Origin of the sequence: Amphibacillus sp. MSJ-3, assembly GCF_018919165.1 — a bacterium.
Classification (GTDB): Bacteria; Bacillota; Bacilli; order Bacillales; family Amphibacillaceae; genus Amphibacillus.
The window spans coordinates 1-56,204 of record NZ_JAHLQM010000016.1 but is presented as its reverse complement, the minus strand read 5'-3'; the positions used below and the strand labels follow the sequence as shown (position 1 = coordinate 56,204).

Annotated in this window: 63 protein-coding genes; 16 read left to right on the top strand and 47 right to left on the bottom strand. The window is 34.5% G+C overall.

The genetic code is table 11. The annotated features are described in order from the left end of the window. From KQI76_RS06565 to KQI76_RS06555, 3 genes are all read right to left on the bottom strand, one after another. The coding region (locus KQI76_RS06565; RefSeq protein WP_216399526.1) for a transposase at positions 1 to 96 on the bottom strand (96 nt) is incomplete at its 3' end. A gap of 176 nt (positions 97 to 272) precedes the next feature. Next, positions 273 to 1,520, bottom strand: a complete 1,248-nt coding sequence (locus KQI76_RS06560; protein WP_216399524.1) for a DNA polymerase IV — start codon at positions 1,518 to 1,520, stop codon at positions 273 to 275. Between the two features lie 55 nt (positions 1,521 to 1,575). After that, positions 1,576 to 2,694 carry a M20/M25/M40 family metallo-hydrolase gene (locus KQI76_RS06555; protein WP_216399523.1) on the bottom strand — a complete coding sequence of 373 codons (1,119 nt, stop codon included), beginning with the start codon at positions 2,692 to 2,694 and terminating at the stop codon, positions 1,576 to 1,578. A 129-nt stretch (positions 2,695 to 2,823) separates the two neighbouring features. Between KQI76_RS06555 and prli42 the strand changes: the two genes are divergently transcribed. Then, on the top strand, positions 2,824 to 2,967 hold the full coding sequence (prli42, locus tag KQI76_RS06550) for a stressosome-associated protein Prli42 (RefSeq protein WP_216399522.1): 144 nt from the start codon (positions 2,824 to 2,826) through the stop codon (positions 2,965 to 2,967). 34 nt (positions 2,968 to 3,001) lie between these two features. Here prli42 and KQI76_RS12045 read toward each other — a convergent pair whose 3' ends face one another. The 31 genes from KQI76_RS12045 to KQI76_RS06395 form a co-directional block, all read right to left on the bottom strand. After that, positions 3,002 to 3,955, bottom strand: coding sequence for an aromatic acid exporter family protein (locus tag KQI76_RS12045; protein WP_216399521.1), 954 nt, complete (start codon positions 3,953 to 3,955; stop codon positions 3,002 to 3,004). Positions 3,956 to 4,167: 212 nt separating this feature from the next. Further along, positions 4,168 to 5,412, bottom strand: a complete 1,245-nt coding sequence (locus tag KQI76_RS06540) for a dihydrolipoamide acetyltransferase family protein (RefSeq protein WP_216399520.1) — start codon at positions 5,410 to 5,412, stop codon at positions 4,168 to 4,170. Positions 5,413 to 5,431: 19 nt separating this feature from the next. Then, on the bottom strand, positions 5,432 to 6,418 hold the full coding sequence (locus KQI76_RS06535; RefSeq protein ID WP_216399519.1) for an alpha-ketoacid dehydrogenase subunit beta: 987 nt from the start codon (positions 6,416 to 6,418) through the stop codon (positions 5,432 to 5,434). Between the two features lie 15 nt (positions 6,419 to 6,433). After that, positions 6,434 to 7,417 carry a thiamine pyrophosphate-dependent dehydrogenase E1 component subunit alpha gene (locus KQI76_RS06530; protein ID WP_216399518.1) on the bottom strand — a complete coding sequence of 328 codons (984 nt, stop codon included), beginning with the start codon at positions 7,415 to 7,417 and terminating at the stop codon, positions 6,434 to 6,436. A 12-nt stretch (positions 7,418 to 7,429) separates the two neighbouring features. Further along, positions 7,430 to 8,857, bottom strand: a complete 1,428-nt coding sequence (lpdA, locus tag KQI76_RS06525) for a dihydrolipoyl dehydrogenase (protein WP_216399517.1) — start codon at positions 8,855 to 8,857, stop codon at positions 7,430 to 7,432. Between the two features lie 250 nt (positions 8,858 to 9,107). Beyond that, positions 9,108 to 10,454, bottom strand: coding sequence for an aspartate kinase (locus KQI76_RS06520; RefSeq protein ID WP_216399516.1), 1,347 nt, complete (start codon positions 10,452 to 10,454; stop codon positions 9,108 to 9,110). A gap of 297 nt (positions 10,455 to 10,751) precedes the next feature. Further along, the gene (locus KQI76_RS06515; protein ID WP_216399515.1) at positions 10,752 to 11,345 is read right to left on the bottom strand and encodes a CAP domain-containing protein; all 594 of its coding nucleotides are present in this window, start codon (positions 11,343 to 11,345) and stop codon (positions 10,752 to 10,754) included. Positions 11,346 to 11,401: 56 nt separating this feature from the next. Beyond that, positions 11,402 to 12,181, bottom strand: a complete 780-nt coding sequence (gene spo0A / locus KQI76_RS06510; RefSeq protein ID WP_216399514.1) for a sporulation transcription factor Spo0A — start codon at positions 12,179 to 12,181, stop codon at positions 11,402 to 11,404. Positions 12,182 to 12,829: 648 nt separating this feature from the next. Then, complete coding sequence (gene spoIVB, locus KQI76_RS06505) at positions 12,830 to 14,113, bottom strand: SpoIVB peptidase (RefSeq protein WP_216399513.1); 1,284 nt, start codon at positions 14,111 to 14,113, stop codon at positions 12,830 to 12,832. Between the two features lie 159 nt (positions 14,114 to 14,272). Further along, the gene (recN, locus tag KQI76_RS06500; RefSeq protein WP_216399512.1) at positions 14,273 to 16,000 is read right to left on the bottom strand and encodes a DNA repair protein RecN; all 1,728 of its coding nucleotides are present in this window, start codon (positions 15,998 to 16,000) and stop codon (positions 14,273 to 14,275) included. Positions 16,001 to 16,030: 30 nt separating this feature from the next. Further along, entirely contained in the window at positions 16,031 to 16,480 is a 450-nt protein-coding gene (ahrC, locus tag KQI76_RS06495; RefSeq protein WP_216399511.1) for a transcriptional regulator AhrC/ArgR, read from the bottom strand. A 25-nt stretch (positions 16,481 to 16,505) separates the two neighbouring features. After that, complete coding sequence (locus KQI76_RS06490; RefSeq protein WP_216399510.1) at positions 16,506 to 17,327, bottom strand: TlyA family RNA methyltransferase; 822 nt, start codon at positions 17,325 to 17,327, stop codon at positions 16,506 to 16,508. Between the two features lie 337 nt (positions 17,328 to 17,664). Further along, the gene (locus KQI76_RS06485) at positions 17,665 to 18,549 is read right to left on the bottom strand and encodes a polyprenyl synthetase family protein (RefSeq protein ID WP_216399509.1); all 885 of its coding nucleotides are present in this window, start codon (positions 18,547 to 18,549) and stop codon (positions 17,665 to 17,667) included. Between the two features lie 3 nt (positions 18,550 to 18,552). After that, positions 18,553 to 18,780 (bottom strand): exodeoxyribonuclease VII small subunit, encoded by a 228-nt coding sequence (gene xseB / locus KQI76_RS06480; protein WP_216399508.1) that lies wholly within the window; start codon positions 18,778 to 18,780, stop codon positions 18,553 to 18,555. Continuing rightward, the gene (xseA, locus tag KQI76_RS06475; RefSeq protein ID WP_216399507.1) at positions 18,773 to 20,122 is read right to left on the bottom strand and encodes an exodeoxyribonuclease VII large subunit; all 1,350 of its coding nucleotides are present in this window, start codon (positions 20,120 to 20,122) and stop codon (positions 18,773 to 18,775) included. The genes xseB and xseA overlap by 8 nt, the downstream gene beginning before the upstream one ends. A 20-nt stretch (positions 20,123 to 20,142) precedes the next feature. Further along, a complete protein-coding gene (folD, locus tag KQI76_RS06470; RefSeq protein ID WP_216399506.1) occupies positions 20,143 to 20,997 on the bottom strand; it encodes a bifunctional methylenetetrahydrofolate dehydrogenase/methenyltetrahydrofolate cyclohydrolase FolD in 855 nt (284 codons plus the stop codon). A 15-nt stretch (positions 20,998 to 21,012) separates the two neighbouring features. Next, positions 21,013 to 21,390: a transcription antitermination factor NusB gene (gene nusB, locus KQI76_RS06465; RefSeq protein WP_216399505.1), complete on the bottom strand. Its 378-nt coding sequence runs from the start codon at positions 21,388 to 21,390 to the stop codon at positions 21,013 to 21,015. Between the two features lie 306 nt (positions 21,391 to 21,696). Continuing rightward, the gene (locus tag KQI76_RS06460) at positions 21,697 to 22,092 is read right to left on the bottom strand and encodes an Asp23/Gls24 family envelope stress response protein (protein ID WP_216399504.1); all 396 of its coding nucleotides are present in this window, start codon (positions 22,090 to 22,092) and stop codon (positions 21,697 to 21,699) included. Between the two features lie 45 nt (positions 22,093 to 22,137). After that, complete coding sequence (gene accC, locus KQI76_RS06455; RefSeq protein ID WP_216399503.1) at positions 22,138 to 23,502, bottom strand: acetyl-CoA carboxylase biotin carboxylase subunit; 1,365 nt, start codon at positions 23,500 to 23,502, stop codon at positions 22,138 to 22,140. A 13-nt stretch (positions 23,503 to 23,515) separates the two neighbouring features. Continuing rightward, positions 23,516 to 23,992, bottom strand: coding sequence for an acetyl-CoA carboxylase biotin carboxyl carrier protein (gene accB, locus KQI76_RS06450; RefSeq protein WP_216399502.1), 477 nt, complete (start codon positions 23,990 to 23,992; stop codon positions 23,516 to 23,518). A gap of 179 nt (positions 23,993 to 24,171) precedes the next feature. After that, positions 24,172 to 24,786, bottom strand: a complete 615-nt coding sequence (locus KQI76_RS06445; RefSeq protein ID WP_216399501.1) for a SpoIIIAH-like family protein — start codon at positions 24,784 to 24,786, stop codon at positions 24,172 to 24,174. 1 nt (position 24,787) lies between these two features. After that, positions 24,788 to 25,426, bottom strand: a complete 639-nt coding sequence (gene spoIIIAG, locus KQI76_RS06440) for a stage III sporulation protein AG (RefSeq protein WP_216399500.1) — start codon at positions 25,424 to 25,426, stop codon at positions 24,788 to 24,790. Positions 25,427 to 25,428: 2 nt separating this feature from the next. Next, positions 25,429 to 26,037 carry a stage III sporulation protein AF gene (spoIIIAF, locus tag KQI76_RS06435; protein ID WP_216399499.1) on the bottom strand — a complete coding sequence of 203 codons (609 nt, stop codon included), beginning with the start codon at positions 26,035 to 26,037 and terminating at the stop codon, positions 25,429 to 25,431. Between the two features lie 12 nt (positions 26,038 to 26,049). Continuing rightward, a complete protein-coding gene (spoIIIAE, locus tag KQI76_RS06430; RefSeq protein ID WP_216399498.1) occupies positions 26,050 to 27,231 on the bottom strand; it encodes a stage III sporulation protein AE in 1,182 nt (393 codons plus the stop codon). A gap of 22 nt (positions 27,232 to 27,253) precedes the next feature. Next, entirely contained in the window at positions 27,254 to 27,643 is a 390-nt protein-coding gene (gene spoIIIAD / locus KQI76_RS06425; protein ID WP_216399497.1) for a stage III sporulation protein AD, read from the bottom strand. Between the two features lie 4 nt (positions 27,644 to 27,647). Continuing rightward, positions 27,648 to 27,854, bottom strand: a complete 207-nt coding sequence (gene spoIIIAC / locus KQI76_RS06420) for a stage III sporulation protein AC (protein ID WP_216399496.1) — start codon at positions 27,852 to 27,854, stop codon at positions 27,648 to 27,650. Positions 27,855 to 27,870: 16 nt separating this feature from the next. Further along, positions 27,871 to 28,380 carry a stage III sporulation protein SpoIIIAB gene (gene spoIIIAB, locus KQI76_RS06415; RefSeq protein ID WP_216399495.1) on the bottom strand — a complete coding sequence of 170 codons (510 nt, stop codon included), beginning with the start codon at positions 28,378 to 28,380 and terminating at the stop codon, positions 27,871 to 27,873. Further along, positions 28,325 to 29,293 (bottom strand): stage III sporulation protein AA, encoded by a 969-nt coding sequence (gene spoIIIAA / locus KQI76_RS06410; protein WP_216399494.1) that lies wholly within the window; start codon positions 29,291 to 29,293, stop codon positions 28,325 to 28,327. Before spoIIIAA ends, spoIIIAB begins: the two co-directional genes overlap by 56 nt. Before the next feature lie 574 nt (positions 29,294 to 29,867). Continuing rightward, positions 29,868 to 30,425 (bottom strand): elongation factor P, encoded by a 558-nt coding sequence (efp, locus tag KQI76_RS06405; RefSeq protein WP_216399493.1) that lies wholly within the window; start codon positions 30,423 to 30,425, stop codon positions 29,868 to 29,870. 134 nt (positions 30,426 to 30,559) lie between these two features. Continuing rightward, positions 30,560 to 31,621 carry a M24 family metallopeptidase gene (locus KQI76_RS06400; protein WP_216399492.1) on the bottom strand — a complete coding sequence of 354 codons (1,062 nt, stop codon included), beginning with the start codon at positions 31,619 to 31,621 and terminating at the stop codon, positions 30,560 to 30,562. A gap of 102 nt (positions 31,622 to 31,723) precedes the next feature. Next, entirely contained in the window at positions 31,724 to 32,197 is a 474-nt protein-coding gene (locus tag KQI76_RS06395; RefSeq protein ID WP_216399491.1) for a YqhR family membrane protein, read from the bottom strand. Between the two features lie 677 nt (positions 32,198 to 32,874). Between KQI76_RS06395 and KQI76_RS06390 the strand changes: the two genes are divergently transcribed. Beyond that, positions 32,875 to 33,252: an SA1362 family protein gene (locus tag KQI76_RS06390; protein WP_216399490.1), complete on the top strand. Its 378-nt coding sequence runs from the start codon at positions 32,875 to 32,877 to the stop codon at positions 33,250 to 33,252. Between the two features lie 140 nt (positions 33,253 to 33,392). On the opposite strand, the gene KQI76_RS06385 is transcribed toward KQI76_RS06390, so the two are convergent. Next, positions 33,393 to 34,283 carry a patatin-like phospholipase family protein gene (locus KQI76_RS06385; RefSeq protein WP_216399489.1) on the bottom strand — a complete coding sequence of 297 codons (891 nt, stop codon included), beginning with the start codon at positions 34,281 to 34,283 and terminating at the stop codon, positions 33,393 to 33,395. Positions 34,284 to 34,509: 226 nt separating this feature from the next. Beyond that, the gene (gene mntR, locus KQI76_RS06380; protein ID WP_216399488.1) at positions 34,510 to 34,926 is read right to left on the bottom strand and encodes a transcriptional regulator MntR; all 417 of its coding nucleotides are present in this window, start codon (positions 34,924 to 34,926) and stop codon (positions 34,510 to 34,512) included. 271 nt (positions 34,927 to 35,197) lie between these two features. On the opposite strand from mntR, the gene KQI76_RS06375 reads away from it, so the two are divergent. The 4 genes from KQI76_RS06375 to KQI76_RS06360 all read left to right on the top strand — a co-directional run bounded on the left by KQI76_RS06375 (position 35,198) and on the right by KQI76_RS06360 (position 39,949). Next, the gene (locus KQI76_RS06375) at positions 35,198 to 36,277 is read left to right on the top strand and encodes an IS30 family transposase (RefSeq protein WP_216399487.1); all 1,080 of its coding nucleotides are present in this window, start codon (positions 35,198 to 35,200) and stop codon (positions 36,275 to 36,277) included. Between the two features lie 211 nt (positions 36,278 to 36,488). Beyond that, positions 36,489 to 36,905, top strand: a complete 417-nt coding sequence (locus tag KQI76_RS06370; protein WP_216399486.1) for a rhodanese-like domain-containing protein — start codon at positions 36,489 to 36,491, stop codon at positions 36,903 to 36,905. Between the two features lie 661 nt (positions 36,906 to 37,566). Further along, positions 37,567 to 39,198, top strand: a complete 1,632-nt coding sequence (locus KQI76_RS06365; RefSeq protein ID WP_216399485.1) for a DEAD/DEAH box helicase — start codon at positions 37,567 to 37,569, stop codon at positions 39,196 to 39,198. Continuing rightward, on the top strand, positions 39,164 to 39,949 hold the full coding sequence (locus KQI76_RS06360; RefSeq protein WP_371817661.1) for a YqhG family protein: 786 nt from the start codon (positions 39,164 to 39,166) through the stop codon (positions 39,947 to 39,949). Before KQI76_RS06365 ends, KQI76_RS06360 begins: the two co-directional genes overlap by 35 nt. A gap of 306 nt (positions 39,950 to 40,255) precedes the next feature. Here KQI76_RS06360 and KQI76_RS06355 read toward each other — a convergent pair whose 3' ends face one another. Both KQI76_RS06355 and KQI76_RS06350 read right to left on the bottom strand, forming a co-directional pair. Continuing rightward, positions 40,256 to 40,447, bottom strand: a complete 192-nt coding sequence (locus KQI76_RS06355) for a YqzE family protein (RefSeq protein ID WP_216399483.1) — start codon at positions 40,445 to 40,447, stop codon at positions 40,256 to 40,258. A 40-nt stretch (positions 40,448 to 40,487) separates the two neighbouring features. After that, positions 40,488 to 40,985: a shikimate kinase gene (locus KQI76_RS06350; protein ID WP_216399482.1), complete on the bottom strand. Its 498-nt coding sequence runs from the start codon at positions 40,983 to 40,985 to the stop codon at positions 40,488 to 40,490. Between the two features lie 174 nt (positions 40,986 to 41,159). Between KQI76_RS06350 and comGA the strand changes: the two genes are divergently transcribed. From comGA to KQI76_RS06315, 7 genes are read left to right on the top strand one after another with little or no spacing between them, the layout of a single operon-like run. After that, positions 41,160 to 42,194 carry a competence type IV pilus ATPase ComGA gene (gene comGA / locus KQI76_RS06345; protein WP_216399481.1) on the top strand — a complete coding sequence of 345 codons (1,035 nt, stop codon included), beginning with the start codon at positions 41,160 to 41,162 and terminating at the stop codon, positions 42,192 to 42,194. Continuing rightward, a complete protein-coding gene (gene comGB, locus KQI76_RS06340; RefSeq protein WP_216399480.1) occupies positions 42,139 to 43,191 on the top strand; it encodes a competence type IV pilus assembly protein ComGB in 1,053 nt (350 codons plus the stop codon). Before comGA ends, comGB begins: the two co-directional genes overlap by 56 nt. An 11-nt stretch (positions 43,192 to 43,202) precedes the next feature. Further along, complete coding sequence (gene comGC / locus KQI76_RS06335) at positions 43,203 to 43,520, top strand: competence type IV pilus major pilin ComGC (protein WP_216399479.1); 318 nt, start codon at positions 43,203 to 43,205, stop codon at positions 43,518 to 43,520. Then, positions 43,510 to 43,956: a prepilin-type N-terminal cleavage/methylation domain-containing protein gene (locus tag KQI76_RS06330; protein ID WP_216399478.1), complete on the top strand. Its 447-nt coding sequence runs from the start codon at positions 43,510 to 43,512 to the stop codon at positions 43,954 to 43,956. Before comGC ends, KQI76_RS06330 begins: the two co-directional genes overlap by 11 nt. Next, positions 43,940 to 44,278, top strand: coding sequence for a prepilin-type N-terminal cleavage/methylation domain-containing protein (locus tag KQI76_RS06325; RefSeq protein ID WP_216399477.1), 339 nt, complete (start codon positions 43,940 to 43,942; stop codon positions 44,276 to 44,278). Before KQI76_RS06330 ends, KQI76_RS06325 begins: the two co-directional genes overlap by 17 nt. After that, positions 44,226 to 44,678, top strand: a complete 453-nt coding sequence (locus KQI76_RS06320) for a competence type IV pilus minor pilin ComGF (protein WP_216399525.1) — start codon at positions 44,226 to 44,228, stop codon at positions 44,676 to 44,678. The genes KQI76_RS06325 and KQI76_RS06320 overlap by 53 nt, the downstream gene beginning before the upstream one ends. Next, on the top strand, positions 44,647 to 45,012 hold the full coding sequence (locus KQI76_RS06315; protein WP_216399476.1) for a hypothetical protein: 366 nt from the start codon (positions 44,647 to 44,649) through the stop codon (positions 45,010 to 45,012). Before KQI76_RS06320 ends, KQI76_RS06315 begins: the two co-directional genes overlap by 32 nt. A gap of 57 nt (positions 45,013 to 45,069) precedes the next feature. Here KQI76_RS06315 and KQI76_RS06310 read toward each other — a convergent pair whose 3' ends face one another. The 4 genes from KQI76_RS06310 to KQI76_RS06295 all read right to left on the bottom strand — a co-directional run bounded on the left by KQI76_RS06310 (position 45,070) and on the right by KQI76_RS06295 (position 49,021). Then, on the bottom strand, positions 45,070 to 45,690 hold the full coding sequence (locus KQI76_RS06310) for an MBL fold metallo-hydrolase (protein ID WP_216399475.1): 621 nt from the start codon (positions 45,688 to 45,690) through the stop codon (positions 45,070 to 45,072). 54 nt (positions 45,691 to 45,744) lie between these two features. Next, positions 45,745 to 47,640 carry an LTA synthase family protein gene (locus KQI76_RS06305; protein ID WP_216399474.1) on the bottom strand — a complete coding sequence of 632 codons (1,896 nt, stop codon included), beginning with the start codon at positions 47,638 to 47,640 and terminating at the stop codon, positions 45,745 to 45,747. A 218-nt stretch (positions 47,641 to 47,858) separates the two neighbouring features. Further along, a complete protein-coding gene (locus tag KQI76_RS06300) occupies positions 47,859 to 48,818 on the bottom strand; it encodes an ROK family glucokinase (RefSeq protein ID WP_216399473.1) in 960 nt (319 codons plus the stop codon). Positions 48,819 to 48,820: 2 nt separating this feature from the next. Next, complete coding sequence (locus KQI76_RS06295) at positions 48,821 to 49,021, bottom strand: YqgQ family protein (protein WP_216399472.1); 201 nt, start codon at positions 49,019 to 49,021, stop codon at positions 48,821 to 48,823. Positions 49,022 to 49,182: 161 nt separating this feature from the next. Between KQI76_RS06295 and KQI76_RS06290 the strand changes: the two genes are divergently transcribed. Further along, on the top strand, positions 49,183 to 50,043 hold the full coding sequence (locus tag KQI76_RS06290) for a hypothetical protein (protein WP_216399471.1): 861 nt from the start codon (positions 49,183 to 49,185) through the stop codon (positions 50,041 to 50,043). On the opposite strand, the gene KQI76_RS06285 is transcribed toward KQI76_RS06290, so the two are convergent. Both KQI76_RS06285 and rpmG read right to left on the bottom strand, forming a co-directional pair. Further along, complete coding sequence (locus KQI76_RS06285) at positions 50,027 to 50,581, bottom strand: 5-formyltetrahydrofolate cyclo-ligase (protein WP_216399470.1); 555 nt, start codon at positions 50,579 to 50,581, stop codon at positions 50,027 to 50,029. The two genes, KQI76_RS06290 and KQI76_RS06285, sit on opposite strands and share 17 nt — an antisense overlap. Before the next feature lie 360 nt (positions 50,582 to 50,941). Continuing rightward, the gene (gene rpmG, locus KQI76_RS06280; RefSeq protein ID WP_216399469.1) at positions 50,942 to 51,091 is read right to left on the bottom strand and encodes a 50S ribosomal protein L33; all 150 of its coding nucleotides are present in this window, start codon (positions 51,089 to 51,091) and stop codon (positions 50,942 to 50,944) included. 234 nt (positions 51,092 to 51,325) lie between these two features. Here rpmG and KQI76_RS06275 point away from each other — a divergent pair, with 234 nt between their 5' ends. Both KQI76_RS06275 and KQI76_RS06270 read left to right on the top strand, forming a co-directional pair. Then, positions 51,326 to 51,664, top strand: a complete 339-nt coding sequence (locus KQI76_RS06275; protein WP_216399468.1) for a hypothetical protein — start codon at positions 51,326 to 51,328, stop codon at positions 51,662 to 51,664. A gap of 17 nt (positions 51,665 to 51,681) precedes the next feature. Next, positions 51,682 to 52,182 carry an endolytic transglycosylase MltG gene (locus tag KQI76_RS06270; RefSeq protein WP_216399467.1) on the top strand — a complete coding sequence of 167 codons (501 nt, stop codon included), beginning with the start codon at positions 51,682 to 51,684 and terminating at the stop codon, positions 52,180 to 52,182. 86 nt (positions 52,183 to 52,268) lie between these two features. Here the strand turns inward: KQI76_RS06270 and KQI76_RS06265 are convergent, their stop codons facing one another. From KQI76_RS06265 to KQI76_RS06255, 3 genes are all read right to left on the bottom strand, one after another. Further along, positions 52,269 to 54,395, bottom strand: a complete 2,127-nt coding sequence (locus KQI76_RS06265) for a peptidoglycan D,D-transpeptidase FtsI family protein (protein ID WP_371817660.1) — start codon at positions 54,393 to 54,395, stop codon at positions 52,269 to 52,271. A gap of 146 nt (positions 54,396 to 54,541) precedes the next feature. Continuing rightward, the gene (locus tag KQI76_RS06260; protein WP_216399465.1) at positions 54,542 to 55,153 is read right to left on the bottom strand and encodes a superoxide dismutase; all 612 of its coding nucleotides are present in this window, start codon (positions 55,151 to 55,153) and stop codon (positions 54,542 to 54,544) included. A gap of 167 nt (positions 55,154 to 55,320) precedes the next feature. Continuing rightward, complete coding sequence (locus KQI76_RS06255; protein ID WP_216399464.1) at positions 55,321 to 55,887, bottom strand: TraR/DksA C4-type zinc finger protein; 567 nt, start codon at positions 55,885 to 55,887, stop codon at positions 55,321 to 55,323. Positions 55,888 to 56,204 lie beyond the last annotated feature (317 nt).

The window sequence follows — 56,204 nt, the reverse complement described above, 5'->3', positions numbered from 1 at the left end:
TATTTCATTATCAAATACTTGTCTGCGATATTTTACAACCAGCACAAGATGATAGTGCAATAAGAACACTGAATGATTATTGTTATCTAATTTCATTGGTATATCAGTCCTTTATCCAGATAATACTGATTGTATCACAAGCTTTGGCTAAAGCCAACCAAAATTCATCTCCCATCTACTCATCGGGATATCGCCCTTCTCATTCCTTGAGGATGGGAGACTTCTTTCGGAAATCCGTTAAAGAAAAACCACTAAATAAAAGTTCATTCTTTTTATTCTTTAAAATCATCTAGAAAGTCCTTTTGAAAGCTAGTTGTCAACATATGATGATCCATTTCTTTCTTAACTGTTTGAAATGGATTTTTACCATATTTATCACTCAATTGCTCAATTACCTTTTGGATGGCCTCGTTTTCAAGTTGTTCCTGATAATTAAATAAATTCAATTGTTCAACAATTTCGCCTTTCTCAATTAGTCCTTGAGCTGTTATTCCTAACAAACGAATTGGTTCACCATTCCAATTTGTTTCAAATAAATCATTCGCAATATTAAAAATAGCCTCTTCACTTGAAAAATAGCTTGTTTTTGTGACACTTCTAGTAATTGTCTTCCAATTGGAGTACCGAATCATAATTTGCAAGGTCTGAGCAGCAACTTCTTTTCGTGCTAAACGAGCGGAAACTTTTCGTGATAACTTGCGTAACAGTGCTGTAATTGTCGTATCATCAGTCGTATCTTCACTCAATGTTTCTGAATTACCGATGCTTTTAAACTCATTAACCGCATTAGGGTCAACCGGACTTGGGTCAATACCATTAGCACGCTGTTGAAGTCTTTCACCATTTATCCCAAGTATTCGTTTTAATTGATAAACATTTGCTCCTATTAAATCACCAATTTTAAAAATATTAATCTGATTTAACTTTTCGGCCGTTTTTTCGCCAACACCGTACATCTCTCTAATATCAAGCGGCCATAGCTTAGTTGGTAAATCCCTTTTTCTTAAGACCGTGATTCCCATAGGCTTTTTCATATCTGAAGCCATCTTTGCTAAAAACTTATTAGGTGCAATCCCAATACTACATGGCAAGGCCAGTTCATTCTTTATTCGACTTTGAATTTGCTTTGCAATTTGCAACGGTGATCCTAGTTCAGAACAATCAGTAATATCCAGATATCCTTCATCGATTGAAATGGGTTGAACGAGTGCTGTAATATCCGACATAATTGTAAATATTTCTTTTGAAGCCTGTCGATATCGATCAAAATTGGGTCGTAAAACAATGAGCTCAGGGCAAAGTCGTTTAGCTTGTCCTAATGTCATCGTTGTTTTAACCCCCTTAGCCCTCGCCTCATAGCTACTTGTGACAATAATGCCCTTTCGTTCTTCAGGATTCCCGGCAATAGCAAGGGGTTTCCCTTTCAAATCAGGTTGATAGGCCGCTTCAACAGATGCATAAAAACTGTTCATATCCACATGTAGAATGACGCGTCCTTTTTTTGGATACCATTTAGACATTATATCGCTTCCTTTATAAGTCACCATCTTTAATCATTAAATTGCCCCGTTATCTTCATACTTTTGTCGCTTGATGAATAATCTCTAAAACAAGTTCAGTTAATTTGATTAACTCACTTACAGGCATTCTTTCTTTGGTTGTATGAATGTCTTCATATCCTACCGCAAGATTAACCGTTGGAATACCGTAGTTCGAAATAATATTTGCATCACTACCGCCACCACTTTGTTTCAATTCACTCACTCTTCCAATCGCTTGGATAGCTTTTTGCGCCAGTTGAACGACCTCATCATTTGATGATCGTTTGAAACCTGAATACATTACCTTTGTTTCAATATCGACGTCTCCCCCTAATTCTTTAGCGACATCAACAAATGCTTGTTTCATTTTTTTAACCTGGCAATCAACTTTTTCAGAACTAAGCGAACGAGCCTCAGCTAATATTTCAACATAATCACAAACAATATTTGTTTTTTGTCCACCTTCAAATCGACCAATATTTGCAGTTGTTTCATGATCAATACGACCTAAAGGCATCTGGGCTATAGCTTTGGCCGCGATTGTGATCGCAGATACACCCTTTTCAGGCGCAACACCTGCATGAGCAGTTTTCCCTTTAACCTTTGCCAAGAACTTCACTTGGGTTGGGGCAGCAATAATAATATCACCTACTGGCCCATCGCTATCAAGTGCATAACCAAATTCCGCATCAAGTAATGAAGCATCTAAAGCCTTTGCTCCGACTAAGCCCGATTCTTCACCAACGGTAATAACAAATTGAATCTGTCCATGTGGTAATTGGTTCTCATTCAAACAATGAATGGTTTCAATAATTGCGGCAAGACCTGCCTTATCATCCGCTCCTAATATGGTCGTCCCGTCTGAAGTTATGTAGTCCCCTTGAATTTTCGGTACAACCCCTTTTCCGGGAACAACAGTATCCATATGTGAAGTAAAGTAAATCGATTTAGCATGGGTGTTTGCTGGCAAAGTACAAATTAAATTTCCTGAGCCAAAACCTGTTTTTGACTGCGAATCATCCTCGACTACGTCTACACCTAAGTCCGTAAAAATCGTTTTAAGCGCTTGAGAAATTTGAGACTCTTCTCCTGTTTCAGAATCAATTTGAACTAACTCTAAAAAATTTTGAATCAGTCTTTGTTTATTTATCATCTATATCCATTCTCCTTTTATCAATATTAATCTTTTAATTCTCTTCAAATCAATTGTTATAAGACTTGTCACTCTTCTCAAATCGGGCTACAATAGAAATAAGATTTCCTGCTTAAAGGGGGTATTTCCATGGCTAAAACAAAGAAAAAAGTTCAACACAATGTAGAACGTAAACCGTCCAAGCGTGACCGACGTATGAAAATGGTCGTCTATTTAATGATTGTTGCAATGTTAGGTTCTATAGTCAGTTCCGGATTAGCATATATATTTTAGTTAGGAGTAGCTATTTCAATTAGCTACTCTTTTTTTATGCACAATTTTCGGTAACTGCCCGGTTTTTTATCAATAAATAATGTTCAATCTCGGATAAGAGTTTATATAAATTGGCTCTAATCTCAAATTCCTGTCTTGATTTAGGTAACTGATCTTTTTCAAAATAACTTTTTAACCATTGAACCTGATCTAAGTGATAGGTTACCGCATTATTTGGATAAATCGCGTCAGCTAAGTCCGAGTACAATTCGGCAATAATATGGGATTGTTTAAGTGTTACATTGATTGGTTGAATTAATTGTAACATTCTTTCTAACGAATCGAGTTGGATTTTCCTCATTGAGAAATATTGTTGTTGCTGTTGCGCGTTTCGACTAAATGTATTTTCAGTATTTCTTTGTACCCATTCTTCCGCATTATACAGTTGACTTCTTAAATTTATTATCCGATTAGTGGGAACTTCACTCTGCTCACCCTTTAAGTAAGCTGAAAAGTCCCGAAAGACAAGCTGATAATTCTTTTCAATTTCATTTTTTAATTCTGTTAATTTACCATCTAAACTTGGCATATATAAATTTAAGATTAAGGCAATGCCTATCCCAATGACCATTATAGCAATTTCGTTGATGATCATTGACAAATCAACACTTCTTGCACTATAAAAGTGAAAAATAACAACAAGACTCGTGACAATGCCTGGTGAGATTTTAAGTAAATCTGCAACAGGTATGAATAACAACAACAGCAATCCGACTGTCCAAGGTCGATAGCCAATATAACCAAAAATAAAATAAGCAAAAACAATTGATAAAAGGCCAGCCGCCACCCGGTGCCATGCTGTTAAAAACGACCGCTTTCGTGTTGGTTGAATACATAATACTGCAATAATACCCGCTGAACCTGGATAATTTAACTCGAGCCATTCAGCAATTAAAACAGCAATTGGAACCGCAATAATCATTTTGAATGTATGATAACTAATTTTCACATTACTTCTCCCTACCTTAACTTAAAATATATTTCTTAAACGCCGATGATTCCTAAAGAATCTAGATATAAAAAAACACCCTACCCTTTATTATAGTTTAAGAGAAAAAAATATTCAAAAAAAGTTAAAAAATAGCTGGAATCATCGCTTATTCTGAACTATCTGATTCAGTCCAAAACTACTTTGACTCCAGCAATACACTCAATTGTCATTTAATAGATAGGTGTTGTCTTCCCTGATATATTTTCTAAAATTTCCTTTACATGAGACATAAAGCGTCCACAGATTACTCCATCTAAAACTCGATGATCCAATGATAAACATAAATTAACCATATCACGGGCAGCGAACATATCATTAATGATAACAGGTTTTTTAACAATTGATTCGACTTGTAAAATAGCTGCCTGCGGGTAATTAATTACTCCCATTGACTGGACCGAACCAAAAGTCCCTGTATTATTTACGGTAAACGTACCGCCTTCCATGTCCTTCTGCGTGAGTTTTCCGTGTTTTGCTTTGTAAGCTAGCTCATTTACCTCTTTAGCAATCCCCTTGATACTTTTCTCATCAACATGGTGAATTACTGGAACATAAAGTTCTGTTTCATTCCCAACCGCAACCGATAAATTAATATCTTTATGTTGAACGATTTTATCCCCCTGCCATGAACTATTTAATTCTGGGAACTTTTTCAATGCTTTTGCAACAGCATTTAAAAAGAAAGCAAAATATGATAAATTATAACCCTCTTCTTCTTTGAATTTATCCTTTTCAGCATTTCGATAGCTCACTAAATCAGTGACATCAACCTCAATCATCATCCAAGCATGTGGAATTTCTGTTTTTGCCCTAACCATGTTTGTTGCAATTGCTTTTCGGATACCGGTGACTGGTATCTCTCGTTTAGTTGATTGATTAGTGTATATCCCCATTTCTTGATTTGCTTGCTCAGTATTATGGGCTTCACTTTCAGTTACCTCAGTAGTAGTTACTTGATTTGTGTTAAGGTAGTTTTGAATATCTTTACGTGTAATTCTCCCTGCTAATCCAGTTCCTTTAATCGTATCTAAATTAATCCCATGTTCATGTGCAAGCGTAAGTACTGCCGGTGAGTATCTTTTTTTCATAGATGATTGTTCAGGCTTTTCTTCTGTTGTTTCGGATTCCTTAACAACTTCACTAGGTGCACTTACGGCTACTTCTTCTTGTTTTTCAAACGTTTTAATTAGGCATAAAGGTGTCCCAACATTAACTGTTTGGTCCTCTGTTGCTAATAGTTCAACGATTTCTCCTGAATATAAGGCGGGAACTTCCGCGTTTACTTTATCAGTCATCACTTCAAGTAGTGGTTGATATTTCTCAATTGAATCGCCGACATTAATTAACCATTGACTAATGGTACCTTCTGTTACACTTTCTCCTAATTGTGGCATTGTAACTGTTTTTACTGTCATCTGGTTCACTCCATACCATTTAGAATAATGCTAAATCTAACATTGCTTGTTTAATTTTTTCTTGACTAACCATAAAGGCTTTTTCCAAAGATGGTGCATATGGCATCGCCGGAACATTAGGACCAGCAATTCGTTTAATTGGTGCATCGAGATCAAATAAACAATTCTCACCAATGATTGCAGAAACTTCACTAATGATACTTCCCTCTAGATTATCTTCCGTAATCAAAATTACTTTTCCAGTCTTTTGTGCTGCTTTAATAATAGCCGTTTGATCCAATGGATAGACTGTTCGTAAATCTAAAATATGTGATTCAATACCATGCTCATTCTTTAACTCCTCTGCCGCTTCTTTAGCGAAGTGGAGCGTTAATCCATATGAAATTACAGTAATATCCGTTCCTTCACGAACCAGATTAGCCTGACCGAGCGGAATAATATCATCATTTTCTGGTACATCTTCTTTTAAAAGGCGATAAGCACGTTTATGTTCGAAAAAAAGAACTGGATCTGGGTCGCGAATCGCTGCCTTCAGTAAACCTTTTGCATCAGTAGGATTTGATGGCATCACGATCTTCAATCCTGGTTGATTAGCAAAGATTGCTTCCATTGATTGCGAGTGATATAAAGCGCCATGTACCCCGCCACCATAAGGTGCCCTAATCGTGATTGGGCAACTCCAATCATTGTTGGACCGGTAACGTAATTTAGCTGCTTCTGAAATGATCTGGTTAACAGCAGGCAAAATAAAATCTGCAAATTGAATTTCAGCAATTGGAATCATTCCATACATTGCAGCTCCAATCCCAACACCAGCGATAGCAGACTCTGCTAGTGGTGTATCGATCACGCGTTGCTCACCAAACTGCTCATAAAGCCCCTCAGTTGCTCTAAAGACGCCACCTCGTTTCCCAACATCTTCTCCTAGGATAAAGACTCGATCATCGCGCGCCATTTCTTCTTTCATCGCTAAATTTATCGCTTCAATATATGTTAATACTGGCATACTAACTCTCCTTCTTTACTGATAAACTCCATCAAAAAGTGTATCAGGTGATGGATATGGAGCTGACTCTGCATAGTCTGTTGCTTCGTCTATTTCAGCTTTTATCTCATCTTCCAATTTAGTTTCCACAGCTTCAGTCAATATTTGATGATCAAATAAATATTGTCTAAATGTTTTAAGTCCATCTTGCTCTTTCGCTTCATCAACTTCTTCTTGAGAACGATAAGTTCGGTCATCATCATCACTAGAGTGCGGTGTCAATCGGTAACTAATAGCTTCAATTAATGATGGTCCGTCACCATTTCTTGCCCGTTCAGCAGCTTCTTTAACAACTTTATAGACAGCTAAAGGATTGTTACCATCAACTGTTTCACCATACATCCCATAGCCAATTGCTCGATCTGAAAGACGTTCACAAGCCACTTGCTTTTTCAATGGTACAGAAATAGCATATTGGTTATTTTCAATCATAATAATAACTGGTAGTTTATGGACAGCAGCAAAGTTCGCTCCTTCATGAAAATCTCCTTGATTTGATGATCCCTCACCTAAAGTAACAAAAGAAAGAGCGGATTCATTATTCATTTGACAAGCCAGAGCTACTCCAACAGCATGTGGGACTTGTGTTGTAACTGGTGAAGAACCAGATATCATTCTTAACCTTTTCGAACCAAAGTGACCAGGCATTTGTCTTCCACCTGAATTTGGATCTTCAGCCTTAGCGTAGGCTTGTAACATCAATTCCTTTACCGTCATTCCAAGTGTGAGCACAACGCCTAAATCACGATAGTATGGGGCACTATAATCCTTGTTACGATCTAATGCGAAGGCAGCACCAACTTGTTGTGCCTCTTGGCCTTGACAAGAAACAACAAAAGGAATCTTCCCCGCTCGATTTAATAACCACATTCGTTCGTCTACCCGTCGAGCTGTTAACATTAAACGATACATTTCTAAAACATCATGATTTGAAAGATTTAATTCTTCATGGTTGATCATAATATTCTCCTTTCATTGACTATGAACCGGTTGATCATCAATAGCCAAGGCAATTTCTTGAATAGCCTCACTAAGTGAAGGATGTGGATGAATGGATAAACCAAGTTCACTTGCTGTTGCATTCAATAATAAGGCTAATCCAGCTTCAGATATTAATTCAGTTACTTGATTCCCAATTAGGTGAACACCCAATAAATCATCTGTGTCCTTATCGATGATCATCTTAACAAAACCTGTTGTATCTCCATTAACAAGTGCCTTACCAATAGCTGAAAAAGGCATCTTTTTTACCTTATAGTTAATATTTTTATCAATAGCTGTTTGTTCTGTTATTCCAACTGCTGCGACTTCTGGTTGACTATACACACAACTTGGTGCAAAATTAGCGATTGCTAGCTTATCATCTTTTCCAGCGATATGCTCAACAGCCAACTTTCCTTCATGAGCAGCAACATGGGCTAATTGCTGGCCACCAATACAATCACCAATTGCATAAATATGTGATTCTTTTGTTTGAAAAAATGAATTGACTTTGATAAAACCTGACGAATCAGTTTCAATGGCTGTATTATCTAAGCCAATTTGGTTAATATTTGCCCTTCTCCCAATAGCAACTAGAACTTTATTCGTTGTTAATGTTTGCTTATTCTGTTTATTTTCTAATACAAGGTTAACCTGATCATTATCACTGATTTCGTATTCAGCAACCCTTGTGTCTGTTAACACATGAATTCCCTTTTTAATCAAACTTCTTTTAAGTGTTTTTGCAAGCTCTTGATCAAATCCAGTCAATAAATGGCCTTGGGCTTCAATCAAATTAACTTTAACACCTAAACTATTTAACAATGAGGCCCATTCAACACCAATGACTCCACCACCAATAATTGTCATTGATTCTGGTAGGTCTTCCATTGCTAAAGCTTGATTAGATGATAAAATATATTGCCCATCAAATGGGAGGTTTGGCAACTCTTTTGCTACTGTACCCGTAGCAATAATGACACTCTTTCCAATCAATATCGTATTTTCCTGTTTGTCTTCATGTTCCACTGATATGGCACCTGCCATTGGTGAAAAAATTGACGGTCCCATCAAACGACCAAAACCATGATAAATTGTGATGCCATTCTGCTCAATTAAATATTGCAATCCTTGATATAATTGATCGACAACTTGTTTTTTACGATTTTGAATTGCAGAAAAATGAATAACTGGTTCACTTGTAGTAATACCAAATTCATGGCTATTTATAATACTTTGATATATTTCTGCACTTTTTAAAAGTGTTTTTGTTGGTATACAACCTTGGTGGAGACATGTCCCACCCAATAAATTAGCTTCAACAATCGCAACTTTCAGCCCCAATTGCCGAGCACGAATAGCTGCTACATAACCTCCCATACCACCACCCAATATGACTAGGTCATAATTTTCACTCATAAAAAAACTCCTTTATTTATAATATGTATTTAATGGAGTAGCTATAATATAACTATAATTTTAGCGTTTTTTAATGTATTTAGCAAGTATTTTATCAGATGATATTAGCACCTAGTTATAATTAAATGATCACCAAAATATTATAGACAAAACAATAAATCAAAAAAGTAGTTCTATTTACAAAAAACACGTAAACAGAACTACTTTTAATCATTATGGCTATTTATACTCTTAGCCCTATTGAGATTAATTATTTAAAAAACGCTTGGTATAATGACTTCACGGCATCTCTTTCTGCTTCTTCCTTAATTCCGAACATTAAAGATACTTCAGAAGACCCCTGATTAATCATTTCGATATTAACATTCGCATTTTGTAAGGCTTTCGTTGCTCTTGCGGCTGTCCCAATCTGGCTATTCATTCCTTCACCAACAATCATAATTAAAGCAAGTCCCCGTTCAGTATGCACTTGATCTGGATTCAATTCTGTTTGAATTCGATCAATAATAACCTTTTCCTTACTTTCATCCATTTGATCTGAACGTAAAATGACGGAGAGATCATCTATACCAGAAGGTGTATGCTCATATGAGATACCTTCATCTTCCAAAATATGAAGCAATCGACGGCCGAAACCTACTTCCCTGTTCATTAAATATTTACTGACGTATAAGCTCATAAAACCTTTATCACTAGCAATGCCAACTATCGGATTACCGTTTGCTTCTTTTTTAGATACGATGAATGTACCATGACCTGATGGATTATTAGTATTTTTAATACAAACAGGTATTTCAGCACGCACAGCAGGTATAAGTGCTTCAGCATGAAAAACTGAAAACCCGGCATAAGATAGTTCCCGCATTTCTTTATAAGTCAAAGCTGTGATTTCTTTCGGTTGATTAACAATTGTAGGATTTACACAATAAACAGAATCAACGTCAGTAAAGTTTTCATATAACTTCGCTTGAACGCCAGCTGCAACAATTGAACCTGTGATATCAGAACCCCCTCGAGAGAAGGTCACTAATTTCCCTTCCTTCGTATAACCAAAAAAACCTGGAATAATAACAATTTCGCGATAATCTCTCAATTTGTATAACTTTTCAAAGCTCTCATCTAGAATTTGAGCACCACCTGGTTCATCACTTAAAATTAAACCAGCCTCTTTCGGATTTAAATAACGGGCTGAGATACCTAAAGATAATAAATACTCACTTAGCAATTGTGCTAATGAGTCTTCACCAATGGCTTTAATAGACTCTAATTTAAAGTCCATTGCCCCATCGCTGTCAAAGATTGACTGAACAGTCGTTGTTATTTGCTGTAATATTTGATCAGATAAACCTAAATCATCAATTATTGACTTAAATCGGTCAAGTACTTTATTTAAATCAGCATGATAATCCTTTTTTTCACTGAAAGATTGTCCTAATTTAATTAATAAATCTGTTACTTTTTCATCATCAGCACTACGTTTACCCGGTGCCGAAACAACAATCACTCGTCGTTCCGGATCTTCTTTAATAATTTGCGCAACTTTTTTTATTTGCTCAGCGTTTGCTACTGAACTCCCCCCGAATTTCGCTACTTTCATCATACACATCTCCAATATTTTTTCTATATAGCGATCTTACCATAAAATGATCGATTTTGTTATAGAAAATTCTGATTACTCCAATTCATCTCGAAATGAAATGATGAAAATAAATATTCCCTATCATTAGAACAAAACAGGTCTCTCTCCGGTGGGAAGTCTGATCTTCACTAGATAATTAGATCAGCGAATCGAGCTTTGCCTGACTGTCGTTCCCCCCCTATAGAATCCGATCGTCTCCCTTGCATGATTCCTATAGTCAGCTAGTTAGCAATAGAGCTTTAATTCATTTAACAATTAACGTTTGATAAACATTTGAGTCCAATACTTACCATCTTCCACATAGCCAACTCCTATGTGAGAAAAATCACCATAAATAATTTCCCGATGACTCGGACTGCTCATCCATTCTCTAAATACTTGATGAGGTGTTTGTTGACCACGCGCGATATTCTCAGCTGTATCTTGATATTGAATACCAAAATCATCAATCATGTCTGATGATGATCCATAAGTAGGACTCTCGTGAGAAAAGTAATTATTTTCTAACATATCTGCTGCTTTTAACCGCGCAACTTGAGATAGTTGCCGATCTGGACGAAGCTCATTTAAACCATTTCTGACTCTTTCTTGATTAACTAATTGAATGACGATATGTTCAGTATGCTTAATCGCATTAGTTTCTGGAATATTAATCTTATCTTCTGGATAAATCAGATCAGGATTTTCAATCTGAGGGTTGGCTTCAATAATCTCTGTCACACCCACATGATAACGCAAGGCAATTTTCCATAAAGAATCATGTAGTTGTACAGTATAAAGTGAATCTGCTAAGACATTAGTCGGATGAATTAATATGAGTAAAATACTCATTGCAAGTATTCTTTTCAATAACAAAACCTCCTTTTTTGCTTAGTTTGCAACAAAAGAAGGTTTTTATACAGGCCTTAGCTCGCCCGATATTGAAGCCTTAGATGGTCAGCAACCATTGCGATGAATTCTGAGTTTGTAGGTTTTGCTTTGGAGCTGCTTACAGTGTAGCCGAATAATTCAGAGATAGAGTCAATATTTCCACGACTCCATGCAACTTCAATGGCATGACGAATCGCACGTTCAACCCGAGAAGGCGTTGTTTTATATTTCTTTGCTATATCAGGATAGAGGACCTTAGTAATTGATCCTAATAATTCAACATCATAAAAAATCATCGTGATCGCTTCACGTAAGTACATATAACCTTTAATATGTGCAGGAACACCCACTTCGTGAATGATATTGGTAATGCTTGCTTCTAGGTCAAACTTTTTCTGTTTATGATCTGGATGTTTAGCTGTTTTTCGTTCAATTTGTGGCTTACCAAATACCTGTCTAATTTGTTCTGCTAAGTAATCCAGATCAAATGGTTTAAGGATAAAATAAGATGCACCTAAGTCAGCTGCTTTCTTCATGACATCCTCTTGCCCAAAAGCTGTCAGCATGATTACTTGTGGTTGTTTAGATAAATTCATTTGTCGGATTCGAGTTAGAACCGCTAAACCATCCATATGAGGCATAATAATATCTAAGATGACAATATCAGGATTGGTGTCTGTTATAAGTTCAAGACTATCTTTACCATTATGGGCTGTTCCAACAACCTCGATATCTTTTTCTTGTTCAAAATATTCTTCCATCACTCTGACTAATTCTTGATTATCATCCACCAAACAAATTTTAATTTTATTCAACATTATTTCCTCCTTGTGTTTCCTTTGGTCTCTTAATTACTAACATTCGACGAGTATTCCCTTTTACCTTTCAAAAAACATAAAAAAATTATTATTCGCTAAAAATTCTAATCTTTCGCTAAATATAGTGAATTTAAACTTATTTTTACCTTCATATTCCTATTTTGTCGAAAATAATTTATTTTTATTATAACATAGTAAAATTTTAGTCGCTAGCTGATTTAGATCATAATCATTCAAAAACTGGCTACAGAAAATCATTTCCATAGCCAGTTTAATCATTAAACAATCCATACTGTAATTAAAGTATACTTTTGGGGGCGAGCGATTCTTCATCCACTTACTGAGTCTTGTATTAACAAGTTAGCAATTTTTACTTTTCCCATTTATCATTTGATGATCTCTCTAGAATCCTTAAAATGTGAGACGTTCAGTCAGTTAATCTGCGGTAAATTAAATGACTTGGGTTTTTATTTTCCTAGCTCTAACATGTGACAAATATTGTAATTACTTTTTTGACCACAATGATTTATTAAATAAAACTTTCTAATTTTAACTTACTATTCCCACTCGATTTACCTTCCTAATCTTGAGTAAATTATTGCGGTTTAGAAAGTTGATTTGAGGGAGGTTCAATGATAAAGTAGATTAGCTTACTTTTGAAAATGTATCTGCATAATCTATTTCCGCTTCATCCAACATCCATTCAATATGAATACCATAACCAGAGGTCGGATCGTTAACGAATACATGAGTTACAGCACCAATAATTTTATTATTTTGGATAATTGGGCTACCACTCATTCCTTGAACAATTCCACCAGTTTCTTCGAGTAAACGTTCATCCGTTACTTTTAAAACCATTCCTTTTGTGGCAGGATTTTTTTGTTCTATCGCACTAATAATTTCAATATCAAAAGCTTCGATTTCTTCATCGTTAATAACAGTTAGGATTTGTGCTGGTCCTTCCTTTACTTCATCAGAATAAGCAATGGGTAGAGGTTCAGATAATAGACCTTCTTCTAGATCTTCATCCAAATGACCAAAAACACCAAATGGACTGTTTTTTGTTATATTTCCAAGTAATCCTTCATTTTGATTAAATGAGGCACGTTTTTCACCGGGGATACCTGTGTCCCCTTTTTGGATCGAAGTAATTTTTGATTTAACAATAGTTCCCGATTCAATTTCAATCGGCTCTTTTGTATCCATATCTGAAATAACATGGCCTAATGCACCATATTTCTTTGTGAGGGGATCATAAAAAGTCATTGTCCCTATTCCAGCGGCTGAATCCCTAATATAAAGACCAATTTTATAACTGTTAGAAAGTTCATCAAATGTTGGTGTTAATTCTTCTTGATAAGTTTTATTGTCACGTTTATATTTTATCTTAATTGCTTCTTTATTCTCACCTGCTTCAGTTACAATTGGACCGATATCTTCGATGGATTGTACCTTTTGTTCATTCATTTCTAGTATGCTGTCCCCTATTTCAATTCCTGTTTCTTTACCAGGCGAAATACCCATTTGTTGTTCTCCAATATAGTGGTAACCAACAACCAAAACACCTAAGGTTTCTAAATTAACACCAATCGATTGTCCACCAGGTATAACTTGATATTGTTCTTCAACACTAACATTAACCTTTTTTATCGGAACACCTTTAAAGTGATATTTTAATTCAGTTTCACCGATATTCTTGGGATTAATTATATTATTATCAACAGTTATAACAGCTTGATCTGGTTCTGCTGTAAGATCAAATAATTTATTTTCATGATTAAGCTCTACCGTTTCGGAATGATTTGTATAAAGATTTAATTGGGTTGGTATCACCAGGTATTGTCTGATAGCCGGTATAAATGGTAGGCCAATTAAAATAGTAAGAAGAATAATCCCGAATGCATGTTTTAACTTTTGCTTTCCCACAATTCACGCTCCTTTTCTTTTTATTTTGTTTTCTTCTGTACCTTTACTTTGACCTTGAAACGGCTTTTTTAAACCCTGTAAAGTTCTCAAAAATATGAGAAGATTTCCTGTAAATCAAAAAAAAAAGAACTTATCAGTAAATAAGCTCTTTTTGTTAATTTAGTTACTTTTATAAGTATTAGCATGACTGATCAACTCTTCTGCATGACTGATTGCTGTGTCTGTTAATTGTGTTCCTGTTGTCATACGTGCAAGTTCTTTAACGCGGTCAGTTTGCTTTAATTCTGTGACTGTTGTATATGTTTTATCTTTTGTAGATTGTTTTTTAATTAAAAGATGATGGTCTGCCATTGCAGCTACTTGTGGCAAATGAGTAATACATAAAACTTGTGAATCGGTGGAAATATTATAAATCTTTTCTGCAATAGCCTGTGCCACTCGTCCACTTACTCCGGTATCAACCTCATCAAATATAACACTTGTCACACCTTGATGTTTAGCAAAAATTTTTTTGAAAGCAAGCATAATTCTCGATAATTCCCCTCCAGAAGCGACTTTATCTAAAGGCTTCAGTGGCTCTCCAGGATTAGTCGATAATAAGAAGCGAACGCGATCGAAACCATTATGAGTTAATTGAACAGGTTTTCCGGCCAATTCTGGATCTCCGGGACTTCCCTCTCGAATGGATATTTCCGGTTTAAATTGTGCTTTAACCAAATATAGATCCTTTAATTCGGTTTTTATAACTTCTGTTAATTGTTTTGCAGCTCTTTTACGTAAGTCATGGAGATGATTTGCTTCAACAATCGCATCTGCTGATAGTTCATCAATTTCCTCAAGTAAATTTTGAATGGATTGATCTCGATCCTCTAATTGATCAATTTCATCTTCAATTTCTGCAGCATATTCTAAAATATCGTTGACGGTAGCACCATATTTTCTACTTAATAATTGTAATTCATTTAAGCGTGTCTCTATGATGGCTAAACGTTTCGGATCATAAGCAAAATCATCAAGATAATGTCGTAATTGTATACTTAGTTCTTCAAGCATATAATAGTGGTTCGAATAATCTTCAGTTTCTTTTTCTAACTCAGGTTCATAAGTAACAGCTGTTTCGAGTGCATTCAAACCTAAAGCAAGCCAGTCCAAACCTTTTTGTTCTCCTTTTAAAGCATTATATGCTTCTGATACGTTTTGATAAATTTGTTCAAAATTAACAAGTCTTTCTCTTTCTTTCCTGAGATTCTCATCCTCATTTAAGGCTAATTCAGCTGATTTAATTTCATTTAATTGATAATGTAATAAATCTAAGCGTTGAATAATTGCTTGTTCATTATGATTGAGTTGATCAAATTTCTCTTTTGTTTTCTTCAATTTTTGGTAAACTGTATTATAATCCTCAAATGTATCCTTATTCTGTTCTTGGCTAAATAAATCCAATAAATGAAGATGTTGATTAGAATCCAATAATGATTGCGTTTCATGTTGAGAATGAACATCAATCAAGGTTTGACCAAATTCACGTAAGATAGCCAAAGTTACTAATGAACCATTAATTCGACAAACACTTTTCCCCTTTGCACTAATCGTACGATGTAAGACGATCATTCCTTCCGAATCCATTTCGATTCCATATTCATCGAATAATTTATATATTCCATGTTTATGATCTTCAACAGTAAATAAACCTTCTAAAACAGCTTTTGGTTTTCCATATCGTACATATTCAACAGAACCTCTTCCACCTACTAATAGTTGAATAGCATCAATAATAATCGACTTTCCAGCACCCGTTTCTCCTGTTAAAACGGTCAAGCCGTCATTGAATGGGATCGTTAGTTTGTCAATAATCGTAAAATTTTGAATGGACAGTTCAGTTAACAAATCAGGTCACCTCAAATTATGACAAGAATTTTAAAGCATTTCTAAAAATTTTTTTTCAATCTTTTCGGTAACTGTTTCATCTTTACAAATAATCAATATCGTATCATCACCACATATCGTTCCTAATATGCCGTCCCATTCTAAATGATCAATTAGTGCGCCAAGTGCATTGGCATTACCAGGTAAGGTTTTTAAAACAAGAAAATGAGTTGCTTTATCTAAGCTAATAAATGCATCTTGCATTAAACGTTTTAACTTTTCTAATGGATTAAAACGTCGATCGGCAGGTAGACTATATTTATATCGTCCATCTTCCATCGGTACTTTAATGAGGTGAAGTTCTTTAATATCCCTAGAAATAGTAGCCTGGGTGACGTTATATCCTTCACTTCTCAGAATATCTACTAGCTCTTCTTGTGTTTCAACATCATGGCTGGTAATATATTCTCTAATTTTAATGTGCCGCTGTCCTTTTTTCATTTAGTAAATCCTTTCTATATATTAGTTATTTGAGCTTTTCATGTGCACTTAAAACGGTTTCTTCAATTTCCTTCGAATAGTCAATAGTTGGTACTTCTTGATTTGGACGATAAACAAAATGAGCAAGAAACTCAATATTACCATCTCCACCTGTTACTGGTGAATAGGTTAAATGTTTTAAGATAAAATGTGATTGATTAGCAAATGTCAAAATTGTAGTTAAGACTTCTAGATGTGTACTTGTTTTTTTAACAATTCCTTTTTTCTCCACTTGATCTCTTCCAGCTTCAAATTGTGGTTTAATTAAAGCTATCACATCAGCGCCGTCCGTTATGATATTAGCTAATGCAGGAAATATTAACTTTAATGAAATAAACGAAACGTCGATTGTCGCTACATCAGGCGAACCGTGTTTAAATAAATCAGGTGTTGCATAACGGAAGTTTGTTCGTTCCATCACGATTACCCGATCATCATTTCTTAATTTCCATGCAAGTTGATTATAACCCACATCAACAGCATAGCAAATTTTAATACCATTTTGTAAGGCACAATCCGTAAAACCGCCAGTTGAAGAGCCGACATCAACCATAATACGGTCGGTTAAATCTAAATTAAACGCTTTGATAGCCTTTTCTAGTTTTAAGCCTCCACGTCCCACATATGGAAGTTCTTTTCCCTTTATCGTTAATAAAGTGTCCTCTGCAATCTTATCACCAGGCTTATCTAAACGGTTACTACCTGAAAAGACTAGACCAGCCATAATTGCTCGTTTAGCTTTTTCACGTGTTTCGATTAACCCTTTTTCAACTAATAAAACATCAAGTCTTACTTTTTTTATCGTCATAATATCGTATCCTTTGCTATAAAAATAGGCAGTGTGTCCTTTTATATCACAACATTTTTCCCCCACTAAACCATCGGATTATATCCTTCACATTACTAAGGCAATCTTTTTCTTCTGGAAATCAGATTAAGTCAATCAAATACTCAGCGGGATTTTCTTTCCCCACTGAGTGTTAGATGAACGAACTGGACTTTTACTGACTGTTGGTCCCACAGATAATTGATGCGCACTTCTATGATTGAAACAGGAGATTAAGTCAATTATTCTGCAGTAAATAAATTCATTTCCCCTTAATGCTTCTAAAAACTAATGTATTTTGATGGGGACTTTATCTTTTTTACGAATCTCTGCTACTTAAATAATCAATAAAATGAGTTAAAATCGAGCTTGAGATATTGGCATTTTCTAACACCTGTTTAGCTAATAAAACATTTTTATCTTTCTCTTTTATTGAAGCTTCAATACCAAGTAATTTAGGATAGGTACTCTTTTCATTATTTAAATCACTGCCAACTTTTTTGCCAATCTTACTTTCTTGTCCTTGGACATCGAGAATATCATCTTGTATTTGGAAAATTAATCCCATATATTGTCCGCATGTCTTAACTGCTTCAAGTTCCATTTCTGAGGCTCCAGCAATATAAGCACCTATTTCCATAGCATAAATAAGTAATTTGCCTGTTTTCAAATCATGTATTCGTTCCATTTCATTTAAGCTAATGGTTTTATTTTCTGCTTGAAAATCTAAAATTTGACCAGCAACCATCCCACTCGGACCGGCGGCTAAACTAAGACGATTTATAATTTTGATTCTTTGCTCGGCAGATAAATGTTCATCTTCTGATATTATTTGAAAAGCCATTGTTAAAAAAGCGTCGCCTGCCAAAATGGCCGTAGCCTCATCAAATTGAATATGATTAGTCGGTTGACCTCTGCGTAAATGATCATCATCCATTGCTGGCAGATCATCATGAATTAATGAATATGTATGGATCATTTCTAGAGCGAGGGCAGCTGACAAAACGTCATCCTTCTTACCGCCAAATGCCTCTGCGCTTGCTATCATAAGAATAGGCCGGATTCTTTTTCCACCAGCCTTAATTGAATATAGCATTGATTCTTTAAGAGGAGTTGGTATTGTGGTTTTTTGAATTTTCTCTATCATCGCTTGATTAATAAAGCTTTGATTAGAGACAATAAATGCTTCCAAATCAGCCTTCATTCTTTATTCCTCCTCAATTTTAATTGGTGTAATTATGCCCTCATCATTAACGATATTAGCGACTTGTCTTTCAACTTTCGTAAGCTTTTCATCACACAATTTTGAAAGGGCCATTCCTTTTTCATAGTAAGAAATAGCTTCTTCTAGAGGGACATCAGCTTCTTCTAACTTCTTTATAATTGCTTCTAATTCTGACATCGCTTCTTCAAAACTCTTTTCCTCTTCAGTCATGATTATCCTCCTCAATGCCCCATACTTGACAATCTAATGAACCGTCTATCATTTGAAGTTTTAGTTGATCTCCGGGGGCAATTTCTTTGACAGACTTTATCAGCTGTCCCTTTTTATCATAGCCGACTGAGTAACCGCGCCTCATTGTATTTAAGGGACTTAATACATGTAATTTATTTACTTGCGTGTCAAATTGATAAGCTTTCTTGTCGATTACTTTTTTTAATCTATCCTGTAAAGTTTGAAAATAATAGGTGTTCTTTTGTTGATACGCATTGATTTGTTGGCTTGGATCTTGCCCTTTTAGTTCTGATAAAAGTTGATAAAATATAGATTTATTATGATTTAAATATCTTTCCATATTTCTTTGTAGGGTTTCCACTAGACGATCTAATTCCTGTTCTTTTTGAACGAGTAATTGTTTGGGATAATTAAAAGCATAGCCTTTTTGGATCTGATTCAATCGTTCTCGTTTTTTTGCAAGACCCTCTTTAATTTCCCGATTTAAACTTCTTTTGAATTGATTATTTTTTTCAATTAACTCAATTTGTAATGGGACGGCTAATTCTGCTGCAGCAGTTGGTGTAGGAGCTCTACAATCCGCTACAAAATCAATCATTGTTGAATCTGTTTCATGTCCGACACCAGAAATAACGGGAATTTTTGAATTCGCTACTGACCTTACAACAATTTCCTCATTAAATGGCCATAACTCTTCTATTGATCCTCCACCACGAGCGATGATTAATATATCTAGATCTACCTGCTGATTAGCTTGCTCAATTTTTTTAACCAAGTCATATTTCGCTTGTTCTCCTTGAACGAGGGTAGGAAAAACAGAAATCTTGGCAATCGGATAACGTCTATTTAACGTTGTCAAGACATCCCTTATCGCTGCACCTGTTTCTGATGTTATCACACCAATGTGTTCAGGAAAAGCGGGGATAGGCTTTTTTTTTGCCTTCTCAAATAAACCTTCTTTAGCTAATTTTTCCTTTAGTTGTTCAAAAGCTAAGTGAAGTGCTCCAACACCGTCAGGTATCATGTCATGGACATATATTTGGTATTGGCCCATCGGTTCGTAAACCCCTACTTCACCCTTTACAATAACATGGAGGCCATCTTCAGGTTGAAATCTTAGTGAACGATTATAACCCGCAAACATGACTGCTAGAATCTTTGATTGATCATCCTTTAATGTAAAGTACATATGACCACGACTATGATGCTTGAAATTTGAGATTTCTGCTTTAAGCCAAACCGTTGTTAAGTGTTTGTCTAATTCAAATTTCCGTTTAATATATCGAGTCAAGGCCGTAACAGTTAAATATCTTTCTGACATCCTTATTCACACCTAGTTTATTATTTCGTCACTTGATTGATTGCCGCTTTTATTGTATTCTTCATCAACATTGTAATTGTCATTGGACCAACACCTTTGGGGACGGGAGTTAAATAGGCTGCCTTTTCCTTAACCGAATCAAAAACAACATCCCCTGTTAGTGAACCATCTTCAATACGGTTGACGCCAACATCAATGACTGTTGCCCCAGCTTTAATATATGATTGATCAATCATATGTGCACGACCAACAGCAACGACAACAATATCAGCTAATTTAACTAATTCCTTCAAATTAGTTGTTTTCGAATGACAATATGTAACTGTTGCATGTTCATTAAGTAAGAGCTGTCCGACCGGTTTACCAACTATATGGCTTCGTCCAATGATAACAGCATGTTTCCCAGCTATTTCAATGTTCATTAATTTTAACATCGTTAAAATACCATATGGTGTACAAGGTAAAAAGGTAGCTTGATTTGTCATCATTTTTCCAATATTAATCGGATGAAATCCATCGACATCTTTCGTTGGATCAATCGTTTCAATAATTAATTGTTCATCGATATGCTTAGGTAACGGAAGTTGAACTAAAATTCCATTAACATCCGTTGCTTTGTTTAGCTGTCTAATTAAATCTAACAACTCATCTTCCGATGTTTCTGTTGGCAAACTGATTAACTCGGATTGAATGCCAATATAGTCTGCTGCTTTTTGTTTTCCAGAAACATAAGATTTTGAAGCAGGGTCATCTCCGATCAAGATAACGACTAGTTTTGGGTGAATTCCCCGCTTATTTAAAGTAGCCACTTCAGTCTTCATTTCATCTCGTAATGTTTGTGCGAGTTGATCACCATAAATAACTTTTGCACTCATAGTTGAACATCCCCCTTATTTATTCATCTTAGCTAATACACCATTAATAAATTGACCTGATTTTTCATCACCATAAATATGTGCGAGTTCCACTGCTTCATTAATCGCAACCCCTTTAGGTGTATTTAATTGATAAAAGATTTCATAAGTAGCCATACGTAAAAGTGTTTTTTCTACATTCGCTAATCGATCAATTGTCCAATTTTCCAAATGACTTTCTATTTTTTGATCAATAGCTTCTATTTCCTTAACAACACCATAAATAAGCGTTGCAACGAACTCATTAGGTTCCTCTTCTAAAATTAACTGGACTGCTTCATCAACATCATAATCTTTACTATCCATCGAAAAAAGCACCTGAAATGCCTTTTCCCTTCCAATTCTACGGTTCATTTGAATGCTCCTTGCTTAATCTATTCGATTTTTCTTTTAATCATTTTCATCTATAAAAGATAATAATAGCATAATGAATCCAATTCTGAAAACAAAATTTGACGAATTATATACATCATTTGATCTTAAGCTTATGTTTATTTTATCTTTATGACTATGTAATTACAACACGCTAACAAACGCTGGATGTTAAATGCCTTCAATGTTGAGTCGTGACTTCTACTTTTTCAAAAAACAGCGATATGTATTTATGATGAATGATGAAAAGACCCTTAGAGTTTCGCTCTTAAGGGTCTTCCTACTTATTTAATCTTGTTCGTCTTGTAATTCTTCCTTTTCCATTTGAACACCAACGACGTGTACATTAATTTCTTGTATGTCTAATGCAGTCATTGTTTTTAATGCCATCCTAATATTCTCCTGAACTTTTTGAGCAACTACTGGAATTGTTACACCGTAGTCCAGAACAACAAAGACATCTATAGCAACACCAGTTTCAGTTAATTCAACTTTTATTCCTTTACCGTGTGATTTTAAACCAAAACGCTCTGCAACGTCAGTGGCAAAATTACCACGCGTTGAATAAACCCCTTTTATTTCTGTAGTGGCAATGCCCGCAATAACTTCGATTACAACTGGAGCAATTTCAACTTTACCTAAACTTGCATCTTCACTTACATTTAAAATATTTTGTTCGCTCATAATTGATCCACTCCTTTAGAGTTAATCTAAACTGCTCAATCGTCCCTATTCGTCTAACTCAGTTTCTAGAATGGGGTATAGTTCAAGAAATTTCGTATTAAAATCCCCAGATAAAAACACAGGATGTTCCATCACCTTTTGATGAAATGGAATCGTTGTCGGTATACCCTCAATAAAAAATTCACTTAAAGCTCGCTTCATTCGACTAATTGCTTCTTCCCTAGTTTCTCCATAAGCAATTAACTTTGCAATCATCGAATCATAGTATGATGGAATTTTATAGCCAGAGTAAACAGCGGAATCAATCCTTATCCCTAATCCTCCAGGTGGTAAATATAGCCCGATTTGCCCTGGATTTGGGATGAAATCACGAAATGGGTTCTCAGCATTAATACGACATTCAATAGCCCAACCATTCATTTGTATCGCATCTTGATTGACCTCTAGGGGTTTACCACTCGCAATTTTAATCTGTTCTTGAATTAAGTCGATTCCTGTAACCATTTCAGTCACTGGATGTTCTACTTGAATTCGTGTATTCATTTCCATAAAATAAAAAGCTTTTGTTTTTTTATCAAAGATAAATTCAATTGTTCCAGCCCCAGAATAGTTGACAGCTTTAGCCGCCTTAACAGCAGCTGCTCCCATTTGCCTACGAATCGTTTCATTAATTGCTGGAGAAGGTGTTTCTTCAATGAGTTTTTGTAAACGTCGTTGGACAGTGCAGTCTCTCTCTCCTAAGTGTATCACATTTCCATAGTTATCTGCTAGTATTTGTATTTCAACATGCGAAAAATCCTCTATATATTTTTCAAGATAAACATCTGGATTTCCAAATGCAGTTCCCGCCTCCTGTTGTGTCACGCGAATTGCATTTAATAAATCGGCTTCTTTACGGACAACGCGGATCCCTTTTCCACCGCCACCCGCTGTCGCTTTAACAATAACTGGATAACCAATTTCATTAGCTAAACTTAGGGCCTCTTCATCAGATGTGATTACACCATTAGAGCCAGGGACAATTGGAACACCTGCAGATTTCATTGTTTGTCGAGCTATATCTTTTGTTCCCATCTTTTGAATAGCATAAACACTAGGACCGATAAAAGTGATATGACATTTACTACATATTTCTGCAAAGTCAGCATTTTCAGCTAGAAAACCATAACCTGGATGGATACCATCTACTTCAGTTAAATTTGCCACACTCATTATCGATGTGAAATTTAAATAACTATCTTTGCTATTTGCAGGTCCAATACAATATGCTTCATCGGCTAACTGGACATGAAGTGCGTCCGCATCTGCTTCTGAATAAATGGCTACTGTTTGAATACCAAGTTCTTTACAAGCCCTTATAATTCGAACAGCAATTTCCCCACGGTTAGCGATTAAGATTTTTTTTAACATATGAACCTCCCCCTTAGTTTCGCTTAACTCCAAATAGGGGTTGTCCATACTCGACAAGCTCCCCGTTCTCAGCCAATATCTCCACTATAATTCCATCAACTTCCGCTTCGATTTCATTGAATAGTTTCATTGCTTCGACCATACAGACAGTCGTATCTTTAGTAATTGGCTCACCAACAGAAACATAGGGATCGCTGTCGGGTGAAGAAGATAAATAAAATGTCCCAACCATAGGTGAGGTGATTGTATAATCATATCTCTTATCTTTTGGTTCATCATTATTATCGTCTATAGTAACTGATCGTTCAATTGATTGTTCTTTAACCACTTGTGTTTCATTCTTTAATTGATTATTTGATACGCCCACATTTGATCGATCATTTTGTTTGCTAAGCTTTAATTTTTCACCATCTTTTTGATATACAAATTCATTTATAGAAGATTCATCTAGCGTGTTAATTAAATCTTTAATTTCATCAATCGTTAACATTTAACCACCTCTTGTTTCAATTTGATAAATATATACTAATTATTAATAACAGGTACTAACTATTTCTCTTAATATTCTATTAAAAGATCATTAAAACTGCAACTGTTCTTTTAACAGCAATAAAAAAAGTAATCACAAAGTAATTGTGATTACCCGTTAAGACCAGTTATTATCCCCAATTAAGTATTAGATGGCTGGAATTTCACTTGAACTTGCATTGAACCAAATTCATCATAAACCGTTCGCATAATTTGATTAGCTTCTTTTTCAGATAATGAATCTGTTTTAATTGTCACAATCACATTGTCATCCGTTGTACGAACAAGAACATCAGGATAATCGTATTCCGCTTTTAAACTTTCTTCGACGATTAACTCTTTCGTTGATAACTGATCTATTTTTTTCATTTCCTCAAATGCTTTATTTTTTTCTTCACTCGTTGCAGTACTTGAAGCAACAACAGATTCTAATTGTTCGATCTGGCTACTTCTTGCTTGAGCTAGTTCCATACGGATCGTTGTAAATAGCTCTTCATCTGAGCTCACTGATGAAATCCCGCTGTCTCCTATATCATTATCAAGTTCATCATCTTCAATCTCATTGTCATCTGAACTCAGTGTAAGATCGTCTTCCTTTTCGAGCGAATCATTCGATGCTAATTCAGCTTCACCATCGATTTCTTCCTGGAAGATAAATGAAAAGTCATCTGCATCTGGTGAATTCATATAATATACACTTAAAACAATCATTAAACTTAATAGCGTCAATAACCACACTGTTTGTTTTTTTAACATTCTAACTCTCTCCTTTGCTTCTTGGCATAATAGATATTCGATGAGGAGGGACATTCAAAACCCGTGAAACTGCTTCTGTCGCCCATTGTTTAAGCTTAATCTGTTCCACACCGTTCGCTACTACAAGAACTCCCCTAACTGTGGGTTTTTTACTTTGAACAATTAATGGGACCTCTTGATCACCTTGCCTTATAATGACAACTTGTTGCTCTTCGGTTAAATCATCTATATTTCTTGTACCACCACCTTGATCAGATTCTACTGTTGTTTGAGTTCCAACAATCAAATTTTTTTCATAAACCTTCTCACCTGTTGCATCTAAATTAACCATCACTTCAACTTCCGAAATACCTGAAATTTTCTCAAGCATTGCAGACAAATCAGCTTGGTAAGTTTGTTCTAATTCCGAGAGTGGATCAATCTCATTTTTATTGGTTGAAGATACATTCTTTTCAGCTTCCGTTGTGTATTGCTTTCCATCATCCATTACAGTTTGATCAGGTGATGAAAACAACTGGCTGACAATTAAGAGAATGATGCCCAGACAAGCTAAAATGATTAAATAATTGGATTTAGTCAATTTTCGATTGGATTGAAGATTTTTTAACCAATCAAATACCTTTTTCAACGGATTGTCCAATACTAGCCCCCCTCCCAAGTTAGTTTCACTTGAGATTGATCAATTTCTAACTTTTCACTAAACCAATTGATCATATCCTGTTGACAAGCTTCAAAATCTAATGCTTTCTGATCAAAATTACGTTTGGTATTAATTGTGACTGGATCAACCTCAGAAATATTATCATTAGCTTCTGTAATTCGAAAATGAAAACTCATTGTTTCAAAATCAATTTTCTCACTATGTTCTGGAATGATCTCGATATTATCAAGATGATAATCGAAAACTTGCTTAAACTCTACCTCCATTTCCTCTTTTAATTGATTGGTCAACTCATCTATAACATATGCACGATTGGAGTCTTCTATTTCACTTTTTTGCAAATTAACTGCATCTTCTACTTCCTGAATCGCAGAATCGCCAAGAATAGAATCCTTTATTTTACTAGATTCATCAACAAGATTAAGATTAAACAACTGTGTAATCGGCTGAATGAAAAATAAAATAAAAATTAAGGACAAACTGAATTGAGCATACTTTTTCATTTTATGATCAGGTAAGATCATTGTTGTGATCATCATAATCATCACTAGAATGATCATTTGATTAATCAAATTTGTTAATAAACTCAATTGAGAATCCCCCTATCGAATCATCAACGTTAAATTACTAGCAACAAGTAGGATTACAATCGTCATTAAAAACATAAAGGAAACGACAAGTAATATAGCAAGTAAGTAAAATATATGGTCGGAAATAACAGTGATACTTTTGACAACCTGCTCATCCCCAATTGGTTGGAGAATAGCTGCAGCAAGCCTATATAAGGAACCAACAACTGCTACTTTTATAATTGGAAAGCCAACTATTAAAAATAAAAAGATTAGGCCAAATAATCCCAGACCATTTTTTAAAACTTGTGTTGTCGCAAATATGGTATCACTTGCTTCTGAAAACATCCGCCCCACAACAGGGACAAAATTACTTGTAACAAATTTAGCTGTTTTAACAGTTAGTCCATCTTGTATTGCAGTGACAGCCCCTTTTGTGGATAGAACGGTTAAAAAGATAGTCAAACAAATAAACATAAGCGCCATACTAAATTGCCGTAATAAATCACCTAGTTTAGTAAGCTGAAAGGTTTTATTCATATGGCTGACTAGGTGAAGGATGAGTGATAAAAAGATAAAATTAACAAAAACTTTATCTGTCAATCCCACAATAAGATAAAGAAAAGATATAATGATCGGATGAAAAAATGCTGAAGAAATTACCCCACCTAAGCTAGCCATTAAACCAAGTAACAAAGGAAGTAGTGCAATAATAAAGCTATGCATTTGGCTAATGGTTGTTGTGATCAATTGACTAATAACTGTAAAACTTTGAAGCGCTAAGGTAGTCAATAAAATCATTAGAACAAAGTTAGCTACAACAGTAACTGATTCTGATTGAAATGAGGACTGAATATTCTTTATCAATGCTGAAATTATTGCAATAACAATCAATTGACCTAGCAATTTACCATTTAAAATTAATTCATGACCAACCATACCAATAAAAGACTGAATCCAATCAAATAGGGATAATTGCTGACCATTTGTAATCAGATCTTTGACAGTTATTTTATCAATATCTGGTAAATAATGACGATAATCATTTTGAATTTCAGACCAATAACCTTCCAATTCATTTACATCTATTTGTTCTAGTAAATTGCTGGTTGAATGCTCTTCCCCTTCTACTTCAATTGTTTTTGCATGCGTTTCAAGTTGAAAGGCAAAGAAAATAAGGAACATGATTAAAAAGCATTTTATGGAGTCATACATGATAGCCTCCTGACAAATCCGATTAATAAGGAATTAGGTGGATAATTGTTTCAATAATAGCCATAAGAATAGGAAGGGAGACAAAGAGAATCGAGACTTTGCCAACTAATTCAATTTTACTTGCGATAGAATTCAAACCAGCATCCTTTGTTAATTGAGCACCTAACTCTGTTAAATATGAAATCCCAATGATTTGAAAGATCGTTTCTAAATAAATAAAATCAAGTCGGAATCGATCGCCAAGAGACCGAAGTAAATTGATCATCTCTCCTAGTGGCATAAGGATGAAATAAAACAAAAAGACTGTTGTTAAAATTAGAAGAACAAATGCAATTGTTGGTTGATAGGGTTTCAGTAGTGTTATAAGTAAAGTTGCACTGATGCCAATTAGGATGATTTGAGCGATCGGCATTTTTCTATCCTTGAAACAAAAAGACTGATTTTATTTGCTGAAAGAGATCATCAATACTATCAATGACCATCATCAGAACAATGATGAATCCCACAAGAGTGATAAACTGCGCATATTCCTCTTTCCCCATTTGTTTTAATATCGTATGGATCATTGCCACAACGATTCCGATTCCTGCAATCTGAAAAATGATTGAAGCATCTTGTTGCATTTTAATTTGCTCCTTTCTAGATCAGAATAAGTACGATTAAAATACCCGATAACACTCCTAAACCACGGTATACTTTACTAAAAACTGTACAATTATTTTGCGCCTCGACTAACAACCGATCTAAATGAACGATTGTTAATTGAATTTGCTTCTGTTGTTGTGATAAATCAAATTGGCCTAAGGTATTGCCAAATTGTTTCATAATATTCAATTCATCTATTTCTAATGCTGATTTATAAGATAATTGATCCACTTGCTCAGCCCATAATAAAGCTAAACTATCATTTTGATTTAATTCTGTAGCAACAGAATGAAAAAAGCGTTTGAGTGGTGCCTGGGTTTGATCGGCGATGTGCAAACAAATATCAGCAATTGAATATTGACTATAGACAATTTCGGCTTCCATCATTTGAAGAGTTGCTTTTAATTGTAAAAGTTGCTCCGGTCGTTTCTTTAGTCGGGATGCTTTTTCACATCCGATTAAGGAGGTGGCTGTCATTAAGAGAATTGCCCCAATCCAATTCATCATACATCCCCCGATTCATACTGATCTCTCTACCCTCTTGATTTAGAACAGTTATTCTTTTATTACGATCTAATACGAGATATCGTTCGAAGTATTGTTCTTCAATTAACTGGGCAAATTGTCGTCTCTTTTTTGTTGATTTGTAACTATCACTGTGTAATGAACATATTAAATTCACTCCTGAACGAATTGCTTCTTGAATTGCAGATATATCATGCCTTGATCCAATTTCATCAACAATTAACATTTCAGGTGACATCGAACGAATCATTAAAATCATTCCTTCGCTTTTAGGACAACTATCTAAAATATCCGTACGTAAGCCCACATTATAATGAGGAATACCTCCTTTTGATCCTGCAATTTCTGATCGCTCATCAATAATTCCTACTTTAATCGCTGGAACTTGTCCCCAACCTGTTCCTATTAAGCGTGCTAGATCTCTAAGAAGGGTTGTTTTACCTGATTGTGGCGGACCAATAATCAATGTGTTGGCATAATTATTTCCCCTAAGTAAAAATTTAATAATAGCATTAGCTACACCTATTTTCTCTCTTGCAATTCTTATATTATAAGATGAGATCGCCTGGATTTGTTTTATTGATCCACTTTCCAAAACAGTTCTACCGACAATACCAACCCGATGGCCACCAGCAATTGTTATATAACCTTTTCTTAATTCTTCCTCAAATTTATAACGAGAAAAATCACTTAGTTTATTTAAGATATATTGACCATCAGCTGCAGTTAGGATTAACTTGTCTAAAATAAGGAATTTAGTTTTTAAAACAAGTTCAAGAGGACGATCAATCCTCACACGTATTTCCTCCAATTCGTCCCAATTCTGTGAAAGTGTAGACAATAGATATTGCTGGTGCTTGTCCGGGAATAGGGTGATGATATCGTTGATCATTAGCTAGACCTCGCTTTAGCTTTGTTTATGATTATTTCTAATATATGAAAGACAAAATTGATTATGACAATCTAGTTTTAATAATCATTCATAGCCTTACTTGATTAAAGATGAGGTAGAGCGTTATTAATGATCAATCCCAGTCCTATTTCTATGCTTAAGTACTGGTTGGCCATTACAATCTTTATCCCCAAAAGCTGCTCAAGGGAAAAATAGAAAGTTGTTTTTTAATGAAGAGTAGAAAAGAGCATATATTAGAGGAAAGCCTTCAAATGAAGAAACAGGTGAAAGCTATGGGAAACGAAGGCTAGATGTTAAAGCCGTTTTCAGATTTCTGAGGGGCTTTTTAGGGATTACACATATGGCCGTGGAAGAAAAACCAACGTAAATAATGAATTAGGATTTGCATTATTAGCAATAAAATTGAAACAATAGACTCCCACTACCAACAAATCTAACCAAGATAGACCAAAAAAAAGAAGATAAAAACGGTCATGTTTATCGCAAAAAGATAAACATGACCGTTTTTATTATTTAGGACTAGTTATCTCCCAGTCTTATTATGCTCGATCATTTACACACGTGAAACATATTTCCCATCGCTTGTACTAATCACAAGTTTATCTCCTTCATTGATAAACATTGGGACTTGTACAGTTAAACCTGTTTCCAATACTGCAGATTTCGATCCACCACTTACAGTATTCCCTTTAACACCCGGATCAGCTTCAACAACTGTTAATTCTACGTTTTTAGGTAAATTTACACCTACTGTTTCACCTTGATATGAAATAACATTAACCTCCATGTTTTCTTTTAGGAAATTAATTTCATATTCTATTTGGCTCGCGCTTAATTCAATCTGTTCGAATGTCTCCATATTCATAAATGTATACATATCACCAGATGCATATAAATACTGCATCTTCTGATTCTCAATATGAGCTCTTGCTACTTTTTCTCCTGCACGAAAAGTTTTATCCTGCATATGACCAGTTCTTAAGTTCTTTAATTTCGAACGAACAAATGCTGCACCTTTTCCCGGCTTAACATGTTGGAACTCAACAACTTGCCAAATACTATTATCAACTTCAATCGTTAAACCTGTTTTAAAATCATTTACTGAAATCATAGCTAATCCTCCCTGAAACCTTTTTTTCTAAACAAAAATTTACTTGTTTACTATTTTATCTAATTCAAAAAATTCATGCTAATCTATTAAATCTTTGAAAATAACCACTTAGATCTTATAAATAGACTTTATATTTATACGATAATAAGCTCTTTGGGTGCTTTATTTAAACTTTTATTTCCATCACTTGTAATGACAAGGTCATCTTCAATTCGACAGCCTCCAAGGTTAGGAACATAAATACCCGGTTCAACAGTTACAACCATATTCTCTTTCAAAACAATCGCTCCTACTGGTGATAACCTTGGCTGTTCATGAACCTCTAATCCCAATCCGTGACCAGTACCATGACCAAAATAGTCTCCATATCCTTTTTCCTTAATATAGTCTCTTGAAAAAGCATCGGCTTCTTTTCCAGTCATCCCTGGTTTAATTTCTGCTAATCCTCTTAAGTGTGCCTCTAGAACAATATTATAAATTTCTTCTAGCTGATCAGAAATTTGTCCAACGGCAAATGTTCGGGTAATATCAGAGCAATAGCCTTGATAAAGCGCACCAAAATCCAAAGTAACCAGTTCTCCAGCTTGAATTTTCTTTTCTGTTGCAACACCATGTGGTAATGCCGAACGATGGCCAGAAGCAACAATGATATCGAAGCTTGAAGATGTCGCTCCATGCTTTCTCATTTCAAATTCTAATTCATTTGATATATCAATTTCAGTCATACCTGGCACAACAGTCTTTAAAATATGATCGTAAGCTAAATCAGAAATTTCAGCTGCTTTATACATAATAGCTAGCTCTTCTTCCGTTTTTATCATACGAATCTCTTCAACAATTCCCGATGTTGGTACTAACGTTGCATCAATCGCATCAGAATATTGCTTGTAAACAGAATAGGTTAAATCATCTTGTTCAAAGCCTACTTTAATTAACTTCCGTTTTTTTATCTGCTCAGCGAGTTCCTTAATTATCGATTGTTTATGCTCAACGATTTCAAATCCGACAGCTTGTTTATTAGCTTGCTCTATGTAACGAAAGTCAGTAATGAATACTTGATCATCTTGAGTCAATAAAACTTGGCCCGCTGTGCCAGTAAATCCACTAATATACCGACGATTATATGGATTTGTAATAATTAAGGCATCTAATCCTTGTTCAGCAATAGCTTCTCTTAACTTTTCTAATTTACTCATCAATCCGATCCACCCTTCAATTTTATCAATTATCGTTCAAGTTTTAGTGTACCATATTTAATGACATTTTGACGATATTTAGGGCATAGAATTTTACTTTTTTTAGCTCGGTTGATCTAAAAAATCATAGGAAATTGTGTATCCTATAAATACTCCATAAATAATAAAAAGACAGAGTGTCGTAATTAATGTATTTACATCTAACTCATTAATATAAGGAATATGAGCAAATATGTTTGAAGAAATTAAAATAAGAAGTAGCCAAATAACAACACCATAGATAAGCCCTGGTAACAGACCTGTTAAATTTCTAAAACATAAATAATAAATATAGGCAATAAATATAGATAAAAGACTTATTATAAAAATCGATAGTAATTCACCATACCAACGATTCACCCACTTTGCTTGGAACCAAGTTTCTAAAATAAATGAACTTGGTGTTAACTTACTGAAATTAAAAAAGGCTAAAAAAGCCCAGACAGTAGACCAAATCGCACCAGCAAAAAAACCGGTCACTGCAACCCGCCATTTTAACACTTTAATTGATTCTTTTTTTCTATTTAATTGTTGCATTAGCATTCACCTCATCATTATTTTTTCCAAATAAGATAAAGTTATTCATTTAGAGTCATATCCTTGCTTAATTAATTTGACGACGGATGAAATAATAACTTAACTTTCGATCGTCATATCGGCACTAGTAGATTCTATCTAACCGGTTTCCTATTGTAAGAATTTAAGCAGGATTGAACAAGGTACAACTAGTAAAAACAAAGGGTTTCATCTTTCAATAGACATTATGAATATTATTTATTAATTTGTAGATAATATTTAATGAGTGTTCAAGCTTTATCCAATGATGATTAAAAAAATTTACTGACCATTAGATAAAGGAGTCAGGCTTTTATTACTGGTAGGTCACGACTCGCTTGTATAATTAACGAGAGTCTACAGTTAATTAATCTATAGTGAATTGAGAAAGAATAGCATTTTGTAAGACAATACTATAAAGTCATACTTAACAACAGAAGTTTTGAAAATAATATTTAGATAAAATGAAACTTCAATCAGTCGGTGATGAAGCCCCCCTATTGATTGAGAATGGGACTGGGACGGGGACAGTGGTTACTCGTCCCAACGAGGACATTTGTTACTACCACATGGGTGTGACCTCAAGGCCCTTGAACCAATCGAGCCCTTACTATCAGTTACACCACGATAAAATATAGATTGAGAAATGAGGAAATTAAATGATTAAGAAGAAAACATCGTCTTCATTCCTGCTAATTATTGTTACTTTAGCAGCCGTTGGATTAGCTAGTACTTTTCTCACGAGTTTTACACAGTTAATCAAAAACATCCTATTATTTGTGATTAGCTTAGCTGTCATTTATTCACTTGTCTATTATTTTGTACTTCGGGAACGACATAACAGGGACGAGTTAAGAAAATACCGCCAAGCTGCCAAACAATCAAGAAGACGCCAAAGCAAGCAAAATCATAATCAAATCACTAAGTACAATCATAAAAAGTTGAGATCACCTTCAAAGAAACGGACAAATCATCCTCCTCATTTACGCGTGATCGATGGAAAGAAGTCTTCTAAAAAAGGACCCATGTCACTATAAGTAATTATGTTAATACCCATTCAGTAAGAGGCTCTTTAGCCCTATCTGAATGGGTTATGTTTACACGCCCCCACTGAAAACATTGATTAAGAGAAATGAATAAATAATGTCAGAAAACACCCACCTAGGATAGGTTTACTTCAAGAAAAAGACCGATTTAAAAAATTTACAGTCTTCTGTTTACCCAGCTCAGCTAATTCAATCCGATCTGTTTTAGATAGTGAAAAGTCAGCAACATTAATATGATCGGTATCTAAAAAAACAATATTGGGTTGGTTATATTTTGATATATATCTTAAGTCTTGGGCATGTTGCATCGTACTGATTAATATTTTCCCAAATTGCAAACCATTCTTTATTTGATAATTAGTATAATACTTTTCCTTAGATTGTAATTGAAAGCCGATGACTGGCCGTATTGGTTTAATTGTTGGTTTTTTGAATAACCATATAGGTAAACTACTTAATAATGCACCATCAACCATAATGTGCTTTTTCGCTTCTTGATCATAAATTTTTTCAGGTTTAAAGAAGAATGGCAGACCTGCACTCATTCGTATAGCCCTTGCAACAGAAAATCGCTCCGGTAAAATTCCATAAGTTTGTTTCAAATCATCTGGCATAATAATTAATCGTCCTAGTGTTAAATCAGCAACTGTTAACTTTAAGCGTCCATCACTTATATCAGCAAACGTTCGAACCCCTTTTTCCTCCAAAAGTTGATTTAGCCACATTTCAAAAACATGTCCTTTATATAATCCAAAACTTTTATAAAGGGATAACCACTTAAAAAAGGGAAAGTATTTTTCTAACTTTTGGCCATCCAATAATTCCTTTAAATTTAAATCTAACATGATCTCTTTTAACTCAGCCACTTGATAACCAACTGCAACTAAACCAGCGACAATGGCTCCTGCTGAACTACCAGCCAACCGAACAATTTCTATCTCATTTTCCTCCATCGCTTCTAGTGCACCAATAAAGGCAAATGCCTTTACCCCACCACCTGAAAATACAGCATCAACTTTCATTTTCATTCTCCTCTTGTTAGCTATATTTAAAGTTATGCATGAAGAATGAAAATAAATACAATTTATTTTCCATCTGATTTCCGGTAGTGTACTTCCTGTTTAATTTTTGTTAGGAATTAAGTAATGAGCCGTACAGAAGACAAAAGCGCCCCTCTTATGATACTAAATTCCCCTTTAATTTAAAAAAGTTACTATTCATGATGATAGTAACTTTTTTAATCAAATATTATTCCAAATTATTATGCATCTGAATAAGTTCTTTTCTACGTTCTGGGTTTTCTTTCAAGTACTGAACGAGATCACCAATACGATCAATTGAATTCCAACTTAAATGGTGTTCAATCCCTTCAACATCTTGGTAAATATTTTCTTGATCTACGCCAATAATCTCTAAAAATTGCTCTAACAAATCATGGCGATAAACGAGTCGTTCACCAATCTTCTTTCCGCGTTTTGTCAATACTAGACCACGGTATTTTTCATAATCTAGATAATCATCTTTATCTAATTTTTGTACCATCTTCGTTACAGATGAAGGATGAACTTCTAAAGCTTCAGCTATATCAGATACGCGTGCATATCCTTTTGAATCAATCAGTAAATATATTTGTTCTATGTAATCTTCCATGCTTGGTGTTGGCATAATCATCCTCCACTTTTCTATTAATTAATGTTCGATCAAATTCGATTATCATTTAAAGGATACAATAGAATTCCAATCAAGACAAGTTTTTAATGGGTTAAATACTTATTTTTGAAAATAGAATTAATTTATCGTATAATATATAAAGATTATAAAAAAGGGCTGGATTTTATAATAAAGTTAGCCACTTAAGCTAACATAAAAAAACGCCATGTGAATTTCATGTTATATTGAAGTTACCACTAACTCTCAATAGACAGGATGAATTCACATGACGCACTCTAACGATAACACATTAAGACGCAAGGGAAAACACTTATCTTATTCAGAACGGGCTCAAATTGCTATTTTGAAGAAAGAAAACTACTCCAATAGACAAATTGCCAAAGTGATTGGTTGCGTTCCTCAAACAATCAATAATGAAATACATCGCGGAACCATCACTCAACTTAAGCGTCAAAAACAAAAGGGCAAGACGTACGATTACTATATCGAACGATATGATGCCGATGCCGGACAAGCAGCGTATGATAGACACCGATTGAACTCTGGCCGTCGGCCAAAATGGGCGGATACGAGTGCATTTATCGACTGGGCTGATGAGAAAATGCTAAACGATAAATGGTCACCGGATGTGGTTGTCGGATTTGCTAGAAAACATGACTTGTTCGATCCCTCTATTATTCCTTGTACAACCACCCTTTATGGTTGGATAGACAAAGGAATCATGCGTACAAAGAATATGGACTTGTTAGAAAAACTGTCTCGCAAATCGAAGGTTTCCACACAAGTTAAACGATCACATAAACGCGTTCTTGGCCAGTCGATTGATAAGCGTCCAGCTGAGGTTGACAGCCGCCAAACCTTCGGGCATTGGGAAATCGATACTGTCGTAGGAAATAAAGAAAAATCGGATGCCGTGTTGCTTACATTGGTTGAACGACAGACACGTTTTGAAATCATTTTGAAGGTGAACGGTAAAGATCAAGCGTCTGTTAATCAGGCGATACAGTCTCTTCAAACACGCTCAGGTGATGCCTTTTCTACTTTATTTAAGACGATAACGTCTGACAATGGTTCAGAGTTTGCGGGCCTTCATGACGCTCTGAAGGACTCGCTGGATGTCTATTTCAGTCACCCCTATGCCTCATTTGAACGAGGCACGAGTGAGAATCAACACAAATTTATTCGACGGTTCATCCCTAAAGGGAAGCCCATCAGCCAAATCACGGACGTTCAGTGCTTACGTATACAACAATGGATGAACGATTATCCAAGAAAAATACTAGGCTACAGAACACCACATGACTGTTTCGTTCATGCGCTAAGGTCAGAACGACAAGCGGCTTAACCCGTGAGGGCTTGACAACGAGCCTCCTTCGACATGACTTGAATGCTGGAAAGCTGGCCTAGGCCAGCTTGTCAAAAGACTATCATGTCTCAGCTCATTATCAAGCCCTCACTATCTAGGCGAAACGACTAACAATTTCACAAGGAATTAAATAATATCAAGTGGCTAACTTAAACTTGAAATTTAGGATTATAAAAAAGGGGAAAGTATTATGCAGTTTATATTAGGAATTGCCTGGGATTGGATAATTTTACTTGTCTTACTATTGGCCTATTTAGGATATCTTCTCTATCGTTACCTAGTGACTAGAAAGGTACTTACCAATCTATCTGAAGAAGAATTTAAAAAAGGTTATCGAAAAGCACAATTAATTGATGTTCGCGAACAGAAAGAATATGATGCCGGTTATATTCTAGGTGCAAGAAATATTCCTGTTACACAATTAAAACAACGAACAAAAGAATTACGGAAAGACCTACCTGTTTATTTATATTGCCAATCAGGTTCACGCTCTCGTCGAGCAGCTTGGATTCTTTATAAAGAGGGATTTCAAGATTTGTATCACTTAAAAACAGGCTATAAAAAATGGACAGGTAAGATTAAGAAAACAAAGAAAATTAACTATTAATTAACTAAAAGAGGCCGGGGCAAAACCCAGCTAAAAATAAAAAGGGATTCAGTAGATGACCTGCTCCCCCCAAAGTAGACACTTGAAAAATAAAACTACTTTAGGAGGAGCATATCAAGACACTGGATTCCTTTTTGATCTCATAATTATTTAAATAGATTCATCACGACTTAAATGGTTTAGAGGTGTCACTCCGCGATTTACATTCTAGGTGGACGCTTTCCGTGGGTGCGGACTCATAATCGTACGGAACACCTCGCGTTAATAAATGAAATGTCACTTTCAGAAACTTTTTGACGCAAGCGATGATTGCAAGCCTATGGGGCTTTCTCTAAGATTTCGTTTTTAATTTGTAATAGTCATCTACAAAATGATTTGGTTTCTCTTTTTACATGTGCATCCCTTGAATGATGAAATATCATATTTTCTATAAATGCTTTTTGTGAGTTTTTTAATTATTCTATTTAAAATTGTCCAATAAAGTGAACCCTCACCCAAATTGGTTTTTCTCCAGCCCTCACTGAATGTTGAATGAACGAGTCATACGGTAAATCTGTTTAGTCTCCCTCCTCTAGTTTCACATCCCATTTTAAAACTTACTCATTAAATTTTATGATCATGGGCATACTAATAACAGTATTTTTAAAAGGCAGGTTAACATATGCATATTGAATTATCCCGTGATACGGAATTTATTGAACAACTTTTAACAAATGTACAGCAAAATCAACAATTAGCCGACTGGAATTGGTTTAAACGTGCCTATGATATTACTGAAACACTCTTGATTCCTGAACCTAACCAGTTAAAAGCACTTAATCAATTAAAAAATATCGAGTTTTTACCTCACCAAATAGACACAGCCATTAAAGTAATTAATGAAATGAATGGTCGTGCAATTCTTGCGGATGAAGTAGGACTAGGAAAGACAATTGAAGCAGGCTTAATTATCAAAGAATACCTTATTCGTCAATTAGTAAAAAAAATACTCATCCTTGTTCCAGCTTCACTTGTTAATCAATGGGCTAATGAATTAAATGATAAATTCTTCATTAAAGCAACAGTCGCCAAGAAAAACCCTTGTTGGTCAAATGATGGTATTCTAATTACTTCGATTGATCTCGCCAAAAAAGAACCACATCGGAGTATGATCCTGGAGCAACAATATGACTTATTAGTTATTGATGAGGCACATAAATTAAAAAATAAACAAACACAAAACTATCAATTCGTTCAAGCTATATCTAAAAAGTACTGCCTGTTATTAACCGCTACCCCGATACAAAATAAATTAAACGATCTATTCAATCTAGTTACCCTTCTCAAGCCAGGGTTATTAGGTGATCAAGATTCCTTTTTAAAAACTTTTGATCGTGGTTCACCAGAACTAGACCACCAGTTAAAAAAGCTAATTCAAAAAGTAATGGTTCGAAACCTTAGACATGAAACGAAGATGAATACGAAACAAAGAACAGTGGAAAATATCACAATCCCTTTTACCGAACAGGAATATCAATTTTATCAAAAACTTGATCAGGCTTCTTTTTTTAATCACAATGCGATAAAAATACTACACTTGAGAGAATTTTGCTCATCTAGAGAGGCCTTATTTACAACACTCAATAAAGAAGACCATAAAGAAGCTAGGTCTTTAATAGAAGATCTACAGCAACTCCCCCACCATGCAAAAGCATTAAAGTTAGTTGAACTCGTAAAATCAATCAATAAAAAGTGCATTGTTTTTACAGAATATCGAGCAACACAAGTTTATTTACAGTGGATATTACGTGAAAACGGGATTAGTTCCGTCCCTTTCCGTGGCGGTTTTAAACCTAGTAAAAAAGATTGGATGAAGCAGCTCTTTAAAGACCATGCTCAAGTATTAATTGCGACAGAGGCTGGTGGCGAAGGGATAAATCTTCAATTTTGCCATCACTTAATTAACTATGATTTACCATGGAACCCGATGCGTGTTGAACAAAGAATTGGCCGAATTCATCGCTATGGTCAACAAAATGATGTTCATATTTATAATTTCTCAATGATAGATACAATTGAAGATCATGTTTTAAAACTACTCTATCAAAAAATTGACCTTTTTGAGCGTGTCATTGGACACCTAGATCAAATTTTAGCTGAACTTCATTTAAAATCATTTGATGAAGAGATCAATCAAATCATTCAGCAATCACAAAGTGTAGGTGAGATTAAAATAAAAATGAATAATCTAACAGAAGTAATCAACGAATATCAAATTGATGGTGATGAAAGTGATAATCGAGAATCTTCATAATTTTTTAATTGAATATTTTGAGGCCAACCAATGTGAGGTAATAGCTGATACGGATTCCCTCAACATTAAGCTAACTGAAGAAATGGATGAACTTTTGATGAATCGCCCTTTTTATTGGCACTATGTTCGGAAGTTAAATCAAAAAGGACATCCTTTAGAGTTAAAATTAACCACTAACTATTTAAAGGCTACAAAGGATATAGACTACCTTTATTTCAGTACCGACCGTTTTTGGAAAATTGCCCAAGACACATTGTCAAAGGGGCGTTTTACAAAGCTATATCAAAAAATTGACATAAGAGAACAAACGCCTATCTATCCTTGGCTAATTATAAATTTTAAGTTGATTTATTTAGGAAAGAAACAATCCGAGGAACTAAAATCATATGGAATTCATTTAATTAATGGAACAATCATTGACGAAGCATTTGAGTGGCTTCAAGAAAAACAATGGACCTTGACGATACCTGACTTTTGTTATCCAATCTCACCGATTATAAAACCAGAAAATGGCTATACCCGAATCGAACAATATATATTGAACGATCTTCAAAGTAAACAACATGATTGGGCAAGTGAATCCTATCAATCTTTAACGGAAGAAATTCAGGTATTAGATTATTTTAAACATAATAGTCCAAATATGGATCCTAAACATTACCAACAAGAAAAGGCAAATTTAGAATCCATTTATCAACCAAAAATAAAGATTGAGGTCATAAATGGTGGACTCTTTTATATCCAACAGTAAAGAAATCTCCATTTTGTTGGAGTTTACATGACTAAATGGAGATAGCCCAACCCACCCATCCGTGCGAAAACCATGTGTAAGATAAAGTGAAACTTCAATCAGTGGTGGGGCTTTATCCCACACTGATTGTTAGTACCACAAGGGTATGACCTAAAGGCCCTTGAACCAATCGGGCCGCTACTGTCAGTTGATCTCACACTTACAATTCCTAGTTTTCTTCGAATGAAAAAAAGGTGAAATTTATACCATTAGTAGAGGTTAGCTAAAATAATAAGTAGTGACCAAAAGATGATTAGCAACGATTAGTTAATTATTTTTTCTATTTGGCTTTTTGAATTGCTTAACGGTACTCGGTAATAAGCCAAACCATTTATGTGAATAGGGATTAATTGCTTGGTTATTCTTCACATCTTTCAATCGCTTCCGTTCACTTTTAGGTTTTTGATAGTGGTCAATTGTCAGATCTATAATAAACTCAACAAATGATTTATCAGCCATTATATTACACCCTTTTTTGGTATTAGCTTTACCGACTGACTCATTTGTTATTCAAAAAAGAAACGATTTGTTCAACGATTTTATCCTCAGCTAATAAATCTGTTTCAATGACTTGATTAGCAACTTGTGTATATTTCCTATCTCTTTCAGTCAATAATTGTTTTTTATCTCGGGATTGATCTTGCCAAATCGGCCTTGAAACATCGTTTACTAGTCTTCGATTAATTGTTTCCCAACTCGTCTTTAAGTAAACAACATGCTGATTGGCTAACCAGACTCGATTATCTTCCCGTTCGATGATACCGCCACCTGTTGCGATAATATAGTCTTTAGTTCGAGTAGCAATTAAGATTTGGTGTTCAATCTCTCGAAAGCCATCTTCACCTTGATCAGCAAATATATCTGTAATTTTCTTCATTGTTTGTTTCTCGATTTGAATATCTGTATCCATAAATTTAAGCCCAAGTCTTTCAGCTAATTTTTCCCCTATTGTTGATTTTCCACTACCCATAAAACCTACTAAATAAATACTATTCATCTATTAATTCTCCTCTTAAATTAATATTCTATTTAAATTTCTAGTGATTATTTGTTGAAAGTCATAATATTTTTAGTTTTCCATTGTGATAATTGCTATCTTTTAATATTTTACCAAAAACGCCTGAGCTTGTCCTTATCGTCTATTCGCGCTATATTACAAATAGAAAGCGAGGTGATCAATATTTTTTCAGCCACTACGTTCATTCGACAATTACTGAAAGTGGCCCTATCTGTTAATGCTACTGATATTCACTTTTTTCCCAGTTCATCCACTACGAGCATTTTCCTACGTATTCATGGAATGCGGAAATTCCATGAGAAAATCAGTATAAATCATTACCTGCTAATCATTAATTATTTGAAATTTTCCGCTGGCATGGATATCGGTGAAGCAAGAAAACCTCAAGATGGAGCTATTACTTTCCAAATTGATTCGAGTGAATTAAACCTCCGCATCTCAACATTACCAACAAAACAGAATGAAAGCCTAGCAATCAGAATTCTTCCCAAAAGTGAATCCTTCAAGTTATCAGAATTACTATTATTCCCTTATCAAGCAAAACAGCTCAAGCAATGTATGACAAGAAAGTCAGGTGTTACTTTATTAACTGGAGCAACTGGCTCTGGAAAATCAACATTATTATATGCCTTATTAGAAGAGCTGTTAAAAGAACAAGCTTACCAAATCATAACATTGGAGGATCCCATTGAAAAAGAGCTCTTCAACGTACATCAGGTTCAAGTGAATGAGAAAAGTGGAATCACCTACCAATCCGGACTAAAGTCAGCCCTTAGACATGATCCAGATATTCTTATGGTTGGTGAAATACGTGATCGTGAAACGGCGAAATTTGTCTTTCACGCTGCTTATACTGGCCATTTAGTTTTAACAACATTACATGCAAAAAATGCAACCGGAACAATCCATCGATTAATTGAAATGGGGATTAAACCAATCGATATTAGTCAAAATCTGCTTGCGATTGCTTCACTTGAGTTGATCCCTTTAACAATTGATGGGCGAGTGAGAGGTCGGACCGCAATCTTAGAATTACTAAACGATCAACTTATTTCAACATATTTACAAACATTTGATCAGGACTCTATAAATTATCCATCCTTTGAATATCTAAAAAGAAAGGCAGTCGCATATGGCTACGCAAATCAAAATATTCTCGAATCCAAACCAGGCAAGGCTCCCAATTAGCCAACAAATATTATTATTAGAGAAAATTGCCCAATTACTTGATCAAGGATATTCAATTTTAGAGGCAATTGATGTATTAAGATGGCATCATCGTTGGGATCACATTCTTGATCAATTAAGTAATCAATTAGAAGACGGACAAAAATTTGATCAAATTTTGGCTGAATTACATTTTGATCACAAAATTGTCTCATTTATTTATTTTGCACTGCAACATGGTAATTTAATTCAAGCCATTAGACAATGTGTTGACTTTATCAAACAACAGATCGATCTTTTTAATAAATTTAAACAATCTATTCGTTATCCCATCGTTCTAATAAGCTTTTTTCTAATCATTTTATTCTTCGTTGATTTATATGTATATCCTGCCTTTCTACAACTTTATTCAACAAATTCATACTCATCAAACTTTTTATTTATCTCAATAAAGTGTGTTAAAATTATTTTCAAACTTCTATACTTCTTAGTTATTACATTATTCATTTTATTTCTTTCATGGCTTTTTCTCAAAGACAAATTAACTATAAAACAAAAGGCACAGGGATTTAATTTACTTGCAATATCATCCTTTTTCTCGAAAAAGTACACGAGCCTAATGTTCGCCATTCATCTTAGTTCTTTACTAGAAGCCGGACTCTCATTTAAAACAAGTTTAACACTAATGGTTAATCATAATAAAGAAACATTACTAAGTTATTACTGTAGCTTCTTATTAACTGATCTCGAAAATGGAATCAGTCTCAATCAATCATTAAAAAAACACCATTGTTTTGATGATAGTCTTACCTATTTATTTGAGAAAAAAGCAAATCGCTCTATCATTAAACGTGACCTTCTTACTTATGCAACATTGTCACTAGAACAATTGCAACGATTAATAATAAAAATAATTAAACTTATTCAACCTACTGTTTTTGTATGCATTGCCATTAGTATTATCTTAATCTATCTTTCCATTCTAATCCCCATGTTAGAACTAATCCAAACAATATAGGAGTTGATTATATGTTAAAAGATGAGCGCGCGTTTACATTAATTGAAATGTTATTGGTTTTGGCAGTAATTTCTTTGTTACTAATATTAATTGTACCAAATTTGGCGGATAAAAATGAAGAAGTTCATAATAAAGGTGAAGAAGCATTAATCCAAATGGCGGAAAGCCAAGTACAAGCTTACTATATCGATAATGGCAAATATCCAACTTCTGTAAGGCAATTGGTCAATGAAAATTATTTATCTACAGATGAATTAGCTAACGGAACAAAAAGGCTTGTTTTTAAAGATAATCATTCTTATAAAGTGATCATTGAACATGTTGATTGAAAAAGAAACTGGGTTTTCATTAATCGAATTATTAATTGTTCTTGTAGCTGTTAACTTTATATTACTTATTAGTTACCATCAGTATATTCATAAGAATAATGACCATGACTTCAGGATATGGTATCAACAGTTTGAATTAGACCTTATTCTTTTGCAAAAACAAACAATGACAACAAGCACACATGAAATTATATACTTTAGACCAACTAGTCATTATTATGGCATCCAAAAAAACACACTCACAGCTCCAACAATTAAGAGAGAGTTTCCTAGTGATTGGATAATATCGATGAACACACTGAGTCATCCGATTAGCTTCACCCATTCAGGAACGATTCGGCATCCTGGAACAATGAAAATTGAAACAGATAAGAATCGATACTTTATATATTTTCCATTCGGAAAAGGGAGAGGTTACTATGTTAAAAATGAATGATAAGGGTTTTTTCCTAATAGAAATGATGATTAGTTTAGCCATTTTAACGATGATGACAGGTGTTCTCATTCCGATCATGCTTCAATTAAAAATTGAACAAATGGTCTTAATTAATCGACTCGATTCTTATCATTATTTATATAATACGGTACAAACAATCGACCCAGATTACTTACCTTATACAGATACTACAAATATTAATGGAATTACAGTTAAACAGGAATTCTATTTAGAAAATGATTTAATTGTTGGAAAAGGAGTATGGGTAAATGCAAAAGAAGAGGCGGATGAGGCGACTGTTTATTTCAAGCCAATCAAATGAACATGGCTTTACATTGATTGAAATGTTGATTTCCTTTTCTATCCTATCCTTTCTTTTATTAATTACACCAACGATCTGGACCTATTTAAATTATCAGCCACAGACAGAACGATTTTCTGTCCATCAATTCTTTCATGTAATCACAGATGAAGTACAGCTTTATCAAGTACTTGGAGATTCACATGATAGTCTTTCTTTACAAACGATTGATCAAAAACATATTCTGATTTCTAAATATAAGGATACAATACGGCGTCAGGTAAATCGAGCAGGACACGAAGTATTAATGCGTGATGTTCAAAGTTTTGAAGTGAAATATTTTGATCACTATCTTGTTATAAAATTGCGACTGAAATCGGGGAATCTATATGAAAAAGTCATTACAAAGTTTAATAAATAACCAAACGGGTAGCATGTTTATCTATCTGTTCTATTTAGCAACACTACTTTCAATCATAAGCTTAGTCACTATCAATCAATTTCAAAATGAGCATAAGATCACAGCTATGGAAATAGAACATTTTCATCTTGATATGCTCCATCAACAAACCTATCAAACACTAATGAATAGTTGGGAAGAAATTGATCATGCTGAGCATCTTGATTATAAATTTCCAAATGGTGAAACCAAAGTTGTGTTCAAAGATGAAAACCCTAATTATTTGACAATTATTATCACTGCAATAAGAGAACCACCCTATCAAAGAGTTAAAACTTATCAATTTAAAAAATGACTTACTAATCATTTCAATTGAAATAAAAAAGGCCACAGTTGATGTGACCTCTCTTTATTAGCCTTTAACAAAGGGATTGCGTATCTTTTCATAGCCAATTGTTGTGTCAGATCCGTGACCTGATAAAACCCTATAATCGTTTGGTAATTTATAAAGCTCATGAATTGAACTTATCAAAGCAGCTTGATCACCACCAATTAAGTCCGTTCTGCCAATCCCTTCTCTAAAAAGGCAATCACCCGAAACAATTGTTCTTTGCTCAGCAAATATAAAAGAGACACCCCCTGGTGAATGACCAGGGGTATGTATGACTTCAAATTGAAAATCCCCAAGTGACATATTTCCAATTTTAAATAGATGATCAGCAGGTTTTACCTTCACTTCACCTAATGGAAAATAACTTGAACTATTTAACTTAGGATTCATCAACCACTCTTGCTCATCCGGATGAATATAAACAGGGATATGATAATGTGACCTAATATCATCAACCGCACCAATATGATCAAAATGTGCATGTGTCAATAGAATAGCAATCGGTATTAAGTGATTGGTTGTTAAAAAATGATGAATTTTATCTGCATCAGCACCAGGGTCAATAATCAATGCCTGATCATCGTTTGAAATTATGTAACTATTTGTACTAAGCTGTCCTAAAGCTAAACTATCAAATTTCAAATTATAGCCTCCTAAATTTAAAGCTCCCTACAATAAAGTAAGGAGCTCGTTTTATTAATCTGAAAAATTATGAAAACGGAATAGATCACCATAAATAATTCGATCTGAGTATAATAATTCCTCGTCGACTTGATCTTTTATATCTGAATATGGTAGATCAACATCTGGATCCGATTCATTGTCCGACTCATTATGAACGCGAGCAATTTCCTCTCCAGTTTGACGATCATAATAAACATCCTTAGTAAAGATATAATCATCAGTGATGAAGCTTCCATCCCGCAATGCAAGGTATTCTTTTCTATTTGGACCAAATATATTTGTTCCAAAGCTAATATCATTCGAATCATCTACACCTAAAAGATGAAGTAAGGTTGGTTTAACATCAACTTGACCAGATACCGTTGAAATAACTTCACCATCGTGTCCAGGTATGTGAATAAAGAATGGCACACGTTGTAGTTGGATGTGATCATATGGTGTAATTTCTTCTTTATCTAAATACAATGCCATTGAACGATCATGAAAATCACTTATCCCGTAATGGTCCCCCATCATGACAATAATTGAATTCTCATAAACACCTGATTCTTTCAGTAAATCAAAAAACTCTTCAAGCGATTCATCTAAATATCTAACGGTTTGAAAGTATTGATTTAATGTACGAGAATTTGAATCAAATTGACCAATCGTTGCATCCTCTTCATCTAATTCAAATGGATGGTGATTTGTCAAAGTTAGAAAACGTGCATAGTAAGGCTCTGGTAAAGTGGTCAAATATTTCATTGATTGTTCAAAAAACTCTTTATCTTTTAACCCCCAACCAACACTATTTGATTCATTCACTTCATATGCTTCAATATCATAGAAGTGATCAATACCTAATGTCTCATACATATCATTTCGATTCCAAAAGCTTCCGTTATTTGCATGAAAGACTGCACTTGTATATCCTGATTCAGCCAAGATTTGTGGCGTTGAATGTAAAGTATTTTTACTATGGGTAAAGTATGCAGCACCACTTGGTAAAGGGTACAAGGAATTTTCCATAATAAATTCTGAGTCAGAAGTTTTACCTTGTTCTGTTTGATGATAGAAATTCTCGAAATAATAGCTTTCATCGATTAAAGAATTTAAAAATGGTGTGATCTCTTCCCCGTCAAGCGTATTATTAATCACAAAACTTTGCAATGATTCTAATGTGATAAAAATCAAGTTTTTACCTTCAGCTATCCCGAAAAGCTCTGTCTTTTCATTATCTGATGCATATTCATCGATATAATTTTCAATATCATATAGTTCATTACCATCAGCAAAAACGCGTTGAGCCTGCAAACGTGACTGTTGAAAGATATCATAAACATGAAAATTGAATACACCAATATTTTTCACTAAATACTCTCGGTCAAAACCACGTTGTAACAACTGTGGTCTTTCAATTTCCGCTAAAATATAGTTACCTAATAGAAATAAAACTGACATACTTAAAACAAGTAGCTTTTTCTTATATGGAAAATCAACAATTAGCGCCTGACGATCTTTCTTTGTTAGATACCAAATTATGATCAAATCTAAGAATAGAAAAATATCCATTACCTTCATTGAAGCGATCGTACTTGAACCTAAATCAGCAGCATTGCTTCTTTGAAATAGTACAGGAAGTGTTAGAAAGTCACCAAAATTTCGATAGAATAAAAGATTAAAATACAAAATTAATGTACCCAATAAGGTTACATAACGAATGTACTTTAATTGTTTTGTATCCTTTAACCAAATACTAATCGCAAAAACCAAAAAGGCTGTTACAAATGGATTTATAAATAATATAAACTCTTGCATATAATTCTCTAAATTGATATTGAAGAAAAATCGATAAACAATATATGTTTTAGTACCAAATAAAAGACTGGCTAAAATATATAAATTTACTTTGTTAATTCTCTGAAACATAAATGAAATCCTCCTTAAAATCAAACACTACTCTCATCTACTTATCATCAGTTGTTATCCTAGTATAGTACTACTCTCATTTAATTTAAGTTTAGAACATAAATAAACATTTAATCTTCTCTCTATATAAATGTTTACATTATGATCATTCTTTATTAGCTTATATTAAACCTACTAGAGGATTAGACGTTTCATTACAAAAAAAGTTACAATTTAGATCAGGATAAATGTTTTTTTACGAGATAGGCTCCTCCGATAATACCAGCATCATTCCCCAGACTTGCGATAGCAAAAGAACTTCCTTCGTATGAACGTGGTAAAGCATATTTTTTATAAGCATTTTTTAATGGGTTCAATAGTAATTCGCCTGCTTTTGAAACCCCACCACCAATAACAATTTTAGATGGATTTAAAATTGCTGCTATATTTGAAATAGCTAAGCCAAGGACATCAGTAACTTCTTCGACAACTTCTGTTGCGCATCGATCACCTTTTCCATAAGCAGAAAAAACGTCCTTTGCCGTTAGCTTATTTTTTTCATTCAAGATTGTGACTAAAGTAGAATCACTATAATGTTTTACTTTCTCCTGGGCAATGCGTGCTATACCCGTAGCAGAGGCGATGGTTTCTAGACAACCTTGACGTCCACAATTACAAGGAGCACCATTTTCCTCCATTGTCATATGTCCGATTTCTCCAGCCGTTCCATTTACACCACTAATAATTTCCCCGTTCGCGATAATCCCTCCACCGACACCTGTACCTAGTGTAACCGCAATTAAATTATCAGCAAGTTGACCCGATCCAAGCCAATTCTCTCCAAGTGCAGCAATGTTCGCATCATTTTCAATATAAACAGGTAAATTGGTTAAATCATGTAATATCTTACCTAGTGGGAAGTCCTTCCATCCTACATTAACTGCTACAGCAATATCACCCGTTTCGGCAACAACAAAACCAGGTGCACCTACCCCAATTCCGAGCAATTGATTCTTGTCAATTTTATGTTGTGATATTTTTCTAACAATCGAATCCCAAATATCGATTGGAATTTGATCTGCCTTGCTTGCAACTTTAGTAGGTATTTCCCATTTATCAATAATCTTACCTTGTTCTGTTAAAATACCAACCTTAATAGTTGTCCCACCAATATCAACACCAAGTAAATACTTTTCCACCTTTATCTCTCCTTATTAGCTCTTTCTTGTTCTCTTAATAGTATTGAATGCGCCCTTTTATAATCTGATTCTAATATAACACCTTCATCATTTAGGGAATTTAATTCAATTAAAGATAAAGCAATTTCGGCATCTCTATTACCTATATATGTAATAATACCATACTTTAGCAAAAATTGTTTAACATCATAATATGTTTCCATTTACTAACCTCATTTATTATAACAAATTTTATCAAATCATCAATAAATATAAGAACATAATGACGGTTATATTCATACTAAAAATCAATTAGCAAGCATATATTCAAATAAGTAAATTTATAGATTACTGTTTAATTAAATCGTAACATGGGGTGATCTTTATGCCAAATAAAAACACATTGTATCTTTGTATTTTAATTATAGGTGTACTTATATTTAAAATATATCAACCTACCATGACAACACTAAAATACTTTCCTATTGATGAAGAGGTAAGCTTCTCTGAGATAGCGACGACATTAAAATTAAAAGATAGAGAAGCAAAGCATCCATATCTTATCTGGCAAATTGATTCAAGTCAACAACTCTCTCCTTATCTGAAACATGATGTTGGTTTACTTTATCAAAATGGACAACTAAAAGGTGTTCAGTCAAAGTGGACTCAAGAGCAAAAGCAAATGACACAATTAACTGAATTTAGTCCCGATAAAGATAGTTTATATCAAGCGATTAGTTATCATTATCTTGAATTCCATCAGACTGATCAACAAATTAAGAGCTATTATCAAATGTCAACAGCACAATTATTTACATTTGTTAGGCCAGATCTCTCCTACGATAGCTTTGACCTGCCAAAAAGTAAACAAGAAGAGCAGCGGGCTCATACATTGGAGACGAAGATAGCAGAGCAACTGAATGTAGCTTGGACAACATTGATCGACCATTTTGAAATTAATCGCAAATTATACAATGAAATTCCTTTAATAGATTTACAACATTATCAGAATCAACCATTACCTGGTTTATCGATGACTGATACTAGAAGAGTCATTGCCCAATTGTGGGAAGGACTTTATAAAAATTATATTATACCAAACAGTCAAGAGGTACTGATGAACGATAATGTGATGCCACTCATCTTGTTAGATAAAAACTTAGACCATCTCATTGTATTATTTACTGATCATAAACAAAATGAACAACAATTGATTCAAAATTTAAATGTTAAACATCAGCAATAATCAATTCCTTTATTGGCTGATCAAATGATTCAATATTTATCTTTTCAATCAATTGGCCTTTCCATACCAAGGCGACTGTTTCTTGATTAAAGTCAGTTAAAAACCGATCGTAATAACCTCCACCATGACCGATACGATAATGATAGTGATCAAACACAAGTCCTGGAACAACTAATAAATCAATTTTACTTTTTGCTATTTTATTTGTTTTTTCAATAATTGGCTCTAGTAAATTAAAGAATTGAACAGCTAAATCTTCTCTTGAATCGATTTGATAAAAGGTCATTTCCTTAAACTTAGGCTCACACTTTGGTACAACCACTGTTTTACCTTCATGCCATGCTCTTTCAATAATCGGCCATGTATCCCATTCGTGATTTTGGCTAATTGTTATTCCAATCGTATCAGAATTCAGCCATAATTCATGGTGGAAAAGGCTTTTTTGGAGTTCTTGATTAATTCTCATTCGTTTATCCGTTGATAAGTCTCTTAATTTTATTAAATAATCATTTCTTAACTTTGTTTTTATATCAATCATTATAGGACCTCCGATTTATTAAGAATTTCAGTTTACGATCCAGTGTAACTAACAGTAACGGCGCGATTGGTCCAAGGGCCTTTAGGTCATCCTCTTGCGGGACTAACAAATGTCCTTGATTGGACGGGTAAACATAGTCCCTGGACCTGGTCCAATCTCACCCTCCACTGATTGAAGTTTCACTTTATAAAGACTCCCCCATAAATATCGTTGTTTCAGTTCTTTGTCAACTGACTTGAGACAAAGTTTGATGAAGCACCTCTGATATCGTTTCAATCCAGTTTAGGCACAAAAGTTCGAAGTGATGAAATAATAAAAACTCTTACCATGCTCAAAATCAGATAAGAGTTTTAATTATAATTATTTTGTTTCTCTGTGAAGCGTATGTTTTCTAAGTCGCGGACTATATTTCATCATTTCAATCCGATCTGGATTGTTACGTTTATTTTTTTTCGTAATATAATTACGATCCCCTGTTTCAGTACACGCTAATGTGATTTTTTCACGCATAATTATCCCTCCAAACTTTTCAACAATCAGTTTATACAAATGATCCTATTCAGACTTAACTATATTACCAAAAAAAGATGACTTTTACAAGCGATTCTTACTCATAATTAGATCGAAAGATTAAATCTGACAAAAAACTAGTTGTAAGAAACTTATTAGCTATTTTTGAATAAAGATTTTCCAAACTAACAAAATATGATATAAATATAGAGTAGAGGAAATGGAGGAATAAAAATGTTGTTTGTTATTATTTCATTGTTAGTTATCTCATTTATTTTATTGATCATCTCATTTTTTACTAATGATAGATTTAAAGAAATTGAGAATCAAATCGAACAATTATCATTATCTAATTTACAGGATAATTATAAAATAAAACAGAAACTAAAAGTTTTAGAAGAAGAATTATTGCCTAGTAAAATCGATTTCACCAATCAAAATTCTGCTAAATCTTCACTTGAACATAGGGTCGAAAACCTTTATGAACAAGGTTATAGTATAGCTGAAATTAGTCAATCGACAAAATTAAGTGAATACGATATTAAAACATTAATCAACCAATTAACCAGATGAGATAAGAGGGATTTTTCATGAAACAAATATTGAGGTCTTATGCTTTGGGGTTACTTACTTCAACAACAATAATTGGTGTCTATTTCTTTTACTTTATGAATGAAGAACCAAATATTGTACAAGTTGCAATGACGGAAGCAGATATGGTCTCTTCTTTAGAAGCTTCGGGATACTATGTATACGAAACCGATCCGATTGTAAATCATACGATAGGGCAAGAACCAGAAGAGGAATTGACTGAAGACAAGAACAGTGAGTCAGATACAACGGAAAAGGACGATGAGGATAATAAAGGAAATGATCATGATAGCTTTGTTCTAACAATTGAGCCAGGCATGACGATTTCGCAGGTCGCCGACTATTTAATGATCGCAAACTTGATTGAGAGCAAAAGTGAGTTTACTTCCTATTTGATCGATAATAATTATGGAACAAATATTCAAGTGGGACAATTTGAATTAAATCGAGAAATGTCTCTTGACGAAGTTGTTGAAACAATCGCAAATCAAAGTAACTAACGTCCACACACACAGATAAATAGCACCGGGTTTGTATAAATCCCGGTGCTATTTATCTAGTTAATTATAGAGCAAACCATTTACTTCTAGTCTTCTGATTGATCTGCCATTTCATCAATATGACTCTCATCTTTTCCATCCCGGTCCCGTTCTTCCTTTAATTCAAAGTAGGTATCGATTAAACGCGTTCCAATATTGTGATGAATACCACTTTGATTTGATCCGATACCAGTACGTGGAACAATTATCGCAAAAGCAATTTCCGGTTCATCATATGGGGCATAACCTACCAATGCTAGATTATTTGTCTTTTGCTCATCCCCATCATCCATGAAATAATTCTGTGCAGTTCCCGTTTTAATCGCGACATCGTATTTATTATTTGCCCAGCTACCACTCCCGGTTCCTTCAGTCGCCACTCGTTTAAAACTATTTTGAACAATTTCAATATATTCTTCATCCATACTAATCCGGTTCAAGACATTTGGACTATATCGTTCAATTACAGGCCCTAAAGTATCTTTATCACCGTTTGCTTGACGAATTTCTTTAACGATTCTCGGGCTAACTCGGTAACCATCATTTGCTATTGTCGAAACATATTGAGCAAGTTGTAGTGTTGTATAGGTATCAAATTGGCCGATTGCAAAGTCAAGTAATAATCCGCCTTCTTCGATATTTTCACCAACCACACCAGTTGCTTCATAAGGAAGGTCAATTCCAGTTTTAACGCCTAATCCAAATTGATTGAAGTAATTTCTCATAACTTGGAAACTCTCTTGATTAAAACCACGTAATGGTTCATTTTCTCTATATTGCGCACCAGAGATTCTCATCGCAATTTCAAACATGTATACGTTCGATGACTGAATAATTGCTGTTTGGTCATTAATTGGCCCCATAACCTTCCACGACCGCTTTGTCGGTGTACCAGCAATTCGAATGGGGCGGTCATTAATAACTGTTCCAGGAGAGATCACACCGGTATCATAGCCAGTAAGTATTGTTGCTCCCTTGATAACAGAACCTGGAATATGTGAATCATAGATCACGCGATAGGCTTGATCTAAGTATTCCTTTTCCTCTCGATCGTAATGCGCACCACTCAACCCCATCACATCGCCTGTTTTTGGATCGAGAACCGCAACTAGAGCATCTTCCATATATCTATTTTGATAAGGGTCATTTTCAATGTACTTTTCAAGCTCTTCAAGTACAATCTTATCAAGTTCAACTTGAAATTCCATATCTATGGTCAAGATTAAATCACTGCCACTTTTCCCTTCCCTAACTGTTTCAGTACCAACTATATTCCCATCATTATCCGTTGTATATTGGATAATTTCCTTTTGTCCAGACAAAACATCTTCATAGTATTGTTCAAGACCACTTATGCCCACACGGTCATTCCGACTATAACCCATTGTTAAATAATAATCTTGATTTTCTTTTGGGATTCCTTCATTTGATGACGTTATATTGCCAATAAAGTTGCCAAAGGTTTTGCCATATAATTTCACACGATTCCAATCAATTTTAGCATCAATTCCTGGAAGACGACTTAAATTCTCAGAAACAAGTGCATATTCTTCATCGGTTACATCTTCATTTTTAATCGTATGTGGTGACAATTCAAAACCTTGATCCAATTCCTTTTTAATCGCAACAACATTTAATAAATGAGGATCTGACCAATCATAAGTATTATAATCTTCTTCAACAATGCGGTCTAAAATAAGTTGATATTGTTCACTTGTTGTGAGCTCTTTTTCTTCTTCACTTAATCGATTATTTGCTTCCTCTGTATTTAACAAATACCAATATTCCTTTTTATCCCGTTCTCGAACTAACTTCTTAAGTGTCTTCATATCGTCTGACATCGTCATTAATTCAGCGAGATCTTCAGCTATTTCCAATCTTTTCTCTGAAGAATCACCATTTTTGGGTGGCGTATAAGTGATCGACCGTACTGGTTCATTATCTAAAATAAGATTGCCGAACTGATCATACATTAGACCCCGAGGAACTGCGATCGTCGATTTTGTATTTTCCGTTTCATTTACACGCCGTCTGGCTTCCTCTCCATTTAATATTTGAACAACACCTAATTGCAATATGAGTAGCGAAAATAATAAGAAAACAAATAGAAACAGCGCATTTAGTCGTATAGGTAACTGAGCTCGTTTTTTCTTCTTCTTCGACAAAGCGCACACCCCCAAAAAAATTTCTAATATTTATTATAGCATGTTTGTTCTCTAGATAACATTAAAAACCTGTATTTACTAATTTTCAAGAAGATGCGGCTTTTATTTAACTACAGAAAAAAACCTGAGCTATATAACTCAGGTTTTTTGGATGATTAGATTGCTTCTTTATATAATTCCGCAACTTTTTCCCAATTCACAACATTCCAGAATGCTTCAATATAAGCCGGACGTTTATTTTGGTACTTCAAGTAATAAGCATGTTCCCAGACATCTAGACCTAATATCGGTGTCTTGCCTTCCATAATCGGTGAATCTTGGTTTGGTGTACTTGTAATTGCTAATTCGCCATTCTCAACAACTAACCAAGCCCATCCTGAACCAAAACGACTTACAGCAGCACCCGTGAACTCTTCTTTAAAAGCCTCAAAGCTTCCAAATTTAGCTTTAATCGCTTCTGCTAAATTCTCTGTTGGCTCTCCACCACCATTTGCAGATAACAATGACCAAAATAGACTATGGTTAGCGTGACCACCACCATTATTTCGAACAGCCGTTTGAATATCTCCTGGCAAGTTGTCTAAATCAGATAATAATTCCTCAAGTGATTTGTCTTGAAGATCACTATATCCTTCAAGTGCTTCATTTAATTTTGTTACATAAGTATTGTGATGTTTCGTATGATGAATACTCATTGTTTCCTGATCAATGTGTGGCTCCAATGCATCATATGCATAAGGTAATTCTGGTAATTCAAATTTTCCCATTAAAAATTCCTCCTTTAAATTGACCAATCTGAAAGTTCACAAAATAAGTTCACAAAATGTTCACTTTCTATAATCTTTACCATAGCAAAATAAATTTTAATTAGCAAATTTTATGCTTAAATGGTCTATCTAGTATATTCACTCATTTTATCTAATTTAAACATCATTTACTCATTAATTTTATCTTTATTTGTGAATCGATCCATATCTTCAACATCTTCAGTGTCTGGGTTTTCTGTTAATTGATTATAGTCTTCCTGATCACGAGTGAAGTCCGAGGGGCTTGCTGATGACCCGTATCCTTCTAGTGTATTCCAACTATTTGTATCATCAAACTCTAAAGACCCCATTGATTGTCGTTCTTCCACTTCAAAATTTTGTTTTTCATCCGCATGTTCATAACAAAATTCAGTTTCCGGTATAGCAATAAGTCTGTCCATATCTATTTCCTTACCGCAAACACTGCATGTTCCATAATTATTTTGTTCAATTCGTTCAAGCGCTTTTTCAATTTCGCTTAATTCTGCTGATTCATGAGCCGTTATTGCAAGGTCCTTTTCCCTTTCAAAAAGTTCCGTCCCTTGATCGCCAGGGTGGTTATCATAATCGGATAGTTCTGTTGAATACTCTTCCTCACTTGCACGTATTTTATCACGTTTTATTTTTTCACTTAACTCTGTTTTACGTTTGGTTAAACTTTGCTTTATCTCTGTTAAATTAGATTCATCTAACATTAAGGCCACTCCTATATATATGTGATATATATATCTTGCCTAAATAAAGTGAACTTAAACAGGGATATAACATTTTCCATCTTCACTAACTCGGATGAATTAGCTAATCATTAGAAAACTCAATGGTTCAATTAGTCTTTTTCACTATTTTCTTTAACGAAAAAATCACGTTTATTTATTAATTAGTATTTAGTCAAAATCGAGTAGGAGGAGGCGGTTAGCCTCCGTCCTCTCACACCACCGTACGTACGGTTCCGTATACGGCGGTTCAATTAAGATTTATAACGCAAAAATTCATAACGGTCATGTAGACTTCG

Coding starts and splice junctions, on each gene's coding strand:
- KQI76_RS06560 (WP_216399524.1), bottom strand. CDS start 1,520: ATGTCTAAATGGTATCCAAAAAAAGGACGCGTCATTCTACATGTGGAT.
- KQI76_RS06555 (WP_216399523.1), bottom strand. CDS start 2,694: ATGATAAATAAACAAAGACTGATTCAAAATTTTTTAGAGTTAGTTCAA.
- prli42 (WP_216399522.1), top strand. CDS start 2,824: ATGGCTAAAACAAAGAAAAAAGTTCAACACAATGTAGAACGTAAACCG.
- KQI76_RS06540 (WP_216399520.1), bottom strand. CDS start 5,412: ATGACAGTAAAAACAGTTACAATGCCACAATTAGGAGAAAGTGTAACA.
- KQI76_RS06535 (WP_216399519.1), bottom strand. CDS start 6,418: ATGCCAGTATTAACATATATTGAAGCGATAAATTTAGCGATGAAAGAA.
- KQI76_RS06530 (WP_216399518.1), bottom strand. CDS start 7,417: ATGATCAACCATGAAGAATTAAATCTTTCAAATCATGATGTTTTAGAA.
- lpdA (WP_216399517.1), bottom strand. CDS start 8,857: ATGAGTGAAAATTATGACCTAGTCATATTGGGTGGTGGTATGGGAGGT.
- KQI76_RS06520 (WP_216399516.1), bottom strand. CDS start 10,454: ATGAAAGTAGCGAAATTCGGGGGGAGTTCAGTAGCAAACGCTGAGCAA.
- ahrC (WP_216399511.1), bottom strand. CDS start 16,480: ATGAAAAAAGGACAGCGGCACATTAAAATTAGAGAATATATTACCAGC.
- KQI76_RS06490 (WP_216399510.1), bottom strand. CDS start 17,327: ATGACGATAAAAAAAGTAAGACTTGATGTTTTATTAGTTGAAAAAGGG.
- KQI76_RS06485 (WP_216399509.1), bottom strand. CDS start 18,549: ATGAAGGCTGATTTGGAAGCATTTATTGTCTCTAATCAAAGCTTTATT.
- xseB (WP_216399508.1), bottom strand. CDS start 18,780: ATGACTGAAGAGGAAAAGAGTTTTGAAGAAGCGATGTCAGAATTAGAA.
- xseA (WP_216399507.1), bottom strand. CDS start 20,122: ATGTCAGAAAGATATTTAACTGTTACGGCCTTGACTCGATATATTAAA.
- folD (WP_216399506.1), bottom strand. CDS start 20,997: ATGAGTGCAAAAGTTATTTATGGTGATCAACTCGCACAAACATTACGA.
- nusB (WP_216399505.1), bottom strand. CDS start 21,390: ATGAACCGTAGAATTGGAAGGGAAAAGGCATTTCAGGTGCTTTTTTCG.
- KQI76_RS06460 (WP_216399504.1), bottom strand. CDS start 22,092: ATGAGCGAACAAAATATTTTAAATGTAAGTGAAGATGCAAGTTTAGGT.
- accC (WP_216399503.1), bottom strand. CDS start 23,502: ATGTTAAAAAAAATCTTAATCGCTAACCGTGGGGAAATTGCTGTTCGA.
- accB (WP_216399502.1), bottom strand. CDS start 23,992: ATGTTAACGATTGATGAAATTAAAGATTTAATTAACACGCTAGATGAA.
- KQI76_RS06445 (WP_216399501.1), bottom strand. CDS start 24,786: ATGTTAAAAAAACAAACAGTGTGGTTATTGACGCTATTAAGTTTAATG.
- spoIIIAE (WP_216399498.1), bottom strand. CDS start 27,231: ATGTATGACTCCATAAAATGCTTTTTAATCATGTTCCTTATTTTCTTT.
- spoIIIAD (WP_216399497.1), bottom strand. CDS start 27,643: ATGCCGATCGCTCAAATCATCCTAATTGGCATCAGTGCAACTTTACTT.
- spoIIIAC (WP_216399496.1), bottom strand. CDS start 27,854: ATGCAACAAGATGCTTCAATCATTTTTCAGATTGCAGGAATCGGAATC.
- spoIIIAB (WP_216399495.1), bottom strand. CDS start 28,380: ATGAATTGGATTGGGGCAATTCTCTTAATGACAGCCACCTCCTTAATC.
- spoIIIAA (WP_216399494.1), bottom strand. CDS start 29,293: ATGATCAACGATATCATCACCCTATTCCCGGACAAGCACCAGCAATAT.
- efp (WP_216399493.1), bottom strand. CDS start 30,425: ATGATTTCAGTAAATGATTTTAAAACAGGTTTAACGATTGAAGTTGAT.
- KQI76_RS06400 (WP_216399492.1), bottom strand. CDS start 31,621: ATGAGTAAATTAGAAAAGTTAAGAGAAGCTATTGCTGAACAAGGATTA.
- KQI76_RS06395 (WP_216399491.1), bottom strand. CDS start 32,197: ATGCAACAATTAAATAGAAAAAAAGAATCAATTAAAGTGTTAAAATGG.
- KQI76_RS06390 (WP_216399490.1), top strand. CDS start 32,875: ATGATTAAGAAGAAAACATCGTCTTCATTCCTGCTAATTATTGTTACT.
- KQI76_RS06385 (WP_216399489.1), bottom strand. CDS start 34,283: ATGAAAGTTGATGCTGTATTTTCAGGTGGTGGGGTAAAGGCATTTGCC.
- mntR (WP_216399488.1), bottom strand. CDS start 34,926: ATGCCAACACCAAGCATGGAAGATTACATAGAACAAATATATTTACTG.
- KQI76_RS06375 (WP_216399487.1), top strand. CDS start 35,198: ATGACGCACTCTAACGATAACACATTAAGACGCAAGGGAAAACACTTA.
- KQI76_RS06370 (WP_216399486.1), top strand. CDS start 36,489: ATGCAGTTTATATTAGGAATTGCCTGGGATTGGATAATTTTACTTGTC.
- KQI76_RS06365 (WP_216399485.1), top strand. CDS start 37,567: ATGCATATTGAATTATCCCGTGATACGGAATTTATTGAACAACTTTTA.
- KQI76_RS06360 (WP_371817661.1), top strand. CDS start 39,164: ATGGTGATGAAAGTGATAATCGAGAATCTTCATAATTTTTTAATTGAA.
- KQI76_RS06355 (WP_216399483.1), bottom strand. CDS start 40,447: ATGGCTGATAAATCATTTGTTGAGTTTATTATAGATCTGACAATTGAC.
- KQI76_RS06350 (WP_216399482.1), bottom strand. CDS start 40,985: ATGAATAGTATTTATTTAGTAGGTTTTATGGGTAGTGGAAAATCAACA.
- comGB (WP_216399480.1), top strand. CDS start 42,139: ATGGCTACGCAAATCAAAATATTCTCGAATCCAAACCAGGCAAGGCTC.
- comGC (WP_216399479.1), top strand. CDS start 43,203: ATGTTAAAAGATGAGCGCGCGTTTACATTAATTGAAATGTTATTGGTT.
- KQI76_RS06330 (WP_216399478.1), top strand. CDS start 43,510: ATGTTGATTGAAAAAGAAACTGGGTTTTCATTAATCGAATTATTAATT.
- KQI76_RS06325 (WP_216399477.1), top strand. CDS start 43,940: ATGTTAAAAATGAATGATAAGGGTTTTTTCCTAATAGAAATGATGATT.
- KQI76_RS06320 (WP_216399525.1), top strand. CDS start 44,226: ATGCAAAAGAAGAGGCGGATGAGGCGACTGTTTATTTCAAGCCAATCA.
- KQI76_RS06315 (WP_216399476.1), top strand. CDS start 44,647: ATGAAAAAGTCATTACAAAGTTTAATAAATAACCAAACGGGTAGCATG.
- KQI76_RS06305 (WP_216399474.1), bottom strand. CDS start 47,640: ATGTTTCAGAGAATTAACAAAGTAAATTTATATATTTTAGCCAGTCTT.
- KQI76_RS06295 (WP_216399472.1), bottom strand. CDS start 49,021: ATGGAAACATATTATGATGTTAAACAATTTTTGCTAAAGTATGGTATT.
- KQI76_RS06290 (WP_216399471.1), top strand. CDS start 49,183: ATGCCAAATAAAAACACATTGTATCTTTGTATTTTAATTATAGGTGTA.
- KQI76_RS06285 (WP_216399470.1), bottom strand. CDS start 50,581: ATGATTGATATAAAAACAAAGTTAAGAAATGATTATTTAATAAAATTA.
- rpmG (WP_216399469.1), bottom strand. CDS start 51,091: ATGCGTGAAAAAATCACATTAGCGTGTACTGAAACAGGGGATCGTAAT.
- KQI76_RS06275 (WP_216399468.1), top strand. CDS start 51,326: ATGTTGTTTGTTATTATTTCATTGTTAGTTATCTCATTTATTTTATTG.
- KQI76_RS06270 (WP_216399467.1), top strand. CDS start 51,682: ATGAAACAAATATTGAGGTCTTATGCTTTGGGGTTACTTACTTCAACA.
- KQI76_RS06260 (WP_216399465.1), bottom strand. CDS start 55,153: ATGGGAAAATTTGAATTACCAGAATTACCTTATGCATATGATGCATTG.
- KQI76_RS06255 (WP_216399464.1), bottom strand. CDS start 55,887: ATGTTAGATGAATCTAATTTAACAGAGATAAAGCAAAGTTTAACCAAA.